Origin of the sequence: Acrocarpospora sp. B8E8, assembly GCF_039871605.1 — a bacterium.
Taxonomy (GTDB): Bacteria; Actinomycetota; Actinomycetes; order Streptosporangiales; family Streptosporangiaceae; genus Acrocarpospora; species Acrocarpospora macrocephala.
In genome coordinates this window covers 1-57,008 of the sequence record NZ_JBDPLV010000025.1, presented here as the reverse complement: position 1 = coordinate 57,008, position 57,008 = coordinate 1, and the positions used below count along the sequence as shown (strand labels likewise).

50 protein-coding genes and 2 pseudogenes (1 of these 52 running past the window's edge) are annotated in these 57,008 nt (G+C 67.9%); 24 read left to right on the top strand and 28 right to left on the bottom strand.

All coding sequences use genetic code 11. The features are described from left to right. From ABGB08_RS23865 to ABGB08_RS23840, 6 genes are all read right to left on the bottom strand, one after another. On the bottom strand, positions 1 to 121 hold the beginning of the coding sequence (locus ABGB08_RS23865) for a glycosyltransferase family 2 protein (protein ID WP_347593815.1). Its footprint begins 989 nt before the window's first position; the window shows 121 of its 1,110 coding nt (coding positions 1–121); the start codon lies at positions 119 to 121; its stop codon lies off the left edge, out of view. 15 nt (positions 122 to 136) lie between these two features. Then, positions 137 to 1,114 carry a hypothetical protein gene (locus ABGB08_RS23860; protein WP_347593813.1) on the bottom strand — a complete coding sequence of 326 codons (978 nt, stop codon included), beginning with the start codon at positions 1,112 to 1,114 and terminating at the stop codon, positions 137 to 139. Positions 1,115 to 1,344: 230 nt separating this feature from the next. Beyond that, positions 1,345 to 1,956, bottom strand: a complete 612-nt coding sequence (ribA, locus tag ABGB08_RS23855; RefSeq protein WP_347593811.1) for a GTP cyclohydrolase II — start codon at positions 1,954 to 1,956, stop codon at positions 1,345 to 1,347. Positions 1,957 to 2,050: 94 nt separating this feature from the next. Beyond that, positions 2,051 to 2,821, bottom strand: coding sequence for a putative sugar O-methyltransferase (locus ABGB08_RS23850; protein ID WP_347593809.1), 771 nt, complete (start codon positions 2,819 to 2,821; stop codon positions 2,051 to 2,053). Positions 2,822 to 2,919: 98 nt separating this feature from the next. Next, positions 2,920 to 4,230, bottom strand: coding sequence for an MFS transporter (locus tag ABGB08_RS23845; RefSeq protein ID WP_347593807.1), 1,311 nt, complete (start codon positions 4,228 to 4,230; stop codon positions 2,920 to 2,922). 293 nt (positions 4,231 to 4,523) lie between these two features. Then, on the bottom strand, positions 4,524 to 6,221 hold the full coding sequence (locus ABGB08_RS23840; protein WP_347593805.1) for a WD40 repeat domain-containing protein: 1,698 nt from the start codon (positions 6,219 to 6,221) through the stop codon (positions 4,524 to 4,526). 494 nt (positions 6,222 to 6,715) lie between these two features. On the opposite strand from ABGB08_RS23840, the gene ABGB08_RS23835 reads away from it, so the two are divergent. After that, entirely contained in the window at positions 6,716 to 7,801 is a 1,086-nt protein-coding gene (locus ABGB08_RS23835; RefSeq protein WP_347593803.1) for a hypothetical protein, read from the top strand. A 46-nt stretch (positions 7,802 to 7,847) separates the two neighbouring features. Here ABGB08_RS23835 and katG read toward each other — a convergent pair whose 3' ends face one another. Further along, the gene (gene katG / locus ABGB08_RS23830) at positions 7,848 to 10,079 is read right to left on the bottom strand and encodes a catalase/peroxidase HPI (RefSeq protein WP_347593801.1); all 2,232 of its coding nucleotides are present in this window, start codon (positions 10,077 to 10,079) and stop codon (positions 7,848 to 7,850) included. A gap of 34 nt (positions 10,080 to 10,113) precedes the next feature. Beyond that, positions 10,114 to 10,551, bottom strand: a complete 438-nt coding sequence (locus ABGB08_RS23825; protein ID WP_155360955.1) for a Fur family transcriptional regulator — start codon at positions 10,549 to 10,551, stop codon at positions 10,114 to 10,116. A gap of 208 nt (positions 10,552 to 10,759) precedes the next feature. Between ABGB08_RS23825 and ABGB08_RS23820 the strand changes: the two genes are divergently transcribed. From ABGB08_RS23820 to erm, 4 genes are all read left to right on the top strand, one after another. Further along, positions 10,760 to 11,521 (top strand): hypothetical protein, encoded by a 762-nt coding sequence (locus tag ABGB08_RS23820; protein WP_347593799.1) that lies wholly within the window; start codon positions 10,760 to 10,762, stop codon positions 11,519 to 11,521. A gap of 106 nt (positions 11,522 to 11,627) precedes the next feature. Further along, positions 11,628 to 11,975, top strand: a complete 348-nt coding sequence (locus ABGB08_RS23815; protein WP_347593797.1) for a DUF6247 family protein — start codon at positions 11,628 to 11,630, stop codon at positions 11,973 to 11,975. Continuing rightward, positions 11,976 to 12,233: a hypothetical protein gene (locus ABGB08_RS23810; protein WP_347593795.1), complete on the top strand. Its 258-nt coding sequence runs from the start codon at positions 11,976 to 11,978 to the stop codon at positions 12,231 to 12,233. Positions 12,234 to 12,470: 237 nt separating this feature from the next. Continuing rightward, positions 12,471 to 13,280, top strand: a complete 810-nt coding sequence (gene erm, locus ABGB08_RS23805; protein WP_347593793.1) for an ErmE/ErmH/ErmO/ErmR family 23S rRNA (adenine(2058)-N(6))-methyltransferase — start codon at positions 12,471 to 12,473, stop codon at positions 13,278 to 13,280. A 416-nt stretch (positions 13,281 to 13,696) separates the two neighbouring features. Here erm and ABGB08_RS23800 read toward each other — a convergent pair whose 3' ends face one another. From ABGB08_RS23800 to ABGB08_RS23785, 4 genes are all read right to left on the bottom strand, one after another. Continuing rightward, positions 13,697 to 14,863 carry a site-specific integrase gene (locus tag ABGB08_RS23800; RefSeq protein WP_347593791.1) on the bottom strand — a complete coding sequence of 389 codons (1,167 nt, stop codon included), beginning with the start codon at positions 14,861 to 14,863 and terminating at the stop codon, positions 13,697 to 13,699. Positions 14,864 to 15,142: 279 nt separating this feature from the next. Continuing rightward, positions 15,143 to 16,507: a cytochrome P450 gene (locus ABGB08_RS23795; protein WP_347593789.1), complete on the bottom strand. Its 1,365-nt coding sequence runs from the start codon at positions 16,505 to 16,507 to the stop codon at positions 15,143 to 15,145. Between the two features lie 116 nt (positions 16,508 to 16,623). Next, complete coding sequence (locus ABGB08_RS23790) at positions 16,624 to 17,205, bottom strand: cysteine hydrolase (RefSeq protein ID WP_347593972.1); 582 nt, start codon at positions 17,203 to 17,205, stop codon at positions 16,624 to 16,626. Positions 17,206 to 17,238: 33 nt separating this feature from the next. Next, a complete protein-coding gene (locus ABGB08_RS23785; RefSeq protein ID WP_347593787.1) occupies positions 17,239 to 18,081 on the bottom strand; it encodes an SDR family oxidoreductase in 843 nt (280 codons plus the stop codon). Positions 18,082 to 18,157: 76 nt separating this feature from the next. Here ABGB08_RS23785 and ABGB08_RS23780 point away from each other — a divergent pair, with 76 nt between their 5' ends. Together ABGB08_RS23780 and ABGB08_RS23775 are read left to right on the top strand one after the other, a co-directional pair. Next, on the top strand, positions 18,158 to 18,766 hold the full coding sequence (locus ABGB08_RS23780) for a TetR/AcrR family transcriptional regulator (protein ID WP_347593785.1): 609 nt from the start codon (positions 18,158 to 18,160) through the stop codon (positions 18,764 to 18,766). A 111-nt stretch (positions 18,767 to 18,877) separates the two neighbouring features. Further along, positions 18,878 to 19,543 (top strand): GNAT family protein, encoded by a 666-nt coding sequence (locus ABGB08_RS23775; RefSeq protein WP_347593783.1) that lies wholly within the window; start codon positions 18,878 to 18,880, stop codon positions 19,541 to 19,543. 38 nt (positions 19,544 to 19,581) lie between these two features. Here the strand turns inward: ABGB08_RS23775 and ABGB08_RS23770 are convergent, their stop codons facing one another. Continuing rightward, positions 19,582 to 19,884 (bottom strand): hypothetical protein, encoded by a 303-nt coding sequence (locus ABGB08_RS23770; RefSeq protein ID WP_347593781.1) that lies wholly within the window; start codon positions 19,882 to 19,884, stop codon positions 19,582 to 19,584. On the opposite strand from ABGB08_RS23770, the gene ABGB08_RS23765 reads away from it, so the two are divergent. Beyond that, a complete protein-coding gene (locus ABGB08_RS23765; protein WP_347593779.1) occupies positions 19,856 to 20,614 on the top strand; it encodes a histidine kinase dimerization/phospho-acceptor domain-containing protein in 759 nt (252 codons plus the stop codon). The two genes, ABGB08_RS23770 and ABGB08_RS23765, sit on opposite strands and share 29 nt — an antisense overlap. A gap of 103 nt (positions 20,615 to 20,717) precedes the next feature. Here ABGB08_RS23765 and ABGB08_RS23760 read toward each other — a convergent pair whose 3' ends face one another. Then, the gene (locus ABGB08_RS23760) at positions 20,718 to 21,401 is read right to left on the bottom strand and encodes a gamma-glutamyl-gamma-aminobutyrate hydrolase family protein (RefSeq protein WP_347593777.1); all 684 of its coding nucleotides are present in this window, start codon (positions 21,399 to 21,401) and stop codon (positions 20,718 to 20,720) included. Between the two features lie 489 nt (positions 21,402 to 21,890). Between ABGB08_RS23760 and ABGB08_RS23755 the strand changes: the two genes are divergently transcribed. The 3 genes from ABGB08_RS23755 (at position 21,891) to ABGB08_RS23745 (ending at position 24,354) form a co-directional block, all read left to right on the top strand. Next, a complete protein-coding gene (locus tag ABGB08_RS23755) occupies positions 21,891 to 22,874 on the top strand; it encodes an FAD-binding oxidoreductase (protein ID WP_347593775.1) in 984 nt (327 codons plus the stop codon). A 95-nt stretch (positions 22,875 to 22,969) separates the two neighbouring features. Beyond that, positions 22,970 to 24,046 carry an exo-alpha-sialidase gene (locus tag ABGB08_RS23750; RefSeq protein WP_347593773.1) on the top strand — a complete coding sequence of 359 codons (1,077 nt, stop codon included), beginning with the start codon at positions 22,970 to 22,972 and terminating at the stop codon, positions 24,044 to 24,046. Beyond that, positions 24,046 to 24,354, top strand: coding sequence for a molybdopterin synthase sulfur carrier subunit (locus tag ABGB08_RS23745; protein WP_347593771.1), 309 nt, complete (start codon positions 24,046 to 24,048; stop codon positions 24,352 to 24,354). Before ABGB08_RS23750 ends, ABGB08_RS23745 begins: the two co-directional genes overlap by 1 nt. Positions 24,355 to 24,464: 110 nt before the next feature. Here ABGB08_RS23745 and thyX read toward each other — a convergent pair whose 3' ends face one another. The 5 genes from thyX to ABGB08_RS23720 all read right to left on the bottom strand — a co-directional run bounded on the left by thyX (position 24,465) and on the right by ABGB08_RS23720 (position 30,317). Further along, positions 24,465 to 25,175 (bottom strand): FAD-dependent thymidylate synthase, encoded by a 711-nt coding sequence (gene thyX, locus ABGB08_RS23740; protein ID WP_218041705.1) that lies wholly within the window; start codon positions 25,173 to 25,175, stop codon positions 24,465 to 24,467. 63 nt (positions 25,176 to 25,238) lie between these two features. Beyond that, entirely contained in the window at positions 25,239 to 26,024 is a 786-nt protein-coding gene (locus ABGB08_RS23735) for an ABC transporter permease (protein ID WP_347593769.1), read from the bottom strand. Then, positions 26,021 to 26,929 (bottom strand): ATP-binding cassette domain-containing protein, encoded by a 909-nt coding sequence (locus ABGB08_RS23730; RefSeq protein ID WP_347593767.1) that lies wholly within the window; start codon positions 26,927 to 26,929, stop codon positions 26,021 to 26,023. The genes ABGB08_RS23735 and ABGB08_RS23730 overlap by 4 nt, the downstream gene beginning before the upstream one ends. Positions 26,930 to 26,972: 43 nt before the next feature. After that, a complete protein-coding gene (locus ABGB08_RS23725; protein WP_347593765.1) occupies positions 26,973 to 28,073 on the bottom strand; it encodes an amidohydrolase in 1,101 nt (366 codons plus the stop codon). Positions 28,074 to 28,190: 117 nt separating this feature from the next. Further along, positions 28,191 to 30,317, bottom strand: a complete 2,127-nt coding sequence (locus tag ABGB08_RS23720) for an anthranilate synthase component I (protein WP_347593763.1) — start codon at positions 30,315 to 30,317, stop codon at positions 28,191 to 28,193. Positions 30,318 to 30,586: 269 nt separating this feature from the next. On the opposite strand from ABGB08_RS23720, the gene ABGB08_RS23715 reads away from it, so the two are divergent. The 7 genes from ABGB08_RS23715 to ABGB08_RS23685 all read left to right on the top strand — a co-directional run bounded on the left by ABGB08_RS23715 (position 30,587) and on the right by ABGB08_RS23685 (position 37,307). After that, positions 30,587 to 32,122, top strand: a complete 1,536-nt coding sequence (locus ABGB08_RS23715; RefSeq protein WP_347593970.1) for a CocE/NonD family hydrolase — start codon at positions 30,587 to 30,589, stop codon at positions 32,120 to 32,122. Positions 32,123 to 32,242: 120 nt separating this feature from the next. Further along, positions 32,243 to 32,440, top strand: coding sequence for a DUF3311 domain-containing protein (locus ABGB08_RS23710; protein ID WP_347593761.1), 198 nt, complete (start codon positions 32,243 to 32,245; stop codon positions 32,438 to 32,440). Further along, positions 32,437 to 34,032, top strand: coding sequence for a sodium:solute symporter (locus tag ABGB08_RS23705; RefSeq protein ID WP_347593759.1), 1,596 nt, complete (start codon positions 32,437 to 32,439; stop codon positions 34,030 to 34,032). Before ABGB08_RS23710 ends, ABGB08_RS23705 begins: the two co-directional genes overlap by 4 nt. Positions 34,033 to 34,364: 332 nt before the next feature. After that, positions 34,365 to 35,486: an AI-2E family transporter gene (locus tag ABGB08_RS23700; protein WP_347593757.1), complete on the top strand. Its 1,122-nt coding sequence runs from the start codon at positions 34,365 to 34,367 to the stop codon at positions 35,484 to 35,486. A gap of 43 nt (positions 35,487 to 35,529) precedes the next feature. Further along, on the top strand, positions 35,530 to 36,264 hold the full coding sequence (locus ABGB08_RS23695; RefSeq protein WP_347593755.1) for an ABC transporter ATP-binding protein: 735 nt from the start codon (positions 35,530 to 35,532) through the stop codon (positions 36,262 to 36,264). Then, a complete protein-coding gene (locus tag ABGB08_RS23690; RefSeq protein ID WP_347593753.1) occupies positions 36,261 to 37,115 on the top strand; it encodes an ABC transporter permease in 855 nt (284 codons plus the stop codon). The genes ABGB08_RS23695 and ABGB08_RS23690 overlap by 4 nt, the downstream gene beginning before the upstream one ends. A 66-nt stretch (positions 37,116 to 37,181) precedes the next feature. After that, entirely contained in the window at positions 37,182 to 37,307 is a 126-nt protein-coding gene (locus ABGB08_RS23685) for a hypothetical protein (RefSeq protein ID WP_347593751.1), read from the top strand. On the opposite strand, the pseudogene ABGB08_RS23680 reads toward ABGB08_RS23685, so the two are convergent. Next, positions 37,308 to 38,518: pseudogene (locus tag ABGB08_RS23680) on the bottom strand (RNA-guided endonuclease TnpB family protein). A 156-nt stretch (positions 38,519 to 38,674) separates the two neighbouring features. Here ABGB08_RS23680 and ABGB08_RS23675 point away from each other — a divergent pair. Then, positions 38,675 to 40,477, top strand: a complete 1,803-nt coding sequence (locus tag ABGB08_RS23675; protein ID WP_347593749.1) for a serine/threonine-protein kinase — start codon at positions 38,675 to 38,677, stop codon at positions 40,475 to 40,477. Positions 40,478 to 40,588: 111 nt separating this feature from the next. Here the strand turns inward: ABGB08_RS23675 and ABGB08_RS23670 are convergent, their stop codons facing one another. The 3 genes from ABGB08_RS23670 to ABGB08_RS23660 are packed head-to-tail and all read right to left on the bottom strand — an operon-like array spanning position 40,589 to position 47,008. After that, positions 40,589 to 42,034 (bottom strand): wax ester/triacylglycerol synthase family O-acyltransferase, encoded by a 1,446-nt coding sequence (locus tag ABGB08_RS23670; protein WP_347593747.1) that lies wholly within the window; start codon positions 42,032 to 42,034, stop codon positions 40,589 to 40,591. Between the two features lie 10 nt (positions 42,035 to 42,044). Then, positions 42,045 to 42,989 (bottom strand): peptidylprolyl isomerase, encoded by a 945-nt coding sequence (locus ABGB08_RS23665; protein WP_347593745.1) that lies wholly within the window; start codon positions 42,987 to 42,989, stop codon positions 42,045 to 42,047. After that, entirely contained in the window at positions 42,986 to 47,008 is a 4,023-nt protein-coding gene (locus ABGB08_RS23660) for a glycoside hydrolase (RefSeq protein WP_347593743.1), read from the bottom strand. Before ABGB08_RS23660 ends, ABGB08_RS23665 begins: the two co-directional genes overlap by 4 nt. A gap of 119 nt (positions 47,009 to 47,127) precedes the next feature. Between ABGB08_RS23660 and ABGB08_RS23655 the strand changes: the two genes are divergently transcribed. After that, entirely contained in the window at positions 47,128 to 49,410 is a 2,283-nt protein-coding gene (locus ABGB08_RS23655; protein WP_347593741.1) for a glycoside hydrolase family 3 N-terminal domain-containing protein, read from the top strand. Between the two features lie 42 nt (positions 49,411 to 49,452). On the opposite strand, the pseudogene ABGB08_RS23650 reads toward ABGB08_RS23655, so the two are convergent. Together ABGB08_RS23650 and ABGB08_RS23645 are read right to left on the bottom strand one after the other, a co-directional pair. Then, positions 49,453 to 49,646: pseudogene (locus ABGB08_RS23650) on the bottom strand (ABC transporter ATP-binding protein); the annotation flags it as partial. A 172-nt stretch (positions 49,647 to 49,818) separates the two neighbouring features. Then, on the bottom strand, positions 49,819 to 51,318 hold the full coding sequence (locus ABGB08_RS23645; protein WP_347593739.1) for an FAD-dependent monooxygenase: 1,500 nt from the start codon (positions 51,316 to 51,318) through the stop codon (positions 49,819 to 49,821). Positions 51,319 to 51,381: 63 nt separating this feature from the next. Here ABGB08_RS23645 and ABGB08_RS23640 point away from each other — a divergent pair, with 63 nt between their 5' ends. Beyond that, complete coding sequence (locus ABGB08_RS23640) at positions 51,382 to 52,041, top strand: TetR family transcriptional regulator (protein ID WP_347593737.1); 660 nt, start codon at positions 51,382 to 51,384, stop codon at positions 52,039 to 52,041. 212 nt (positions 52,042 to 52,253) lie between these two features. Here ABGB08_RS23640 and ABGB08_RS23635 read toward each other — a convergent pair whose 3' ends face one another. Further along, positions 52,254 to 52,664 carry a PH domain-containing protein gene (locus tag ABGB08_RS23635; RefSeq protein WP_347593735.1) on the bottom strand — a complete coding sequence of 137 codons (411 nt, stop codon included), beginning with the start codon at positions 52,662 to 52,664 and terminating at the stop codon, positions 52,254 to 52,256. 124 nt (positions 52,665 to 52,788) lie between these two features. Between ABGB08_RS23635 and ABGB08_RS23630 the strand changes: the two genes are divergently transcribed. From ABGB08_RS23630 to ABGB08_RS23620, 3 genes are all read left to right on the top strand, one after another. After that, positions 52,789 to 52,929 carry a hypothetical protein gene (locus ABGB08_RS23630; protein ID WP_155345834.1) on the top strand — a complete coding sequence of 47 codons (141 nt, stop codon included), beginning with the start codon at positions 52,789 to 52,791 and terminating at the stop codon, positions 52,927 to 52,929. A gap of 69 nt (positions 52,930 to 52,998) precedes the next feature. Beyond that, complete coding sequence (locus ABGB08_RS23625) at positions 52,999 to 53,589, top strand: VOC family protein (protein ID WP_155360150.1); 591 nt, start codon at positions 52,999 to 53,001, stop codon at positions 53,587 to 53,589. A gap of 14 nt (positions 53,590 to 53,603) precedes the next feature. Next, on the top strand, positions 53,604 to 55,034 hold the full coding sequence (locus ABGB08_RS23620) for an AMP-binding protein (RefSeq protein ID WP_347593733.1): 1,431 nt from the start codon (positions 53,604 to 53,606) through the stop codon (positions 55,032 to 55,034). A 114-nt stretch (positions 55,035 to 55,148) separates the two neighbouring features. Here ABGB08_RS23620 and ABGB08_RS23615 read toward each other — a convergent pair whose 3' ends face one another. Both ABGB08_RS23615 and ABGB08_RS23610 read right to left on the bottom strand, forming a co-directional pair. Further along, positions 55,149 to 56,093, bottom strand: coding sequence for a GntR family transcriptional regulator (locus ABGB08_RS23615; protein WP_347593731.1), 945 nt, complete (start codon positions 56,091 to 56,093; stop codon positions 55,149 to 55,151). Next, entirely contained in the window at positions 56,090 to 56,647 is a 558-nt protein-coding gene (locus tag ABGB08_RS23610) for an ATP-binding protein (RefSeq protein ID WP_347593729.1), read from the bottom strand. The genes ABGB08_RS23615 and ABGB08_RS23610 overlap by 4 nt, the downstream gene beginning before the upstream one ends. Positions 56,648 to 57,008: the final 361 nt, after the last annotated feature.

The window sequence follows — 57,008 nt, the reverse complement described above, 5'->3', positions numbered from 1 at the left end:
GGATGGGTTCCCGGTAGAAGCATGTGAATATCGTGACGGACTGCCGGGGCCGCCAGCCTTCGGGGATGTTCTCACCACCATAAGGTGTGCGAGGCCACGAGGGCATAAGCATGTCCACCATATGCGTCAAGTCTCCTTAGTCTTCCGATCGGGCTGCTTCTGGGTCGTCCTCGAGACGGTATGTCCACACGTCCGCAGCGGCCGGATAGCAGTCCAGCGATCGGCCCGCGAAACCAGGAGACGGGCGACTACGCCCGTGATTCAGGCCGTCATGCCATTGGGTGACCAGTTCTTGACCTATCGCAACCAGCGCATCGTCCCCCAGCACGACACCCGTGTTGCTCAGACCGCCGAGGAGTTGTGTCTCCAAGCACTCCTCAACCAGGCTGTTCCATGCTCCACCTTGACTGCCTGCTATCAACCCATAGATGAATGCTCCCCCGAATTGGTTCTCGACGACGAAGGGACCGAACCGCGGAGGCACCGCGACTTGCCTGACGAATTTCATCGCGTCGTCCCGGATCATCTCGATCTGATCCTGAACTCCCATGAAGTGAAGAAACCTGCGCCAAGAAATGTATCTCCAGATTCCCGTAGCCTCTTCGAGCACCACGGTTCCCGCGCGACCGCGAAACACGTACGGAAGCACCGTAGCGGGAGCCGAGATCGAAGAAGTCTGCCAATAATTCTCCGCTAGGTCCACGTTCTCAATGAAGCAAACGGAATGTCGTGGACCATGTGCGTGCCCCATCACGCTCGGACCGCTGGCGTGTTCAACCAGATTCGGCAGCGAGATCAAAGTTGACCGGCCAACGCGTTCTAGATAGCGCTGGACAAAGACGTCGTCTGGGAGCTCGGCACACTCCGCCGAAGAGCCTTCATCCGCAACCCCCGCAGCATCCGCACGCGGCAGTAACAGGGCCAGCGTCGGAACCCATTCGCCTCTTACCGCTCGTGCCCACGCACCACCGGTTGCCGCCGCCAGTCTTACAGCCGCGCCGTTCCAGCAGTTCCAGTTGGTGTACAGGACAAGCGCGCAGTCCGGATGGAGGCCAGCCGCCTTGGAAACCGCGCTGACGAAGTCAGCGCCGAGAATGACGTCATCCTGCAGCACAAGATGATGTGTCGTGTCCGCTCGCGCCTGGGACCACGCACGCAGAGCCGAGCGGCGACTCGTTGGCGGTCCTCCCGGGCTGGGGTCTTCGGCTAGTGTGCAGTTGAAATCGGCAAGCTGTGCCGCCAATGCCTGGGCGGCCGGCCGCCGTTTCGGGTGGAACATGACCGATGCGCCTATCTTGACTGGTCGCATGCTCGGCTCCCTGAGGTGCGATCGCGAAATAGCCGCTAGCGCAGCGCGATTTCATGGTTACCTCGATAGACCTTGGCCTCCAGATAACCACGGTTGATGGGGTTCTCGTACACGCCGGTTGGGATCCGAGCACACACCTCAATGCCGTTCGCCGCCAGCTGCTTCACCTTGTCTGGATTATTCGATAAGAGTCGAATTCTAATCGCGCCGATCGCCGAGAGCATTTCGGCCGCGACCAGGTAATTGCGCAGGTCGTGCTCGAAGTTCAGCGCGGTGTTCGCATCGAAGGTGTCCAGCCCGCCGTCTTGGAGCGCATATGCCCTCAGCTTGTTGTACAGACCGATTCCGCGGCCTTCCTGGCGCAGATACAGTAGGATCCCGGACGATCCGGCCATAAGCTCGATGGCCTCGCTGAGCTGATCGCCGCAATCGCAGCGCGCCGACCGGAACACGTCGCCGGTCAGGCACTCCGAATGAACCCGCACCAGCGGCGGCTCGTCGCCTGCGATCTCCCCGAAAATGAGCGCGACATGCTCCCCGGGGGCGCTCAAGCCGTCGAATGACACCATGCTGACCCGTGCCATTAATTGCTTGCCGACCTGCAGCGGGATGTTTATCTTCGTTGCGATCTTGGCCTCTGGCCGCATCTTTCGCCTATCCATTCAATTACTGAGGTTTCCGTCCCGCCCCCCGCTGACGCTTGGTGCCTGCTCGCCGCAGAACCTCGCCCTGGCCAGCAACTCATTCCCGAAGCTCGAACAGCATGAAATAGTTGGTGGCTGCCAATAGTTCGCGGACCTTGTCATCGAGGATAATGGGCTCGCAGCTCGTGAGACGGTAGCCATAGCTCTTGAGTAGCGGCTCCAGCGGGCGCCTCACCGCAATGCCGTCCACGATGGCTTCGCAACTGAATGGTTTGTCGCTGTCGTTTGGCACGATGAGGAGAAAGGGCACCTCCAGGTCTCGCAGCCAGCTGAGCCAGCCGTCCACCGCTGTGTAAGGCATCTCCGAGAAGCTGTGTATGTTCACAGCGAGATCAGGGCGTCGGGAATCCGAGACGACATGGAGTTCGTCGAGGGCCAGTGCGACAGTCTTGCGCTCGACCTCCCTGAATCTCAAATACGTTTCGCAGACCAATGTGGATTCGGGAATACCGTCGAGGCAGTAGTACTTGTTCAGCCCGGGAACCGCTTCCGCCATTCGATGGGCGAGTCGGCCGTATCCAGCGCCGATGTCCACGACGACGAGATCTTCTCTGCCGAAGATGTCCATGTGCCGATCAAGGAAGTAGATCTCGTTTAGGGAGTCCAGTAGATCTCGGCTCACCCAGCCGAAGCGATCGGAATAGAATCGCTCACAGCCGAAGGCGCCGTCCTCGCTTAACACATCGAGTAGCCCCTGCGTGTCGCTCTTAGCGATGTAGGCGGCGTAGAGAAGATACTTGAGGACTTGATCCTCGCCGAAGTAGCGCGACTGCCAGACGTAGCAGTTGTCTTCACGGAATGTGCTCATCCGTAATTCGCGTCCGACGAAGCTCTCCGACCACTGGCTGCGGCGGCTCAGCCGGCTCTTGAGTTTGCGGTATCTTTCCTGTAGCTCTGCCAGGCGATTCAGGGCGGGGTTGTTCCCTTCGCCGTGGCCTGGAACTGCTCCGTTCGATTGTGTGTGCTCGACTTCACGTGGAGAGCCCATATGTATCCCGCGCCTCCAAACAAAATCATCAGTGCGAACGTGGCCCAAAGGAGGGTCGCGTCCAGTTCGACGAGCGATCCGACCAGAACCGGTCCGCCAACCGATGAGCACGCCCAGGCAAGCTGGAATATGCTCATATAGCGACCTCGGGCCGCCTTTGGCGCATGCAGCGTCACCAGTGCCGACACCGCGGGACCGTGAACGAGTTGCCCCAGGGTCAACAGGGTGACGCCGAGAAGAATCAGACTGGTCTGGGTCAGGCCCTGAGTGTGTCCTGAAACTGCTATCGCGGCCACGCCAGAGGTCATGAGGCCGGTCGCCCCGGCGATCACAACCGTTCGCGAGAAACCGGCGGTCAATCGTGTGACCACCGTTTGCAGAGCGATGGATATCAACATGTTCAACGTCAATCCCGCCGACGCCACCCAAGGCGAGACCTTTTCCACGACGATCAGATAGACCGGCAGCGCCATGTGGGGAATCAGCCAGGCGAAGCTGGTGACGGCTTGGGATGCGGCCATGAGAAGAAAGGGACGATCACGCAAGGCGTCGCTCCACCTAGGCCGTTCCTTCGACCTGGAGGACGGATCACGGCGCGGTCTGGCCCCGGCAATGCGCTTGCTGGAAAACATCGCCCCCGCGACGAAGCAGGTCACTATGTTCACGCCGAGCAGCCAGGACAGAGACGATGGCCCATAGCTCGAGGCGATGACGCCGCCAAGCAGGCCGCCTAGTCCGACGCTCACGTTTCTGACGACATTGGTCAGGGCGAACCATCGGTCCAGGTCCTGGCCCTGGCTGATATCGGCCACATACACCGGCCAGGCCGACCAGTACAGCTGATCCGCAATCAGCACTATCGCCGATGCCGCGATCAGTGTGATGACGTCATGGACCCAGAAATACGAGAGGTAGCCAAGGGCGGCTACCACATTGTTGGCGACGAGAATGGACGCGGGCCCCCACCGGTCGATTCCGGAGCCGGCCAGCAGCGCGGCCGGCATTGCCAGCAGGGTGGCGATCGTGAGGGCTGTTCCGATCCAAGACAGGGAAAGGTCGGTTGAGTTGTCGAAGAAGATGATGGAGAAGGGCAGGAACATGCCCGCGCCGATTCCATCGATCAGGACCGCGACAATGACCGTTCTGTAGCCACGCAGCATGGGCAGCCCGGCCGCCGACAGAATTCTCTGCAGACGGGGTAATCTGCCGCGATTGACGGTCCTAGTCACGCCTCATCCCGATCGTGGATACGTTTCGACGGTTTGCGCAGCCTCAATTGCAGGGCATGCGTAGGTTCTTTGTGCACTCATGGCGCCTCCACGGCAGGCGTCCTTTCCTTGGGCAGCCGGCTCTGGGCTCCCCAAGGGTTTATCCAGGAACTCCGGGCCGCGGAGGCTGGCACCCGATTGGACATTCTCGCGGTAGGCGATGGCCACAAGATCGATCGCCAGGGTCAGCGAAGGCTTATGAAAGGCCTCTTGGGCTCATCTGTGCGCGCGGCTATCGCGAGATCCGAGACTCGCTACCCGCTGGTGACGGGGACGGCACACTCGTAGGCCTGCCCGTCATACGAGCTACCAAGGAACACATCGTGCCGGAGGTCATACGCCAGCGAGCTGATGCCAGACGCGGTTGGGCGGGTGAGCGCAGCCCACGTCCCCGTGATGCGATCGAAGATGCCGATGTGACCATCGTAGGTTCCGGTTGCGATCCAGCGAGCATCGGCGCTCGCCGCAATGCACTTGATCGAGTGCGCGTAGGGCGTGTCGATAACGGTCGCGGTGAAGTCGGCTGACCAGATGCGTAGCTTCAGGTCCCGGCTGATGCTGGCGAACTCCCCACCGCCCAGGCCGACACAGCCGTTCGCGATCTTGTCGTGGGCACGGTGAATCGTCTTCACCAGGGTGAGATCGTCCTTGTCGAACCAGGTACAGCTCCCGTCCGCACTGACCGAGAAGATGTAGCGACCAGACGAGGCGACGCCTTTCACCGCGTTGTCGTGGAGTTTTAGTTCGGCCACGTAGTCGATGCCGTTGTTCGATCTGCAGAAGACAAGCCCTTCACCGGTGTAGGTGCCGACGATTACGTGGTCGAGATCGTCTCTCCTGAAGGAGACTCCACAGTTCAATGGTGATCTGTGTTGGTGGATCGGCAGCCCGGTGAGCACGTCGAAGATTATTCCAAGCTGTCCACCCGTGATGAGCCGATCGGCGATGGGAGCGAAGAAGTTGCAGAGACTACCCGGCTGTGACAGTTCTTGGTTGTCTCGCCACACTATGCCGGCATCACCCACCGCGATTCGCCCGCTTTCATGGGCGTATATGGCATTTAGGCCGTAGGTTGGCGCTACTTCTCTGCCGATCCATCTGTCTTGCTGGTAGTCGTATGATTGATACGTCGAGCCGAATGTGCCAAGGACTATGTACGAGTCACCGGCGAAGGCACAGGATCGAGGCCAGACCTCCGCGGGAAGATTCGTCGAAACTTTCGGACGTGGAAAACCGGAACTGATATCCCAGATACGCATGGTTCTGTCATAGCTCAGGCTGACCAGCAGGTTCTTTTCGATGCCGATCGCGAGACGTTTGATGCCGGCCGCATGCGCGTCCACCTTCGTGACCGATTCTCCATCGAGCACGATTAGCTGCCCGTCGTCGTTGCCCGCGTAGATCACTCCATTCGGGTGGATCGCGATGGTGTCCGTCTCGACTCCGCCCAGGTCGATGTCCTGCACCAACTGGCCGCTCACGAGTGACCAGCGCTTGATCGTCCCGTCGTCGCTGGAGCTGATGACCTGGTCCCCGCCATGATTCCACTGAACGCTGATGACATCCGCAGTGTGGCCGGTAAAGCAATAGAGCAGCTCGCCGTTGTAATCGAATACGCGTACCCGGTAATCACGCGAAGCGGTCGCGACCATACGCTCCGTCGGGTGGAAGACAGACATTTCCACGTCGTCTTCGTGATCCCCTAGGACTGCCATCAGCCGGAGGTCTGGCACCGACCAGAGGCGAGCAGAGTAATCGCTGGACGATGATACAAGCAGCCTCCCGTCCGGACTGAAGGTGCACTGGTTGGCAAGGTGATCGTGGATGACACGGGACATCGCTACGCCCGTCTTTTGATTCCACAGTATGACTCGATTGTCGTAACCTGCTGTCGCGATAAAGTCATCCCCATAGGCAGAGATACCGCTGATCGGGCCGGCATGTCCTATCATGAGAAACTCCTTCTGAGCGGATCATCCACGCCTTCGGTGGATGGGCATGACAGAAATCGAGATGACTATGGCATAGCCCGAGTTTCCTACTGGGAGTTGTTTAGTGAGGATGCGCTCGACATCTTCGCGTCTATGTTCCGACGCGTCTTTCGTTGTTAATCGCCGTGCGGTCCGTTATGTCTCTACTGCTAGGTTTACTCAGATTTAACCACCTCATGACAGAGGCTGCAATATGCCGGATCAGCAAGATCAATTCGGGCATTATGGCATCCTGTACCCAGACGGTGATCATCGGGGATATATACGGATAGATCCGCCATTCGGAAATAAGTGCGGACCCCGGGTGACCCGTTCTCACCCCTTCACATCGAGCGCCGCGACCGTGGAACCCGCAGGCGGACCAGGGCGCTGACCTGCTTCTGGCAGGCCACAACCCGACTGCCTGGCCCGGCCGGGTCGGCGATCATACGGTGGGCCTGTCTTAGTTTGGACCTATGGACATCGCAGAAGGGCAAGTGGCCGATTTTCATGAGCCACCGGATCGACTGCTGGACGCCCTGGATCGGCTCCGGGGTACGGGGGTGGAGTTCGCGGGGTTTCTTGCCAACCATGGGCCGATGGCCGCCGAAGCGCTGATAGCCATGGGCGCGGGCGACGTGGTTCCGGACTGGGTTGACGCGTATCGTGCCAAGCTGGAGCCGGAGCCACCGGCAGGGCAGCCGATCAAGGCCGACGAATGGCGGTCCGCGACCGGGGACATGCGGCGGCTCGGGGATTGGGTGGCCACCTTCCGGCGGGAGCTTGGCGAGGCCCCGTGGCGGCAGGTCCTGGTGACGTGGTGGCCGAGGCTACTGCCCGGGATGGCTGCCAGCGCGACGCACGGCGTCATCCGGACCGCGCACATCGTCCGGGTGCTCTCCGCCGCCGGCGATCCTCCGCCGTGGCCGCTCGTCGACGAGTTCGCGCACGGTCTCGCGTTCTGGGCCGCGCGTTACCAGCCGCTGCCCGGCTCGCCGTCTCTGAACGGCGCCTTCGGCCCGGCTGACTCGATCGCGCGCCTGCCTCGCATGGACTCGGCGGAGCCTTCGTCCGGGGCCGGCATCGGTGGACGGCTGGCCGCGCTCGTCCGAGTCCCGCGCTTCGCCGAGGGGCTTGACGCCTACGGCGCCCCCGCCGATCCCGACGAGGCCCTGGATCGGCTCATCGCGGCGGCCGCGCGCGTCCTCTGGACCCGTCCGGACGCGCCCATCGCCTTCTGCCACGCGGTCACCGCGCCAGCCGCCGCCCGGCTCGTACTGCCGGCACTGCCGGTCGAACTCCATCGGCCCACGATCGCGGCAAGCTGGCAGATCATCGGCGCGATCATCGCGGCGTTCTCCGCGGACGCGGCAGGCGACGGTCTCTACCGGGACGACCCGCCCGACGCTCCCGACCGGGAGGTGCTGCTCCGGCGCGCGGTCGAGCACGGCGACGAGCACGTCATCAAACTCACCGAGGCGGCCCTACGCGAGCACAGCAGGACCAGGGACCCGGTCCTGCTCCATGCCGCCGAGGCCTTCGTCAAGCGAATGCCCCGTTGACAAGGACGTCCGGGCCGGCCGGTGCGGGCCGGCCCGGACGTCGTGATCAGACGAGGTCGAACCGGTCTAGGTTCATGACCTTGGTCCATGCCGCGACGAAGTCGTTGACGAACTTCTCCTTCGCGTCGTCGCTCGCGTAGACCTCGGCGAGCGCGCGCAGCTCGGAGTTCGACCCGAAGACGAGGTCGGCGCGGCTGCCGGTCCACTTGACCTCGCCCGTGGCGGCGTCGCGACCCTCGAAGACGTTCGCGTCCCCGGACGTCGCCTGCCACGTCGTGCCCAGGTCGAGCAGGTTGACGAAGAAGTCGTTGGTCAGGGACCCGGGGGCCGTGGTGAAGACGCCGAGCGGCGACTGCTGGTGGTTCGCGCCCAGGACGCGGAGGCCGGCGACGAGGACCGTCATCTCGGGGGCGCTCAGGGTCAGCAGGTTCGCCCGGTCGATCAGCAGGTACTCAGCCGGGAGCCGGTTGCCCTTGCCGAGGTAGTTGCGGAACCCGTCGGCGGTCGGCTCCAGCGCGGCGAACGACTCCACGTCGGTCTGCTCCTTCGACGCGTCCGCGCGGCCCGGCGTGAAGGGCACCTCGATGTCGAAGCCGGCGTCCTTGGCGGCCCGCTCGACGGCCGCGCCGCCGGCGAGCACGATCAGGTCGGCGAGCGAGACCCGCTTGCCGCCGCTCTGGGCGGCGTTGAAGGCCTCCTGGATCCCCTCCAGGGCGCGCAGCACCGTCGCCAGCTGGTCGGGATCGTTGACCTCCCACCCGCTCTGCGGCTCCAGGCGGACGCGCGCGCCGTTGGCGCCGCCGCGCTTGTCGCTGCCGCGGAAGGACGAGGCCGACGCCCACGCGGTGGACACCAGCGCGGACACCGGCAGGCCCGAGGCGAGGATCTGGCCCTTGAGCGAGGCGATGTCCTCAGCGCCGACGAGCTCGTGCGTCACCGCGGGGAGCGGGTCCTGCCACAGCAGCGTCTCGGCCGGGACCTCCGGGCCGAGGTAGCGCACGATCGGGCCCATGTCGCGGTGGGTCAGCTTGAACCACGCGCGGGCGAAGGCGTCCGCGAACTCGTCGGGGTCGGCGAGGAAGCGCCGCGAGATCTCCTCGTAGACCGGGTCCACGCGGAGCGCGAGGTCGGTCGTCAGCATCGTCGGGGCGTGGCTCTTCGACGGGTCGTGGGCGTCGGGTACGGTACCCGCCCCGCCGCCGTCCTTCGGCTTCCACTGGTGGGCGCCGGCGGGGCTCTTGGACAGCTCCCACTCGTAGCCATACAGGATCTCGAGGAAGCTGTTGTCCCACGTCACCGGGGTGTTCGTCCAGGCGCCCTCGAGTCCGCTGGTGATCGCGTCGCCGCCCTTGCCGGTGCCGAAGCTGTTCTTCCAGCCCAGGCCCTGCGCCTCGATCGGCGCGGCCTCGGGGTCGGGGCCGACGTTCTCCGCCGGGCCCGCGCCGTGGGTCTTCCCGAAGGTGTGACCGCCCGCGATCAGGGCGACCGTCTCCTCGTCGTTCATCGCCATCCGGCGGAACGTCTCGCGGATGTCGCGGGCCGCGGCGAGCGGGTCCGGGTTGCCGTTCGGGCCCTCCGGGTTGACGTAGATGAGGCCCATCTGGACCGCGGCGAGCGGGTTCTCCAGCTCGCGGTCGCCGGTGTAGCGCTCGTCGCCGAGCCAGGTGGACTCGGGACCCCAGTAGACGTCCTCGTCGGGCTCCCAGACGTCCGCGCGACCGCCGGCGTAGCCGAAGGTCTTGAAGCCCATGGACTCCAAGGCGACGTTGCCGGCGAGGATCATGAGGTCGGCCCACGAGAGGCTCTGGCCGTACTTCTTCTTGACCGGCCACAGCAGGCGGCGAGCCTTGTCGAGGTTGCCGTTGTCCGGCCAGCTGTTGAGCGGGGCGAAGCGCTGCTGGCCGGCCCCGGCGCCGCCGCGGCCGTCGCTGATCCGGTACGTGCCCGCGCTGTGCCACGCCATCCGGATGATGAACGGGCCGTAGTGGCCGTAGTCGGCCGGCCACCAGTCCTGCGAGGTCGTCAGCACCTCCGCGATGTCCTGCTTCACCGCCGCGAGGTCAAGGGTCTTGAACGCCTCGGCGTAGTTGAACTCCGCGCCGAGGGGGTTGGCCACGGCGGGGTTCTTGGCGAGGATCTTCAGGTTGAGCCGTTCCGGCCACCACTGGCGGTTTCCGCCGCCCTGAACCGGGTGCGGGGCGCGCCCGTGCGCGACCGGGCAGCCATCCGCGCCCTCCGTCTTCGCGTCTACGACGATTGCATCATGGTTATCAGACATGAGAATCCTTCCGGGACTAGGCCGACCGCGGTGCTCAGGCGCTGCGGGCGGTGGAACAGTCGGGGCATAGGCCCCAGTAGACGACCTCGGCCTCGTCGATCACGAAGCCGTGGTCGTTGGACGCGGTCAGGCAGGGCGCGTGACCGACCGCGCAGTCGACGTCAGCGACGACGCCGCACGATCGGCACACGATGTGGTGATGGTTGTCCCCGACGCGTCCTTCGAACCGGGCCGGGCTGCCGGGCGGTTCGATACGCCGCACGAGTCCCGCCGCGGTGAGCGCGTGCAGGGCCTCGTACACGGCTTGAAGCGAGATGTGGCCCAGGCGATCACGCACCCCTGAGGCGAGCGCCTCCACGTCGAGGTGGTCACCGTCCCGGACGGTCTCAAGCAGGGCGACGCGGGCGGCCGTCACCCGCAGGCCGGCACCGCGCAACTCCTCGGCGGTGGTCGGGATCCTGGATGCGGTCATGGCGCGCAGCCTGCCTTCATAAACACGAACAATACAAGATAACGAACACTCCAAGTCTAGTACCTCTTCAGGCGACGTTGTCCCGCCCCCTCCTCTTGACACACCCCTGCCGCCTCGCCGAGGCTCGCGGGTGCAGGTGTCGCGACCTCGACGGCCGCAAGGGGCTGTACGGGCTGAAACGTCGACTCTTCACGAAGGAAAGACGTGGATGCACCCCATGCTGCGACGGCTGGACGATCTCGCCGCCCACCTGGCCACGCGCGGGGACGTTCTCGCGCTACTCGGCGTCGGTTCGGCGGGTTCCGAGCACGACCGGCTCGACGAGCACTCCGACCTGGACTTCTTCGTCGTCGTCGAGGACGCCGCCAAGCCCCGCTATGTGGAGTCCATCGACTGGTTGCAGGCGCCCTGCCCGGTGGCGTACAGCTTCGCCATCGACCGCAACGGGCGCAAGGCGCTGTTCGCCGACGGGATCTTCGTCGAATACGCGATCTTCACGGTCGACGAGCTGCCCAAGATCCCCTTCCACGGCGCGCGAGTCGTCTGGCAACGCGACGACGCCCCCACCGACCTGGCGAATCGCGGCGCACCACCCTCCGGCCCGCAGTACGACACGGTCGAGTTCCACCTGAACGAGGCCCTGACCAACCTCTACGTCGGCCTCCACCGCGAACTGCGCGGCGAGCGGCTGACCGCAACCCGCTTCATCCAGTCGTACGCCATCGACCGAGCGATCGCCCTGCTACACCTCACCTCCGCCCACCCTCACCCCCGCCGCGACCCGTTCGAGCCCAGCCGACGCGTAGAGCAGGCATACCCTCCCGACGTATTGCCACTGGCCGAGATGGTCCCCGGCTACGAACACAACAGACAGGCCGCCACAACCACCCTGACCTGGCTGGAGAAACACTTCACTGTCGACCCCGTAATCGCCAACGCCATCCGAGAACTCCTATCCGACCCTCAGTAAGCCCCCTGCGATCACCTTGATCACTAGAAGTTCCGCCTAGCCGACACGTCACACCAGTGAATTGACGTAACCTCTGAATCGGGCCAGCGAAAGGGGGGACTGCCTCATGACCGCGCAACCGCATGAGCCGGTGAACGTGAGCGCACCCGTGCTGGATAAGAACTTGCGTTCGATCCGCGTGGCCTTGACCGTGCCGCAGGACCGGGAGGCTTTCGACGCGGGCCTACGCATGGCACTGGATGAGGTGCGGGCCACGCTCGATCTCGGCAAGCTGAACGAGTTCATCCATACCTGGTGGCTGATCGCCCACGACTCCATGCACGACCGCGCAGGTCGCGAACGCATGTATGAGCACGCCGCGCGAGTACAAGAACTCGCCGACCGCGGCGAAGCAGTGCCGCGTGGAGACAGAACCTGGCGCGAACTACTCGCCGATCGTGGAGTGCAGGCATAGGTGTACGCGATCACCGAGCCGGATCCCATCGCCCAGGACCAGATCGCTGCTCTACCGCTTGACGCTGTCCGTTACCTTGCCGAAGTCTTCGCTCTCCTGGAGACGGCCCCCTGGGCCGGCAAGCCATCCAACCCGGCCAAGCCCGAAGGAAACCTCCGGATCATGCCCTTCGGGACGGGTGGGCTGGTGACTTACCTCGTGCTGGAACAACAGCGCGAGGTCTACATCGTCCGCGTCCAGTGGCTCTCGATCGCATAGCACGCTGACAGGTGGACGATTAACCAGGCCGTGAGCCGCTTTCGGCGACGGTCACGGACGCCCTGTTCGGAAAATGCGTCGCGATTTCAGGGGATCCTTCGTAGGGTGATCCGCATGTACTGCATCTGTTTCATTCGTATGCGCAGCAGCCGGGCTCTGGCTCGCTAGCTTCGCGGAACGCGAGCCCAGGGCCCGTCGAGATTCCATTCATCTCGAGGACCCGAAAGGGCTTTTGCTGTGGCGCAGGACTTCGCGCACGGGAACTATTCGTATACCCAGAAGAACGCCAGGAAAAGCGGCGGTCGCACGCCCAGGGATCGGGCGCGGCGGGAGCTCTCGCAGAACTTCCTGGTCGATCGGCATGCCGTAGGGTTGGTAGTCAAGGCGGCGCGGCCGAGTGGTCTCGTACTTGAGCCCGGCGCTGGAGAGGGAGTGCTCACGATGGCGCTGGCCAGGGCGGGCGCCACGGTCGTGGGGTACGAGATCGACCCGCTGCTGGTGGCCAAGCTCAGGGCCAGGACCAAGCTTAAGATCGTCAAGGGTGACTTCACCGCGGTACGGCCGCCGGGCGAGCCGTTCGCGGTTGTGGGGAACATCCCGTACTCGATCACCTCCAAGATCGTCGACTGGTGTCTGCGGGCGCCGGAGCTGACCTCGGCCACCCTGCTCACCCAGGTGGAGTACGCCCGCAAGCGCAGCGGCGACTTCGGCAGGTGGAGCCTGGTAACGGTGGGGAGCTGGCCGTGGTTCTCATGGGAGCTGCTCGGCAGGATCGGCAGGGAGAGCTTCAGGCCTGTGCCCTCCGTCGACTCGGCGATCCTGCGGATCGAGCGGCGGCCCGAGCCGCTCGTCGACGACGGCGACGCGTGGCAGGAGCTGGTGGAGCTGGGCTTCTCCGGCGTCGGCGGCTCGCTGTACGCCTCACTCAACCGGCATTACGACGGAGTGGGCGCGGCCTTCGCCCGGGCGGGCATCCCGCGTGGCACGGTGGTGGCGTTCGTTCATCCCGACCAGTGGATCACGCTCTTCACCTCGCTGCACCGCTGAGAAACGCGACGGCCGCTCATCGGCATGGCCGTCCCCGGGGGTGGCGGTCGGCCGGTGATGTCGGCCATGTCAGGCTTGACCGGCCCGGGCGAACCCCGAGGCAGGGGCCCGCGCAAGCCCGCCGATCACCGTTCAACGTCAGGGTTCGCCCGCGAGACCCAAGAGGTGATATCAAGCCCGAACGCACGCGCCGATGCCCACCTGAGCGAACACGGCGGTGAACTTCGCATCGCACTCACGACCTTTCAAGATGAACCACACGGTGGAGGTGAGCTTGATGCCGAGTGTGATGGGCTCGCCGTGCACCCCGCCGATATTCCGCAGGACGGGTTCTCCCGGATCAAACGCAGAATGAGAATGGACGATTGGTGGGCGCCCGGACCGCTTCGACCGGCGGATAAGGGCGTAACGCTGTTTCAACAGAACGCGGTGCCAGCGCAGGAGGGTATCCGGCCGGACGAGGAGCCGCAGCCGACTACCACGAGGCAGCGGTGATCTGGCGATAAGAAGAACCCGGGTGGTTGTACTTCACCCACCAGGCCCGATGCTCGTATGGCTTCGTGCCGCAAGCATCGGGCCGGGTCGCCAGCTGCACAGCCATTCGAGCACTGCCATCGGCAAGGTTTTCCGGGGCGGCCAGCAAGGAGCGGCCGAGTTCTGGGACGGATGGCAGATCGTGCGGCCGAGCGTCCATCGCCTGCTGGTAATGTTCGGCATCTCGCCATGCCCTGCCGCCGTCCCTTGGGGATGAGCTTGTCCGTCTCCGACTGGTAGAGCCGCAACCAGACGAACGCATCACTGGATGCCGGAAGTTCCTGCAGTTCACCGCTGCCCTTGCGGACCACGGTGATCAGTTGCCGTCCCGGGTCGACACCGCCTTGAGTGGCCGATAGCAGTTCGGAGGCACGGGCTCCGGTGGAGACGTAGAAAGCGACCAGCGCCCGGTCGCGGTGCGATGGAAGCCGGGCGAAGATCTCGTTGAACTCCTCATCGGGGATGCTGCGCGGCACCCGGGAGGGCACTTTGGGCCGAAACAGACCGGAACGTTCATTGCGATGGGGCTCCATCGGGTTGTGATGGGCGTGAGCACCACGTCCTCGCCGGGATCGATCCAGCGGGAACGGATTGACTATCGGCCCGGTGCCTGTCTCCAGATGGAAGGCGTAGAAGCTGCGCAGCACCGTCTCCGCGTGCGCCCGGACAGACGGCGCATAGGCACCCGCCGCCGCAGACTCCGGAACCTTGCCGGGATACCGCCAGTGGGGCCGGGCAGGTTTGCCCGCCACCAGCATCCACCGGCAAAAGTCGCGGGCCTCGACCCGCGTCGCCTGGTTCCAGGGGGTCTCGATCGCCCAGAGGAACCGGAACCAGCGCAGAAGATCGTGAGCATAGGAGCGGACAGTGGACTCAGATCGCCCCGACGCCTGAAGATCACGGAAGAACGCCGCAGTGGCCTCTACCGGCTCGCCTGCCGGATCGAGAAGCCGATACGGCTCCCACGGATCTCCGGTCTCCCGTAACACACCAACCAACGGGACGGCTAACGCCCCCAGATCTCGGGGAACCTCCTCATCACCGGCCATGGGCAGGCAACGTAGCGAAGGACCTCACGACCTGTCTCTGAAATGCGGAAACACACAAGAGAGTTCAGTCAATAGGTAGCTACGCGATCGGCGCGCTACGCCCGCTGAACTTCACCGACATCGCCGGAGGTAACCGCTGGGCACGCGACGACTTCCACAACCCGCTCATCGCCCTCGGTCCCACAGGGTAAGAATTCCTTCGGCCCTAGGGCTCCGGGCGAGGAGGAACCGGGCAAGATCAGTGACCTGATCGGATGACGCTGTCGGCAGGCGCTGCAATCAACCCGCTGGTGACCGGTTCCACAGCTTGGTGACGGTGCCGGTGACCGGCCCGGGGGTGGAGGCGTTGCCGCCCGTTCTGACCATGATCGGCTTCTTTGGGAACGCCGTCGCGCCGGATTTGATGCGGTAGTCGACCTCGGTGGTGAGCAGTTGCGGTCGGCCGGAGGCGAGGATGAGGGCGAGTGTCGTCCTGATCTGGAGGTCCGCGAAGGATGCTCCCAGGCAGCGCCGCTGGCCGACGCCGTACGGCAGGAACGCGTACGGCGAGGGGCGGGCGTCGGTCCAGCGCGACGGGAGGAAGGCGCCGGGATCGGGGAACGCCACCGGGTCGCGGTGTTCGAGCAGCGGGGCCGTGAAGGCCAGCGCGCCACGGGGGATCGGCGGCGCTCCGTCGATCTCGACCTCACGCGTCACGCGTCGCGGCAGGGAGAGCGGCACGGTCGGGATCAGCCGTTGCGACTCCCTGACGACGGCGTCCAGTTGTTCCTCGCTGGAGATCTCCAGGTCGGGCGTGCCGAGGATGGTCAGCAACGCCCACGTCATCGACATCGCGGTGGTCTCGAACCCGGCCGCGAACAGGCCGTGCAGTTCGCCCGCGATCTCGGGCGTGGTCAGCGAGTCGCCGTTCTCGTCGGTGGTGTGGCAGAGGATGGACAACGCGTCCGGGCGGGGCTCCTCGGCGCGCTTGCGCTCGATGATCTCGGCCAGCCGGTCGTAGACGCCGGCGACCTGCCGGGTCCACCTGCCGTACGGGGTCCAGTCGCGTTCCTTCTGGTACATGAAGACCATCGGGTTCAGCGTGGCCTGGAGCAGCCGGTGGACGGCGTGGGCGAGGGCGACGTTCTCCTCGTCCGGTTCGAGGCCGAGCAGGCAGGTGAGCATGTTGGCCCGGGTGACGTCGAGGAATTCGGCCGCCATGTCGAACGGCTCGCTATCGGACGCGGCGAATCTGGTCCGCTTGAAGGTGTCGGCGAATATCACCGCGTAATGCTCCATCGCGCTTTTGTGCACGACGGGCATGAGCAGCTTGCGTGCCCGACGATGCCGCTCCCCGTTGAAGGTGATGACGGCGTCGAACATCCGCGACCAGGGCCGCCCTTCCGGCAGCGTGAAGAGGCCATCGCTCAGCCGGTGAAAGGTGTCGTTGTCGGTGAAATACCGCCGGACCGCCTCCTCGCCCCTGAGCAGGACGACCGACCCGTTCCCACCGGTCAACGGTACGACCGGCCCGGGAAACTTTGGTGCGACCCGATCCAGCGCGTACCAGGCGGAATGCCGTAGAAAACGAAGATTGTTAAGGATGGGAATCCCACCGGGTCCCGCCGCGTCGATCCGCAGCGCGGTGTCGAACATTTTTGCCATGCCGCACGCATCCGTTCCCTCCTGCGGAGCGTATGCGCACGGCAATCCCCCATCAAGAACGCTCCGTGTTGCTTCTCCCTCACATTCCCGTCCCCGCGTTATGAGATCGGTCGCCCTCAGAATGGGGCCGCGACATCGGATGAAGCGAGCAGCGTGAGGATTTGATCGGTGGTGCCGGTCTCGCCCAGTACGGGGAAAACCCTGGTTACACCGCGTTCGTGTGACTGCGCGTCGAGGTCGGTTATCGCGTCCAAGGCGATCGTCACGTGGTAACCCGCGTCGTAGGCGTGCCGGGCCGTGGACTCGACGCCGAAACTGGTCGCGATCCCCGCGATGACGACCTGCGTGACGTCCCGCTCGGCGAGCCTCGCGTCGAGCGCGGTGCCGGCGAACGCGCTCCATCCCCGCTTCGTGATCCTGATGTCGCCGGGCTGCGGCGCGAGCCCGGGAACGATCTCGAGCGCGTCCGCCGGAATCGGCGCCCTGGGCCGGCCAAGCTCCGTACGCCCTGGGGGCGGCTCGTTCAGGTCGGCGCTGACCAGGGCCACCGGGAGGCCGTGGCGGCGGAACGCCGAGGCGAGCCGGGCGGCGTTGGCGACGATGCCGTCGATCGGGTGGACGGTGGGGTTCCTGACGGTGGCGTGTTGAAGATCGATCACGAGGAGTGCGGTTGTCGGGTCCAGCGCGCTGATGGGCATGGTCACGTCTCCTGTTGTCGGGTCGTACGGGGGTCAGCTCGCGGCCATCGACAGCGCGGTGTGGCCGGTGAACACGGCGGCCACGGCGCCGCCGTCCACCAGGAGGTCGGTGCCGGTGATGAACGAGGCGGCGTCCGACAGCAAGAACGCGGCGGCGGAGGCGATGTCGTCGGGAGAGCCGAGGCGGCCGGTGCCGGAGCCGTCGACCATCGCTCGCATGAACGCGCCGGAGGGTGAGGCCAGCTCCTGCCGACCCATCTTCGTGGAGATGACGCCGGGGCTGATGGTGTTGACACGTGCTCCCTTCCGGCCCCACTGCGTGCTCGCGGCGCGAACGCGTACTTGGTTGGCCCGCTTGGAGAAGGAGTAAGCGTGGCCGGGGGAAGCGAACGCGCCGGGGGAAGCGGCGGGAAGGTTCAGCAGCTCGCCGGTGGGGGTCGTCGCGAGCTGGATCTCCACCTCGGGGGGCGGGGGCGGCATGAGATGCCCGGACATGCTGGCGATGACCAGACCGGCGCCTCCCGGGGAGACGACCTCGGCGAACTCGTCCAGCACGAGCGCGACGCCGAGCAGGTCGACCCGCAGGATCGCCTCCACGGGCGCCTGCGCCGGGGAGAGCCCGGCCGTGTGGAGCACCTGCGTGACCGGGCCGAGCCGAGCCGCGGTACGGGCGAGTTCGTGGACGGACTCCCCGGATGAGACGTCCACGACCTGAGTCGTGACGTCGTGCCCTTCGTCGCGGAGCGCGCCGGCTACCGCGTCCAGCGCCGCCTCGTTGAAATCGGCGAGCAGAACGCGCTTTCCGGGCCCGATCCGGCGCGCCGCCGCGACGCCCATGCCGCCGGTTCCGACCACGACCAATACTCCGTACGCCATGTCTGTGACCCCAATCCGAGATTTCGAGACGATACGTCTCGTAATGGAGACTACCGGAGGTGCCTACGCTGGTGTCATGTCAAGTGGCCGCAAGCGCAGCGAGGCTTCGCGGCTGGCGATTCTCGAAGCGACCCGGTTCCTGCTCGCGGCGGTGGGGTACGAGCGGCTGACCATCGAGGGGATCGCCGGCCGGGCCGGGGTGGGCAAGCAGACCGTCTACCGCTGGTGGGGTTCGAAGAGCGCCGTGGTCGCCGAGGCGGCGTTGAGCGGGGGCCTGTCGCAGCAGGTGGAGCCGCTCCCCGATAGCGGTTATATCGCCAACGATCTGCGCGAATGGTCGCGTGCCTGGGTGGCACGGCTGACGTCGCCAGAGGGCTCGGGCCTGGTCCTCGCCCTGACCGCCGCCACGGTGGACAACCAGGAGGTCGCCGATCGTCTGTACCGGCACTTCACCGAGCCGCACGAGACGTCGCTGCTGCAACGCCTGGCAAGCGCCCAGCGGGCCGGGCAGATCGACTCCGGCGCCGACCTGCCCACGGTCGCCTCGACCCTGGTGGGCTCGCTGCTGTACCGCGTTCTCGCCCGGCAGCGCCCGCCCACCGCCGACGACGCGAACGCGCTGGTCGCCCTCGTGCTGAAGGGCTGCGCACCCCAGCACGAGGGCGCTGATGCCGTATCACGCTGACGCGCAGGGCTAAGCCACGCCTCCCATGGGGAGCAAATGTGGTCATCCTGTCGGGAGGACGTGGACAGGAGGCCCCAGGGATGGGATCTGTCATGGTGAGGAAGGAACTTCATGGGATTCACGCTGGAAGGGCCGATCCTGGACGGCACGCTGGTTCGGCTGGAGCCTTTGGAACAAGGTCATGCCGCGGATCTGGCTGTGGCGGCGCAGGAGGACCGCGGCACGTACGCGTTCACCTGGGTGCCGAAGGCGAACGAGGTCGACCGGTACATCGATGCGCAACTGGTCCGGGCCGCGTCTGGCCGGCTCGCGCCGTATGCGCAGGTGGACCGTGTGACGGGCCGAGCGGTCGGCGCGACCGCGTACTGGGACCCGCGCCTGTGGCCGGGCACGGACCGGCTCTGCGCGATCGAGGTCGGGTTCACCTGGCTGGGCGCGTCCGCCCAGGGCTCGGGCGTGAACGCGGAGGCGAAGTTGCTCCTGTTCCGGCATGCCTTCGAGACCTGGGGTGTGGCGCGGGTTGATCTGAAGACCGACGCGCGCAACAGCCGTTCTCGTGCCGCGATCGAGTCCGTGGGCGCGCGGTTCGAGGGCGTGCTTCGAAACTGGTCGCCGTCGTGGGCACCGGGTGAGGAGGGTCGGCTGCGCGACTCGGCGATGTACTCCATTGTCGCGTCGGAGTGGCCCGAGCGGCGGGAGCGGCTGGAGGCGCGACTGGCCGAGATTACGAAGCGTCGCGGTATGTCGGTGCCGTACGGCGCTGACGCGCGGGGCTGAGCCACGCCATCCTGTCGGAAGGACGTGGACAGGAGGCTTCAGGGATGGTCGCCGATGAGCGCAGCCAGGAGTTCGCGGGCTGGCAGGGCTTCGGCATTTCGGCCAAACGCGGCGGCAGCCGGGCCCGCCAGCCGCTCACCTACCTGGAGATCGTCGACGCCCTGAAAGGTTTCCTGCACACGCTGGCCGACGAACTCACCACCACCGGCCTCAAACCCCGCCCGGCGGATCTCCCAGGACCGGCTGCACGAGCGCGTCGCCCTCACCGGCCCGCGCGACGAGCTCACCGAACTGGCCGGCACCTTCGACGAGATGGTGGCCAGGCTGGAGGCCTCCTTCAACAGCCAGCGCAGGTTCGTCGCCGACGCTTCGCACGAGCTGCGCACCCCGCTCGCGATCGTCCGTACCGGCGCGGAGGTGCTGCTGGCCAAGCGGGAGAGCACGATCGCGCAGTGGGAGGCCATGGGCCGGCGCGTGCTGACCGCGACCGGCCGGGCCGAACGCCTGCTGGACGGCCTGCTGGCGCTGGCCCACAGCGACAGCGGTGTCATCGCCCGCGAGCCGCACGATCTGGCGATCACCGCGGCCGGCGCGCTGGCCGAGGCGGACGACGAGGCCGAGACCGCGGGACTGTCGATGACCACCGATCTGCGTTCCGCTCCGGTCACCGGCGATCCGGTCCTGCTCGATCGCCTGGTACGCAACCTGGTGGACAACGCGATCCGGCACAACCACCGGGGCGGCACCGGCGAGCACCTGCACACGCTGCCCGGCCACGCGCGCCGCGTCTTCTCCGTCGTGTTCTCCCCCACCGAGCCGCTGATGGCCTCAGCCGGGGACGACGGCACGATCATCCTGTGGGACCTCAGCACCCCCGAACCCACCCGCAAGGTCACACTCCTGGGCATCCCCGACGGCTGGGCCTCCTTCGCTCCGGACGGCCGCTACAAGCAGGAGGGCGACGTCCACGGCGAGTTCTGGTACGCCATCGCCATGTGCCGCTTCGAACCCGGCGAACTCGACTCCCACCTCGGCGTGGTCCGCCGTCTCGTCGCCGACGAGGAGTTCTGACGAAACGGTGGTTGTTCCCACCCGCCCAGCCCTTTGACTGCCCTCGGGCTCCGCCCGACCCCGCCAACACCGTGGTGCCCGGACGGTGGCGGGGCGTTACCCCTTAGGGGCGGGCCGCGTCGATCAGGGCTTCGATCAGGCGGTTGTCCTCGGTGCGTTCGGGGTGCCATTGGACGCCGACGGCGAAGCGGTGGCCCTGGAGTTCGATGGCTTCGACGATCTGGTCGTCGGCCCAGGCGACGGCCAGGAGGTTGGTGCCGAGGCGTTTGACGGACTGCTGGTGGGGGCCGGTGACCTCGGCGCGGTCGCCGATGGCTTTGCCGGTCTTGCTGGAGACGCTGACGGTGATGGTGTGGCGGGCGGTGGCGTGGCGGTCGTGGTGGACGACCTCGGGGAGCCAGGGGATGAGGGTGCCGCCCTGGGCGACGTTGAGCATGTGCAGGCCGCGGGAGATGCCGAGGAGGGGGAGGCCGGCGGCGATGGCGGCGCGGGTGAGGGCGAGTTCGAAGCGGTCGCGGTGGGGCTGGGGCTCGTCGACGCGGGAGTCGCGGGGCTCGCCGTACATGCCGGGGTCGAGTTCGGCGCCGCCGGCGAGGAGGAGGGCGTCGAGGCCGCGGAGGTGGTCCTCGGCGCCGGCGGGGCTGAGGGGCGGGAGCAGCACCGGCAATCCGCCCGCCTTCTCCACCGCGCGCGCGTACGCCTGCGGGGACAGCACCGCCTCCCTCACCCAGGTGCCCCAGCGGGCGGCCTCCAGATAGGTGGTGATGCCAACGAGCGGACGGGGCATGGCGTTCTCCAGAGGGTTCTTCGCGACGGCAAGCCCATCATGGCGTACTCGATTTCGGTTTTGTCACGTATCCCACGTATCAATGGCAGCACTCCCGATCAACGTGAAGGCCCCTCACCTTCATTGTCCGAAATAAGCCCATCCATAATCACGGAGGATGACTTTCCCATTACTCAGGGTGCGCTTTCGCACCACCTTGTAGGGAAACAGTTGTGACGCCCGAGTGCGAGTGGAACACTCCGAAATGAGTGTCCGGTTGAGCCGGGGCCGCTGGGCGCTCATCACCCGGAGCCGTCAGGGAGGTGGATGGACTAGACCGGAGTCGATTTCCGGTCTCCTAGGGTGGGACTCACGCACATGTCGTTAAATCCGCGCCTCGTCAAAGAGAGTTTCTCGGCCATCGAGCCCGTCGCGGAGAAGGCCGCCGCGTACTTCTATGGGCGCCTTTTCGCGGAAAATCCACATTTGAGGGGAATGTTCCCTCCGGCCATGGACGTGCAGCGCGACCGCCTGTTCGGCGCGCTCACCCGAATCGTCTGGATGCTCGACAGCCCGGGCAGCCTGGGGGGGTATCTGGGACAGCTGGGCCGCGATCACCGCAAGTACGGCGTCATGGCCGAGCACTACACCGCGGTCGGCAACGCGCTGGTCGCCACGATCAAGCGGTTCGCCGCCGAGGCGTGGAACTCCGAGGTCGAGGCCGCCTGGGTGGCCGCGTACACGGCCGCCGCCGATCTGATGATCGGGTCGGCCGACGCGGACGCGGGGGTGTCCCCGGCCTGGTGGCTGGCGGAGGTGATCGACCACGAGTTGCGCGCGCCCGACATCGCCGTGGTCACGCTCCGCCCGGGCCAGCGCCTGGACTTCAGCCCGGGCCAGTACGTCAGCGTGCAGACCGCCCGCTGGCCGCGCGTCTGGCGGACGTACTCGATCGCCAACAGGCCGCGGGAGGACAACACGATCCGGTTGCACGTGCGGGCCCTGCCCGGCGGCTGGGTGAGCACGGCGCTGGCCCTGCACACCCGGATCGGCGACCAGGTGCTGCTCGGGCCGCCGGTGGGCACGATGGCGCTGACCGACTCGGGCCGCGATCTCCTGTGCGTGGCGGGCGGCACCGGCCTGGCGCCGCTGAAGGCGATCGTCGAGCAGGTGATCGCCTCGGGCAAGCGGCCCAACGTGCACCTGCTGGTCGGCGCTCGCCGGGCCTGTGACCTCTACGACATGCCGGATCTGGTCCGGATGGAGTCGGGGTTCCCCTGGTTGCGGGTGATGCCGATCGTCTCGGAGGAGCCCGCCTACGACGGCATGCGCGGCCAGGTGCCCGACGTGATGGCGCGGTTCCACTCCTGGGCGGAGCACGAGGTCTACGTCTGCGGGCCGGCCGGTATGGTCAACGAGACCGTGCGACGCCTGCAGCGCGCCGGGATTCCGCTGAATCGGATCCACCGGGACACGATCCAGGGGGAGCTGTAATCTCACGTCCACCCGCACGATCCCGGCCTGACTGGCAGCATGGGGCCTGAGCCGTCCGCCACGGGACTTCGCCCATATCCCAAGGAGGTCTCCTTATGGACGCACTGCTCGCGATCGGAACCCGCAAAGGGCTGTTTCTCGCCCGATCGTCCAGCAACGGCCCGTACAAGATGGATCCGGTGCATTTCGCCAATGTGGCCGTGCACGCGGTGACGATCGACACCCGGACGGAGACGCCGCGGGTGATCGCCGCGATCGAGTGGGGGCACTTCGGGCCCTCCGTGCTCTGGTCGGACGATCTCGGCGCGACCTGGCAGGAGGCGGAGAAGCCGCCGGTGGCCTTTCCCGAGCGGACGGGCACGACGCTGGAGAAAGTGTGGCAGCTCCAGCCGTCGCCGACCGAGCCGGGCGTGGTCTGGGCGGGGGCCGAGCCGGCGGCGCTGTTCCGCTCCGAGGACGGCGGCCGGAGCTACCGGCTGATGGAGGGGCTCTGGGATCACCCGACCCGGCCGCAGTGGGTGCCGGGCGGGGGCGGCATGTGCCTGCACACGGTGATCCCGCACGCCACCGATCCGGCCAGGATCGGGATAGCCGTCTCCACGGCGGGTTTCTTCCGGAGCGAGGACGGCGGCGGCACCTGGGAGCCCGCCAACCGCGGGATCAAGGTGCCGTTCAACCCGGAGGGGAGCCAGTATCCGGAGTTCGGGCAGTGCGTGCACAAGGTGGCCAACCACCCGGCGCGGCCCGAGCGGCTGTTCCTGCAGCACCACTGGGGCGTCTACCGATCCGACGATTTCGGCACGAACTGGACATCGATCGGCGACAGCCTGCCGTCGGACTTCGGCTTCCCAATCGTGATAAATCACGATAAGCCGGACACCGCGTTCGTTTTCCCTCTCCATGGGGATATGGATCGCAGCCCGGTCGGGCATCGGTATCAGGTCTTCCGCACCGACGACGCGGGCGACAGCTGGCGGGCCCTCGCCCAGGGCCTGCCGGACGAGCCTGTCTACTCCTCGATCCTGCGCGACGCCATGACCGCCTCCGCCGCCGGGCTGTTCTTCGGCACCCGGGACGGCGAGGTCTACGGCTCCACCGACGAGGGCGAGAGCTGGAACCTGATCGCCCGCCGCCTGCCCGACGTCTTCACCACGCGAGCGGCGGTGCTGTAGTGGCCAAACCGGTCACGCTGGTCACGTTCGTGCTGCCGAGCACGCTCCGCCACTGGGTCGGCGACCTGACCGAGGTCAAGGTGTTCGCCGTCGCCGCCTCCGACGACGACCTGCCGACCCTGGGCGGAGCGCTCGACACGCTCCGCCGCACCCACCCGTCGCTGGAGGAGCGACTGCGCGACGAGTACGGCAGCCTGCGCCGCCACATCAGCATCTTCGTGTGCGGCGAGAACGCCCGCCGCTTCGGCGGCCTGGACTGCGCCCTCCCCCCAGGGGCGGAGGTGTACGTCCTCCCGGCGTTGGCTTAGCCGCGCCTGTGTCTGGACTGAGGAACGCAGGTCGCGGAGCGGCCGGAGTGACGAGGGAAGACACAGGCGCGGCTAAGCCCGCCGTGCCGGAGGCGCGGCCATAGACACAGCTAGGGAGCGACGCGGCCGTTGCCGTTGAAGGCCTCGTGGGTGAGCGGCATCAGCTCGGCCCAGAGCGCCTCCATCTTCTCGGCCACCATCTCGATCTCCCGCTGCGGGAAGGACGGCACCGCGGCCCGGTCGTCCTTGGTGCGCAACGACAGGAAGTGCATCAGCGCCCGGGCGTTGCACGTCGCGTACATGGAGGAGAACAGCCCCACCGGGAGCACCGCGCGGGCCACCTCACGCGCGATCCCGGCCTCCAGCATCTCCTGGTAGGCGGCGTACGACTGCCGGTAGGACGCCTCCATGACCCGCTCGACCAGCGCGTGCTGCTCGTCGGTGCCGTCGGCGAACACGTACTTGCCGGGCCGCCCCTCCTGCACGAGCTTGCGATCCTTGCCCGGCACGTAGAAGACGGGCTGCAGCTCCCGGTAGCGCCCGCTCTCCTCGTTGTACGACCAGACCCGGTGCCGGTGGAACTCGCGGAACACGAAGATGGGCGCGCTGATGAAGAAGGTCATCGAGTTGTGCTCGAACGGGCTGCCGTGCCGGTCGCGCATGAGGAAGTTGATCAGCCCCTTGGACCGCTGCGGATCCTTGTGGACCTCTTCCAGTGACTGCTCCCCCGCCGTCGAGACCCGCGCCGCCCACAGCACGTCGCTGTCGGACGCGCTGTGCTTGACCAGTTCGACGGTGACATCACTCTGGATCTTTACCATGACCTTCAGCCTAGAAGAAGATCGCGTGCCGGTACGGCACCGCCGTACCGGCACGCCTCCGGCTCAGGTGATGTCGCGCTTGGTCGTGGTGAGGTTGGCGACGGCGGCGAACAGCACCGCGTAGCCGACCAGGAGCAGCGCGCCGCCCCAGGCCGGGAGCAGGTCCGGCCGGCCGAGGCCGGTGTCGACGTCGATGCTCATGAGCGCCTGCGAGCCGCCGCCGGGCAGCCACTTGCCGACGACCTGCAGGGCCGGGATCGCCGCGAAGATGGACTCGATCACGTAGGCCCAGACGATCGCGCCGATCAGGGCCGCGATCTGGTTGCGGATCAGGGCGCCGAGACCGATGCCGAACAAGGCGTAGAGGGCAAGGCTGGCGAAGACGCCGATGACGATCTGCGGCACCCGGTTGCCGGTCAGGCTGACCTCGCCGCCCGCGATCAGGACGGCGGTGACGCAGACCGCGCCGACGACCAGCAGGGAGATCACCGCGAACAGCATGCCGACGAGCACGCCCGCGCCCAGCTTGCCCGCGATGACCCGGCCCCGCTGCGGCGTGGTGAGGAAGGTGCCGGTGATGGTCTGGTACCGGTACTCGCTGGTCATCATGATGACGCCGAGGATCATCGTGAAGATGGTGCCGCCCGAGGCGGTGGACAGGCCGATCGGCAGCCAGGCCGGGTCATCCAGGGCGGGCAGCCCCGGCGCGCCGTTCTGGGGAGGATCACCGGCGAAGATCACGATGAAGGTCAGGCTGAGGCCGGTCAGCAGGAGCATCACGATGAGCATCGCCCACCAGATGCGGGTGCTGAAGAGCTTCTGCAGCTCGGCGCGGATCAGGTTGCTCATTTGACGCCCTCCGCCGCGACCGGGGTGTCCTCGGTGAGTTCGAGGAAGACCTGCTGCAGGTCCGAGCGCTCCTGGGTGACCTCGGTCAGCAGGACCCGGTTGTCCAGGGCCAGCTGGCCGATGGCCTCTGCGTCGAGCCCGTACACCCGGAGCAGGCCGGGTTCGACCTCGTCCACCCGGGCGCCGGCCGCCTCCAGCGCGGGCCGGAAGTCGGCGGCGGTCCTGACCCGGACGGCGCTGTCGCCGTTCTGGGTCAGATCGGCCAGCGAGCCCTGCCGGACCAGCTTGCCGCGCGCGATGATCACAACGTTGTCCACGGTCTGCTCCACCTCGGACAGCACGTGGCTGGAGACCAGCACGGCGGCCCCGCGCTCGTGGGCCAGGTGGCGCAGGAAGCCGCGCAGCCACTGGATGCCCGACGGGTCCAGGCCGTTGGCGGGCTCGTCCAGGATGAAGATCTTGGGCTCGCCGAGCAGGGCGGAGCCCAGGGCCAGCCGCTGGCGCATGCCGAGGGAGAAGCCGCCGACCCGCTTCCCCGCCGCGTCCGCCAGGCCGACCGTCTCAAGCGCCTCGTCGGCCCGGGTGGCGGGCAGCCCCGCCGCGGTGCACATGATGCGCAAATGGTTGCGGGCCGTGCGGCCCGGATGGAAACTCGTGGCCTCAAGGACGGCGCCCACCTCGGTGAGGGGGTGCTCGAGCGAGGCGTATCGCCGCCCGTTCACCAGGGCCTCCCCCGCGTCGGGGGTCACCAGGCCGAGCAGCGAGCGCAAGGTCGTGGTCTTGCCCGCACCGTTGGGCCCGAGGTATCCGGTGACGGTCCCGGCCTCCACGGTGAAGGAGACATCGTCGACGGCTCGGACGAGCCCGAACGATTTCGATAGGTTTCTAATCTCAATAGCACTCATCAGGGGAGATTATCCGCCCAAGATCCACCTCTTGTCCTCCTACTTAAAGACGATATATACGGCGCGCGTTTGCGGACCCCAGCATGTGGGCAACGCGAACCGCGTCGGCCGCCGACCAATCGCCTGATTCGAGCCGGTCGGCGATCACCCGGCCCAGGCCGCGCCGGTGATTATGGGCACCCAGAAAGCAGGTTTCGGCCACGCCCGCTCCCCCGGAGCCGAAAAGCAGTTTGTGGAAGGGCACCAGCTCCAGCAACTCGCCCAGCACCGCCGTCGTGGCCTCGCCCACGTACACGTGCGGGAAGGCGGCGGCCAGATGCGCCGCCTGCCGGTGGAACGGGTAGCAGTCCAGCAGGATCACCGGCACGCTGAGCGGCAGCAGCGCCTGGATGAACGCGGTCATCAGCGCCGGATCGCCGCGATGCGGCCGGTCCCCGCCGTTCCCGCACGGAAACTGGATCGGCAGGGCGCGCTCCCGCGCCACGTCCACGGCGATCCAGAGCAGGTGGCGCAGCAGCACCGGATCGGTGAGCGGCTGCTTGGGGTCGGCCAGCCGCCGCCCCGCCGCCGCCAGCAGCAGCCCCCGGGACGGCCGGCCCGGCTCGAAATCCAGCCCGCACCGGTACGCGACGACCGAGGAGAACCCGACACACCGGGAGGCGCGCACCCCCACCTCGTGCGCCAGCCGATCCAGATAGTCCAGCGACGGCAGCCCGTCGGCGGCGATCTCCTCCTCGATCCTCTCCAGCCGGACGATCTCGTCGGCGGCGGCCCCGCCGAGTCGCCCGGTCTCGGCGACGGACAGCACATCCTGCTCATCCCCGCCGTCCATCAGGAAGGCCACCACGCCGGCCGCCCGCAGCAGCAGCCGGTTCACCTCGGCCGCGCCGAGTTCCAGGCGTCTGGCCAGGTAGACGGCGGGCGGCACGTGCGGCTCCAGGCCCAGCACGGGCGCGCACCAGCGCCGCACGGCCATCCCGATGGGGCTGTCGAAGTGCGTCGTCCCCGGCGGCGCGGGCGTCCCGCTCGCCGCGATCAGCGTCTCGAACGCGGACCTGACCAGGTCGTCACGGCGCACCCCGCGACAGTGCTGATCCACGAGCGGGGCGAGCAGGGCTTCGGCGACCTGATCGGGAAGGTTCATGGGCCTGCCAATCCAGAAGGGCGGCCCCGGCCGGACCGCCCTTTCTGTCGATGACGTGCGGGGACACAGGGACTCTAGGAGTCCGTCACCCTCCGCGTCCGCCGATCACTCTCGGTTTTACCCGCACAGGCGCAGCACGTTGGCGATGATCCGGGCGCCCGCGCCGCCCTCGGTGGTCAGGATCGACTCGGGGTGGAACTGCACCGCGAACCGGCGGTTGGGCACGTCCTCGATGGCCATGACCGCGCCGTCGGCGGTGGCCGCCGTGACGGTGAACCCGTGCACGCCCGGGTGCTTGGCGTGCAGCGAGTGGTAGCGGGCCGCGGTGAACGCCTCCGGCAGGCCCGCCAGCAGCGCGCTGTCGCCCTCCCGCTTGACCTGGCCGCGCTTGCCGTGCTCCGGGTACGGCAACAGCTCCAGCGTCCCGCCCGCCTGCTCGACCATGGCCTGCAGGCCCAGGCAGACGCCGAAGACCGGCAGCTCCCTGGCGTACAGGGCCTTGATCAGGGAGTCGGTGCCGAAGTCGGACGGCCAGCCGGGGCCGGGCGACAGCACGACCAGGGTGGGCGCGATCTGGTCGACCATCTCGATGGGGAAGCCGTGCCGGAGGGTGACCACGGTGGCGCCCTGCTGGCGGAAGTAGTCGGCCAGGGTGTTGACGAAGGAGTCCTCGTGGTCGATCAGGAGCACGTTGTGGCCGGCGCCCGGCTGCTCGCGCTCGGGGCCCGGCGCGCCCGCCTGGTCCGGCTTGCCGACGGCGGCGAGCGCGCCGAGCAGGGCGCTGGCCTTGAGCTCGGTCTCGCGCTCCTCGGCGTCGGGGTCGGAGTCGTAGAGCAGGGTCGCGCCGGCCCTGACCATGGCCACGCCGCCGGAGATCTGGGCGGTGCGCAGGGTGAGGCCGGTGTTCATGGAGCCGTCGAAGCCGATGAAGCCGACGGCGCCGCCGTACCAGCGGCGGGTGGTGGCCTCGTGGTCCTCGATGAACTGCATCGCCCAGGTCTTGGGCGCGCCGGTGACGGTGACGGCCCACATGTGGGTGAGGAAGGCGTCCAGGGCGTCGAATTCGGGGCGCAGGCGGCCTTCGATGTGGTCGACGGTGTGGATCAGCCGGGAGTACATCTCGATCTGGCGGCGGCCGATGACCTTGACCGAGCCGGGCACGCAGATCCGGGACTTGTCGTTGCGGTCCACGTCGGTGCACATGGTCAGCTCGGACTCCTCCTTCACGCTGGACAGGAGCGTGCGGATGGCCTCGGCGTCCTCGACCGGGTTGGCGCCGCGGGCGATGGTGCCGGAGATCGGGCAGGTCTCGACGCGGTCGCCGGCGACCCGGACGTACATCTCGGGGGACGCGCCGACCAGGTGCTCGCCGTCGCCGAGGCTGATCAGGAACTCGTACGGCGCGGGGTTGCTGACCCGCAGGGACCGGTAGAAGGCGGCGGGGTCGTCGCAGGGCGCGTGGAAGACCTGGCCGGGCACGACCTCGAACAGGTCGCCGCGCTTGAACTTCTCCTTGGCCTTGGCCACCACATCCGCATAGCCACCTTTTTCCGGATTTTTCGGGATCTGGGTGGCTTTGCGGAGGGGGCGCGTGTCGCCGGTGCGCGGCAGGCCCTTGGTGGCCGCGCCGCCGAGGGTGAAGTCGTAGGAGTACTCGACGCAGGTCTCGCGGACGCGGTCGATGACGACGAGGCGGTCCGGCAGGTGGAGCACCAGGTCGCGCTGGTCCTTGGGGCGGGTGAGCGCGTACCGGATGGGCTCGAACTGGAAGGCCAGGTCGTAGCCGAACGCGCCGTACAGACCGAGGTGCGGGTCCTCGCCCTTGAAGGCGGCGATGACCTCGCGGATCGCGGTGAAGACGGTCGGGCGGCGGCTGCGCATCTCCTCAGGGAGGAATTCGGCCGATTCGGCGACGGCCACCTCGATCCAGTCCGCGGCGGGTTCCCCCACGATCTCGCCAGCCGCGAGCAGGCAGGCCGCCACGGCGGGCAGGACCACCCGGCCGCGCGCGTTGAGCGCCCGCGCGGAGATGTTCCGCCCGTGCGCCACGATCTCCAGGCAGGGATCCACGTAGCCGAACGCCCACCGGCTGTAGCGGCCCGGATAGTCCATGCCCGAGGAGAACGCCCCGCCGCGCCGCTCCCCGAGCGCGGTCACGATCTCCTCAAGCGCCGCTTCGGAAACCTCGCGCACGCCACGCTCGACCTCGACGCCCCCGCTGGTCCTATATCGGGTGATCTCCACCGTTCGCCCCTTGATCTCTTATCAAGCCCCGGAGGCGAACACAAAAAGGCCGCCCAAACCGGGGCGGCCAGTGCTTGCTCGCGAATGCGAAAACCTGGGTTCGACTGCCGCCTATTAGCGGCGCCACCACTGCTGAGGAGTTCGCATGCGGACACAATAGCCGGGCCGCCGACGATCGGCAATTCAGCAGGTGACATCCGGATGTCCGATATGTTACCAATTGATACGTGATGTCACGCATTACTGTTCGGCGGGACTTGCGCGTGCCGATGCACGACGGTGTCACCCTCCTCGCCGACCTCTACTCCCCCGTCGGCGTCTCCCGCCCGCCGACCATCCTGATCCGCTCGCCGTACGGCCGGGGCGGCATGATCGGCTGGATGTACGGCAAGGGCTTCGCCCGCCAGGGATTCCAGGTCGTGGTGCAGAGCTGCCGGGGCGGTTTCGGCTCCGGCGGGCTGCTCGACCCCCTCGGCGACGAGCACGAGGACGGCCTGGCCACGGTCGCCTGGATGCGCGCCCAGCCCTGGTATGGCGGGAGCTTCGCCATGCACGGCCCCTCCTATCTAGGCTTCACCCAGTGGGCGATCGCGGCGGAGACGCCCGATCTGCGCGCGATGGCGACCCAGGTGACCGCGTCCTCCTTCCGGGAGGCGGCGTACGTGGGCGGGGCCTTCGCGCTGGAGTCGTCGCTGATCTGGACCACGCTGACGGCCGGGATGGAGAGCCGGATCGGCGGCGCGTCGGCGCTGCTGGCGCCCCGGCGGACCCGGCGCGCGGTGCTGTCCGGACGGCCGCTGGGCGAGCTGGACCGGCTGTCGGCCGGGCGGCCGCTGCCGTTCTTCCAGGATCTGCTGGCCCATCACGGGGAGGTGGCCTCGCCGTACTGGCGGAAGCGGGATTTCTCGGCGTCCGTCGAGCGGGTGGCGGCCGAGGTGACGATGACCGGCGGCTGGTATGACGTGTTCCTACCGTGGCAGCTCAAGGATTACGCGGCGATGCGGGCCGCGGGGCGGCAGCCGTACCTGACGATCGGGCCGTGGTATCACGCCGACGTGCGGCACGGGCGCACGGCCAACGCGGACGCGCTGGCCTGGTTCCGGGCGCATCTGCTCGGGGATCCGTCGGGGTTGCGGGCCGAGCCGGTACGGATCTTCGTGACCGGCGCGAACGAGTGGCGCGACTATCCGGACTGGCCGGTGCCGGGAACGCGAACCCGGCGGTGGCACCTGCAGCCGGGCTTCAACCTGGGCCCGGAGAGCCCGGGAACATCCTCCCCGGACAGATACCGATATGACCCGAAATATCCGACGCCGGTGCTGGGCGGTCCTGTGCTGATCGGCAACTCCGAGCCGCGGGACAACCGGCGGCTGGAGGCGCGGCGGGACGTGCTCGTCTACACCTCGCCGGTGCTGGCCGCCGACACCGACGTGATCGGGCCGGTGTCGGCCGAGCTGTTCGTGCGGACCAGCCGCGAGCACACCGACCTGGTGGTCCGGGTGTGCGACGTGCATCCGGACGGGGTTTCGCGGAACGTGTGCGAGGGCGTACGCCGGCTGACCCCGGCCGATGTCGCGGACGCGGACGGGGTGCGGCGGGTGCTGGTCGAGCTGTGGCCGATCGGGCACCGGTTCCGGCGCGGGCACCAGATCCGGGTGCAGGTGGCCAGCGGGGCGTATCCCCGCATTCCCCGCAATCCCGGCACCGGGGAGCCGCTCGGCTCCGGTGGGCCGATGGTGGCCAGTGACCAGGAGGTCTTCCACGATCCGGCGCGTCCGTCGGCGGTGCTGCTGCCGTTCCAGTGACCTCGCGCGACCGTTCGCCGCGCTAACGGCACCGCTCGCCGATCGGTGAGGCCATCTGTGACGCGGGTCACTTTACGCTGCGATTCGACAACTTGTCCGGCCTCCCGGAAGGAAGACGCGATGGACGCTCCCCGCTCCGATCGCAACCCCTGGTACTGGTTGCTGGTCGTCCCCATCGTGGTGCCGCTGATCCCCGCGCTGTTCAACTCGATCGAGCCGCGCCTGTTCGGGATCCCGCTGTTCTACTGGCTGCAGCTGCTGTTCATCCTGCTCAGCGTGTCCATCACGATCCTGGTGTATCGGCGGACCCGGGCATGAGCGGGCACATCACCGAGATCATCATCTTCACCACGCTGTTCGTGCTGGTGAGCGGCATGGGGTTCGTCGCGTCGCGGTGGCGGCGGGCCGAGAACCTGGCCAGCCTGCACGAGTGGGGGCTCGGCGGGCGGAACTTCGGGTCGTGGATCACCTGGTTCCTGGTGGGGGGTGATCTGTACACCGCGTATACGTTCGTGGCGGTTCCGGCGCTGCTCTTCGGGGCGGGGGCGATGGGGTTCTTCGCGGTGCCGTACACGGTGATCGTGTATCCGCTGGTGCTGCTGATCCTGATCCGGCTGTGGTCGGTGTCGCACGTGCACGGGTTCGTCACGCCGGCCGACTTCGTCCGGGCGCGGTTCGGGTCGCCGTCGCTGGCGCTGCTGGTGGCGATCACGGGGATCGTGGCGACGATGCCGTACATCGCGTTGCAGCTGGTCGGGATCGAGGCCGTGCTGAAGACGATGGGGGTGTCCGGGGACCTGCCGCTGATCATCGCGTTCGCGATCCTGGCGGCCTACACCTACCAGTCGGGGCTGCGGGCGCCGGCGCTGATCGCGTTCGTGAAGGACATCCTCATCTACGTGGTGATCCTGGTGGCGATCATCTACATCCCGGCCCAGCTGGGCGGGTGGGGGTCGATCTTCGACGCGGCGCAGGCCAAGTTCGACGCGACGCCCGCGCCCGGCGACGGCATCCTGCTCAACGCCAACAACCAGCTGCAGTACGTGACGCTGGCGCTGGGCTCGGCGCTGGCGCTGTTCCTGTACCCGCACAGCGTGACCGGGGTGCTGGCGTCCAGGAACCGGGACGTGATCAAGCGGAACATGGCGGCGCTGCCCGCCTACAGCCTGCTGCTGGGGTTGATCGCGCTGCTCGGATACATGGCCATCGCGGCCGGGGTCACCCCGATCGGGCGGGATGTGAACACGGTCGTGCCGCAGCTGTTCGACCGGATGTTCCCCGACTGGTTCGCGGGTGTGGCGTACGCGGCGGTCGGGATCGGGGCGCTGGTCCCGGCGGCGATCATGTCGATCGCGGCGGCCAACCTGTTCACCCGCAACATCTACCGGGAGTATCTCCGCCCGGACGCCACCGACGCCCAGGAGGCCTCGGTCAGCAAGGTCACCTCGCTGGTCGTGAAGATCGGCGCGGTGCTGTTCATCCTGCTCATCGACCCGCAGTTCTCCATCGACCTGCAGCTCATCGGCGGAGTGATCATCCTGCAGACGCTGCCGTCGATCACGCTCGGGCTGTTCAGCCGGTGGTTCCACCGGGCAGGCTTGATCGCCGGGTGGGTCGCGGGCATGTCGGCCGGCATGCTGCTGCTCTACAACATCGCCAACCCGGCCATCGACCACGCCCACTTCGGCGGCTCGGCGTTCCCGCTGGAGAAGCTCGGCCTCGACACCAAGATGACCATCTACGCGGGCTTCCTGGCGCTGATCGTGAACCTGGCCGTCGCCGTCCTCGGCACCTGGATCGCCCGCGCCGCGAAGGTCGCCGACGGCCCCGACGCGACCAGCCCGGACGACTACTACGCCGACGCGAACGACCCCCGAGTCCGGGACCTGGAAATCACCGGCTCCACGTGACATCCCTGGGCCCAGCGAAACCGCTCGGCCCGCACACAGCTCCACGCGACACCCCTGGCCCGGCAATACCGCTCGGCCCGCACACAGCTCCACGCGACACCCCTGGCCCAGCGAAACCGCTCGGGCCGCATAGAGGCCGGAGGGCTTCCGCCAGAGCCCTCCTCCCGGCAAGCCCGGCGGTTTCCCCCCACCGCCGGGCTTGCCCCGCTTAGATACCGCCGGGCGTGCCTAGCGCGAATACCGCCGGGCGCGCCTCGCGTAGATCCCCATCGCGCCGACCTGCGATCATCTGCGATCATCTGCGGGCAGATTCTGAGACGAGTGAGGGAGCGATGATGAAACCGGCGAACGCCGAGAACGGAGGAGGCGCCCTTTACCGGGCAAGCCTCACCGCCAAACGCATCCTCATCCTGATCGCCCTGGTGGCGGTCGTGCTCTGGGTGCTCTACCAGGTCAGAACCGTGGCCATCACGGTGGTCTTCGCCATCTTCCTCACCGCCCTGATGTATCCCCCGGCCCGCTGGCTCCGCTCCCGCGGCCTCAACCGCACCCTCTCCACTCTGCTCGTCGTGGTCGGCGGCATAGCGCTGTTCGCCGGATTCATCGCCCTCCTGGTCCCCCCGACCGTCAGCGGCTTCGGCCAGCTCGGCGCGAGCGTCGACACGGCGGTCGCCGACCTGCAGACCTTCGCCGCCTCCCTCGGCCTCGACCAGGCCCGCCTGGACGAGCTGATCGCCCAGGCCCGCACCTTCATCGAGGAACGCGGCCAGGTGATCGCCACCGGCGCCCTCACCGGCGTGACGATCGCGGGCGAGATCGTGATCGGCGCCGTCCTCGCCTTCATCCTGGCCATCTACCTCGTGCACAGCGGCGACGTACTGCTGCGCTGGGTGGCCGACCTCGCCCCCCGCCCCAGCCGCCCGCACATCGTCAACACCAGCCGCGTCATCTTCGACGTCGTCGGCCGCTACATCCGCGGCGTGGCCGCGGTCGGCTTCGTCGACGGCTTCTTCATCGGCCTGGCCCTCTGGATCCTGGGCGTCCCCATCGCCCTCCCTCTCGCCGTACTCACCTTCCTCGGCGCCTTCCTCCCGGTCGTCGGCGCCTTCCTGGCCGGCCTGCTCGCCGCCGTCGTCGCCTTCGTCGCCCAGGGCTGGCTGGTCGCCCTAATCGTCATCGCCGTCGTCATCCTCATCCAGCAACTCGAAGGCCACGTCCTGGCCCCCATGATCTACGGCAAGGCCCTCGACCTCCCCGGCGCCATCATCCTGGTCGCCCTCGCCATCGGCAGCGTCATAGCCGGCATCGTCGGCGCCTTCCTAGCCGCCCCCGTAACCTCCGTAATCGTCGCCCTAATCCGCAACGCCCAAGGCCGCTCCCCCGACTCCGGCCCCCCAGTGACCCCACCGCCGGACGACCAGAAGCCAGCCGCGCCCGCGCCCGCAGCCGCCTGAAAAACGCGTTGCGAGTGGCAGGGCGAGCGCTCACGCTGGGTGGGTGCTGATTCTTGAGGCGGAAGATCTCGCCAAACGGTTCGGGAACGTTCAGGCCGTCGACGGGATCAGCCTCAGGGTTGGGCAGGGGGAGATCGCGGGGCTGCTTGGGCCCAACGGGGCGGGGAAGTCGACGACCCTGCATATGTTGCTCGGGCTGATCACCCCGGATTCGGGGACGGTTCGTATGTTCGGGCTCGATCTGGCTCGGCATCGGACCGAGGTGCTCAGCCAGGTCAACTTCTCGGCTAGCTATCTGGGCTTGCCCGGTGTGCTGCATGTGCGGGAGGTGCTGGACGCATTCGCCCGTCTGTACGGGCTGCGCCGCCCCCGCGAACGCGTCGGCGAGATCATCGACCTGCTGGAGATCGGGCCGCTGGCCAGACGCAAGGTGATCGAGCTTTCCTCCGGGCAGCACACCCGCGTGCAACTGGCCAAAGCCCTCATCAACGAACCCCGGCTGCTGATCCTGGACGAGCCCACGGCGGCGCTCGACCCGGACGCGGGCGACCGGATCAGGGGCCTGCTGGTGCGGGTCGCCCGGGAAACCGGAACCGCGTTGCTGATCACCTCGCACAACATGCGCGAGGTCGAGCGCATGTGCGACCGGATCCATTTCGTGTCCGCGGGCCGGATCATCGCCCAGGGCACCGCAGCGGAGCTGGCGGACGATTTCGGGGTGGACGACCTGGAAGAGGTATTCCTCAAGGTCGCCAGGGAAGGCACGGTCCCAGCATGACCATAAGTCGCGATATGTCCGTGGATGGTGCGGCGAGTCTCGCGTACCCGCCGTTGAGCATGGCCGCGCGGCGCAGGCGGGTCGGCGGGGTCGTGGTGCGGGACCTGGCGGCGCTGCGGCGCAGCCCGATCCGGGTGTTCGAGATCGTCTTCTGGCCGGTGATCGAGCTGGTCGTGTGGGGTTACCTGACGCTCTTCCTGCAGGCCCAGAAGGTGCCGTTCGTCGTCTCCATGCTGCTGGGCGCGATCCTGCTCTGGCAGGTGCTGCACCGGGCCGCCAACGAGGTCGCGATCGGCTTCCTGGAGGAGATCTGGAGCAGGAACCTGCTGAACGTGCACGTCACCCCGGTCACCCCGGCCGAGTACATGACCGGCCTGGTGCTCTTCTCGCTCACCAAGATCGCGGCCGGGATCACCTTCATGGCGCTCCTCGCCTACACGCTGTACGGGTTCGGCCTGTTCACCATCGGCATCGGGCTGGTGCCGTTCATGGCCGTCCTGATGGTGATGGGCTGGTCGCTGGCCTTCGTCGCGATCTCCTGCGTGCTCCGCTTCGGCGAGGGCGCCCAGGTCATCGCCTGGAGCCTGGTCTTCGTCTTCCAGCCCCTGGCGGGCGTCTTCTACCCGGTGTCGGTCCTGCCCGAGGCCCTCCAGGCGGTCGCCGCGGTCATCCCGGCCACCCACGTCTTCGAGGGCATGCGCACGGTCCTCGACGGCGGCGCCATCCCGTGGGGCTCGCTCGCCGCCGCCGGGCTCCTCGACGTGGTGTACGTGGCCCTCGCCCTCTGGCTGTACGGCCTGACCCTCCGCCACGCCCGCACCAAGGGCCGGTTGTCCCGCTTCGGTGAGTAGCCACTCGTATACACAACCGTTATACCGCGCAAACCACGTGGCCCGACGGGGCGTCCACATTCCGGAATGGACGATCCCATCACGACCGAGGACCCGGGCGACGCGGAGCTGCGCGTGCGCCTGGTTCTCATCCACGCCCTGCACACGGAGGCCGAGAAACTGCTGGGCGTGAAAGCCGAGCAAAGCGATTGACTACTCCGCGCCCTGAAGGACGGGGATTCCGCGCGTCGCCACGGGGAGTTCCTGCTTCGTCGCCGACTGCCGAAGGGAGGACCCTTGCGGTCTGACATCAGCTCCACAGGCCGACACGGCAAGACCTGCCGCCAGAATGTTCTTCGCGGCGTTGACGTCCCTGTCGTGCAGGGTGCCGCAGTCGGGACACGCCCATGCGCGTGTCCCGAGGTCGAGCGCGGCGAGCAGATGCCCGCACGCGCTACAAGTCTTCGAGCTGGGATACCAGCGGTTGATCACGATCAGATGCCGACCGGCTCTGGTGGCCTTGTATTCGAGCATGCGGCGGAAGGTTCCCCACCCGCAGTCGGATATGGCCTTGGCGAGCGAGCGGTTGCCGACCATGTTCTTCACGGCCAGGTCTTCCAGCACGATCACGTCGTGGTCGCGAACCAGCCGGGTGGAGGTGCGGTGCAGGAAATCCGCCCGGGACGCGCGGACTTTGCGGTGCGCTCTGGCGACCTTCGCCTTGGCCTAATCCGGTTGCGGGAGCCCTTGACTTTGCGAGCCATGCGCCGCTGGTAACGAGCCAGGTTGCGTTCCCGCCGGGCCAGGTGGCGAGGGTTGGCGATCTTCTCGCCATCGGAGGTGACGGCGAAGTCCTTGATGCCCAGGTCCACGCCGACCATGGCGCCGGTGGTTGGTGGGGGTGCGGGTTCAGCCACGTCGACGGCGAAGGAGACGTGCCAGCGCCCGCACGGGTCCCGGGAGATCGTCACCGTGGTCGGGTTGATGGCCGCCACGTCTACGCCGGGCCAGGACCACACGAAGGCGAGCGGCGTGTCCATCTTCGCCAGGACCAGCCGCCCATCGTGATAGTGGAACCCCGATCGTGTGTACGCGGCCGACTGACGGCCGGTACGGGACTTGTAGCGTGGGTATCCGGCGCGTTTGGCGAAGAAATTGGCAAAGGCGGCCTGTTGGTGCCGGAGCGCCTGCTGCAACGGGACCGAGGACACCTCGTTCAGCCAGGACAGGTCCTCGGCGGCTTTCATCGCGGTCAGGTAGGCGTTGGCCTGGGTGAAACTGGTTGGTGCCTGCTTGCTGTGGTAGCGGGCGTGCCGCCAGGCCAGGGTGCGATTCCAGACGACGCGCACGCATCCGAACGTGCGGTTCAGCACCGCCGCCTGTTCGGGTGTCGGGTAGGCCCGGCACTTGTACGCCGCCCTCATAGATCAAACATTAACAGAACTGTGGGTAATGGATAACCTACCGTGAGGCACGATGCCCCGTTTCGTCCCAACATGAAGGCCGGGGTCGCCACACTGGAGCAGTGATAAACGGGTCTTCTTCGGGTGCGGTAAGGTGCCGCTGGCAAGGAGGAGGCCATGAGTGAGGCGGGCGCCCCGCTGGTGCAGGGCTACGAGGTGCTCGACATCCTCGGGCAGGGCGGGTTCGGCATCGTCTACCGGGCCAGGCAGCTGGCGGTCGGGCGCGAGGTGGCGCTGAAGATCGACAACCGGGTCCTGCTGTCAGATCGGGACCGGCGGCGGTTCATGCGCGAGGTCACCTCGGCGGGCGCGCTGTCGGGGCATCCTCATGTGGCGGATGTGTACGACGCGGGCGTGCTGCCGGACGGGCGTCCGTACATGGTGCTGGAGCTGTGTCCCGGCGGGTCGCTGGCCGACCGGCTGCGGAAGCACGGGCCGCTCAGCGTGCGCGAGGTGCGCGACATCGGCATCAAGATCGCGGACGCGCTGGCCGCCGCACACGCCGCCGGGGTGCTGCATCGGGACGTGAAACCGGCCAACATCCTGATCAATTCGTACGGTCTGGTGGCGTTGTCGGATTTCGGGCTGGCCACGATGCCGTCGGCGGGTGAGGGCGCCGAGATGTCGGTGACCCGGGAGTCGCTGACGCCCGCGTACGCGCCGCCGGAGGCGTTCGATCTCAGTGAGCCGACCGCGACCGGGGATGTGTACGCGCTGGCCGCCACCCTCTACGCGCTGCTGAGCGGGCGGCCGCCCAGGTTCCCGCAGAGCGGCGTGGTCAACATCGCCGTGATCATGGCGTTACACCGGCAGCCGATTCCGGACATCGCGGGCGCTCCGGTGGCGCTGGTGGACGTGCTGCGCGAGGCCATGGCCAGCGATCCGGCCCGCCGGACTCCGACGGCGGCGCGTTTCCGGGACGCTCTCACCTTGCTGACCGTGGACGGCACCAGCGCGGGCCCGGCTCCGGCGGCTCTGGCGAATCCCGCGGAACGGCACCGCGAGTACTCCGCGCAGCCACCTGGGCCTGAATTCCCGCAAGGGTCGCGCGCGTTCCCGCCGCCCCCGCCAGGATCGCAGGCGTTTCCGCAGCCCGCGCCGGGCAATCAGGCGGGGCGTCCCGGGCCAGGCGGATTCGCGGGACCGCCTCCCGGTCCTCCCGTTTACGCTTCGCCGTCTGATCCGCCCGCTTACGCTCCACCTCCCGGGCAAGCCGGATATGTCGCCCCTCCTTATGCGATGACATCGCCCGGCGGGAAACATCCCGTGGCGGATGTGCATCGCTCCCCGACCACACCGAAGGTCGTGCCTCCGGCGGCGCCACCCACCCGGAACTCCTCGATCGTGTTCGCGGTGGTCGCGACGATCTTCGCGCTCGCGCTGGCGGGCGGTATCGCGTACATGGTGCTGGACAAGGAGCCGCCTGCGAGCAGCGAGATCCGGTCCAGCGGCGATAACCCCGGCATCGGCCAGTCCATCGGCACAGGCCAGGACAAACCGACCATCGAGGTGGCGACCTACACCGAAGGCTGTGCGGCCACGGTCGTCGAGGGCGCGGCCTGCGTCAAGGAAGCCGAATGCTGGAGCGGCATCGTCTCCATCGCGGGCGCGGTGACCGCGCCCCGGGTGGGCTGCGAGGCGCGGCACGCCTGGGAGACCTTCGCCGTCTCACCTTTACCTCTGGACGCCCTGACCAGCAACCTCAACGAGCTCGAAGATCACCCCAAAGTCGCCAAGCTGTGCTCGATGAGCGTGCTGATGGCCTCCAGGTCGCCGGCGGCCGCGCGATACACGGCCGACAGATGGCAGCTGTCGGTGCTGCCACCGTCGACCGAGGAGTTCGCCCGCGGCGTGCGCAGCTACCGCTGCGTCGGCGGAGTCCTCGGCAGGGACGCGCCGGGCACATATTTCGCCAAGTAGCGCCCGGCCGTTCTTGGCGCGAACGCCCAACGGGGTCCGCCCCCGGGCGGGCGAAGCGGTGACACTCCCCAACCACGCCAACGCACAACGTGCCGGATATTTCTGGATAAGTCAGGGCATCAGCTCAGCTAGGGCGTCCTGCAGGTAGTCGATAAAGTCCCAGATGTCGGGCACCATCTCCCGGTCGGCAACGATCCCGACGTCCAGGAAGCCGTCGTAGGAGAACACGGTGATGTTGATGCCGCCGCTGACGTCGGTGATCACTGAGACCGGGAACTGGGCGAGCACGCGTGCGCCGCAGATGTAGAGCGGCAGCTGCGGCCCCGGCACGTTGGAGATCATCAGGTTCATCACCGGGACGGTCCTGGCGGCCAGGCGGAACGCGGCCCGGTCGGCGAGGCCGCTGAGCGCGGCGGGCATGGCCTGGCTGAACTCCAGCAGCCAAGTCGCCGGGGCGACCGAGAACCGCTCCTTCACGGCGGCCATCGCGGTGCTGACGATCGACAGCCGGGCCACCGGATCCGCCACGTCCGTCGGGATGGTCGTGGTCGCCAGCAGCACCTGGTTGGCGATCGAGTCGTCGTCGGCCTCGCCCCGGGTGGAGAACGGGATGCCCACCACCAGCGGTTCCGCGGGCAGCTCGTCGCGCTGGACCAGCCACCGGCGGACCGCGGTCGCGCACAGCGCCATCACCACGTCGTTGACGGTGACCCCGTGCGTGTTCTTGACCTTCTTCACGTCGGCCAGCGGCAGCCGTCCGAACGCGAACCGCCGGTGCGGGGTGATCGGCCCGGAGAACGGCGTGCGCGGCACGGTCAGCCGGGGCAGGTCGGGCAGTTCCGGTCCGGGTGTGTCGCCGGTCCAGCCGAGCCCGCGGATGAGCCGCGCCACCAGGCCCGCGCCGGGGATCTGCGCGACGACCGGCAGCTCGTCGAGCCGGGGCACCGCGTTGCTCACGAACCGCAGCACGGCGGACGGGTTGTCGAGCAGCCGGGAGAACCCCCGGGTGACCATCTCCGGCAGGTCCGGCGCGGTCTCCAGCGGCTCGTCGTCGGGCTCGACCTCGCGGGGCTCCGGCGTCAGGTCCATCAGCGCGGCGAGCACCTCGGCGCCCTCGATGCCATCGATGGCGGCGTGGTGGACCTTGGTGTAGATGGCGACCCGCCCGCCCGCGAGCCCGTGGATCAGGTATAGCTCCCAGAGCGGCTTGCGCCGGTCGAGCCGCCGCCCGTGCAGCCGGGCGACCTGCTCGCCGAGCTGGTGGTCGTTGCCGGGCGGGGGCAGCGCGAGCTCCCGCACGTGGTAGTCGAAGTCGACCTCGCGATCCTCCGCCCAGTACGGATGATCCAGCCCGAACGGCACCTCCACCAGCCTGCGCCGCAACGGCGGCGCGAGATGCGCCCGCTTCCGGAGCAGATCGATGATCCCGGCCTTGGTGACCACTCCGCCGGGGGCGGACGTGGGGTCGAGCACGGTCAGCCCGGCGATGTGCGCCAGATTGGCGGCCGTCTCGAAGTTGAGGAACTGCGCGTCCAGCGCGCTCAGTTGCCGTCCCATGACGCTCACCCTAGTGCCGGTGGACAGCGTCGGGCTGCCGAGGATCGCCGGGATGTTCGAACCCCGGCGACAACCGCACCCACGCGGCCATCCTGCCCTCCAACCACCGCCCGAACACCTGCTCCCGCCGCGCCAGCGCAAGCTCCCGCCCAATCCTTTCCCGCACCATCTGGTACGGCTTGCGCTCTCCCCCATCGATCCGCTCAACCGTGAGCGTCCACGGCCCTCCAGGCCCATCAACCGGACCGACAACCTCTCCTTCGGCCGCCCCAAAGACGGCATCCTCAATCGCTCCGGCAAGCTCACCCCGCCGGATCGGACCGAACTCCCGCGTCCACCGCGTCTCCGGCACAGCAAACTCATCCTGATTCCGCATGTAATAGCCGGATATTTCGGTTTCGTCCACGTGCACCCCAGCGGTCACCCGCTCGAAGAGCGCACGACCCGCAACGGTCGCAAGCACAGCCGCCGCCGCTCCCCCGGTCCGCATGGCGAGGTCCAGGCAGATACCGGCGGCTCGGCCCAGGTCGCAGGCAACAGCCGCCACTTCTCGCCGGCTCACACCGGCAAGCGCCTCCGCGGCTTGACCAGCGGCTCGCCCCGTGTCACCGGCAACAGCCCCTACTCCTTGCCCGCTCACACCGGCAAGCGCCTCCGCGGCTTGCTCGATGGGTGCTGTCGTGTCTTGGGCGAGGTCTTGTCCGGACGGCGGCAGATGGACAGGGGCGTTCGCCTCCTGCTGGACGATGAGTTCGGCTGCCATCAGCTGGACCAGCCACCTGCGGAGGTTCCTGCCTTCGGGGCTGTCCGGGTGGGGCAGGCGGTCGGCCAAGGGGCCGGTGCGGAGGTGGGTCAGGCGGGTGTTCACCTCGTGGATGGTGATCCTTTGGTGGCGGACGAGAGCGGCGGTGCCGGTCGCCTGGGCCGTGTCCTTTTCGTGGGTGTTCGCTGTCATGGGCGTACCTCTACCTGGATGGTCTCGGTGTAGTGGAGCCAGCCGGCGCAGGCCACTTTGACCAATGCCCACCAGCGGCCGGGGTGGCGGGCGATGACGGGGAAGCGGACTTCGGTGTCGTCTTCGGCGGGGACGACTGTGCCGGTGTTCCAGGTGGGGAACATGTCGTAGGTCGGCCATGGGCTGATCAGCTGGGTTCGTACCGAGACGGGGGTGAGGGCGCCGGACTTCAGGCGGACGATGATTTCGGATTCTTCGCCGGATTTCAGGGAGAGGGAGCCGGTTGTCGTGACGTCGAGGCCGATGGGGTGCCGGCCGCCGATGTGGACGCGGGTGACGTCCTCGTATTCCTGGTCGCCGAAGGACGTGCGGGCGCGGAGCCAGTAGAGGCCGTCGCGGACGCTCGGGGGCAGGGCGAAGCGGATGGGGACGGTGGCGTGGCCGCCGGGTGGGAGCACGTAGGGGCGGATGGCGGGTTCGACCAGCCAGCCGCTGGGGGCGTGCAGGGTCACGAGACCCTCGGTGGTGTCCTCGGTGAGGGAGGAGGCGATGGAGAGGGTGAGCTCGCCGGGTCCGTCGAGGTCGGCGGCGGACAGGTGGACGGCGATCGGCATGTTCCCGGTGGGGGCGGGGCCGGTGTTGTCGAGCCAGTAGCGGGTGAAGACCGGCTGGTGGGGTTCGGCCGCGGGCAGCGGTGGCGCGGTGGGGTTCACCCCGGCGACGAGGGTCACGATCTCCATGCCGGTCAGGACCTCGGGGGCGGGGCCGGTGACGTTCTCCAGCAGGTCGGCGCGCTGCCAGCCGCCGAGCACGGAGGTGATCCTCGAGGACGCGTCGCGGCCGTGGGCTTCGTAGAGCCGCAGGGTGATGCCCGCGACCCGGTCCGGAGTGCGCCCGGAGGCGATCGGGTTGCCGGTCGCCTTCATCGCGGCGAGTACGACCCCGGGTTCGGTGGCCAGGAACGACCGCGACCGGGTGGGTCCTGCCGGACCGGCGACGAGCGGGAGCAGCGGATGGTTGACGTCGTGCCCATGCCGGACCAGACCGGCGTCCCGCCAGCCGCCGGGCGCGGCGACGAGCGCGCATTCGAAGGTGTGGGTCCAGTGCTGCAACTGGAAGTTCGCCCCGTCGGGAGTGGTACGGCGCGGCGGGTCGATCCACACCCCCGACGGCCAGCCGGTGCACGACCGCATCAGCGACACATGCATCGTCCCTTCCGAATCCACCGCGAACCCGGGGATACCCCGATTTATCAGGCCAACGGTGTAATCGTCGAAGGGTTCTTCTGACGGCACCTCGACGACCGCGTCCGCCAGGTCCTCGATGAGGGCGTCGACTTCCTCGGGCCCGGACACGACCAGGACCGGGAGCGTGCGCGGGTCCGACAGGTCGGCGCTGGGAACCCAGACCTTGTCGAGAGGCTCATGGGCGGGAATCCATTGGCGCGTAACCCCGCCAGGGAGAAGGGCCGCCGTGAGGAGGGCATCTTCGGAGGCATGGATCGACTGCCCTTCGGCCGACGGCTTCTGTTCTTCGCGTGACGAATAGAGGGTGGCGATGAAGGGATTGGTCTCGGGGGTGCCGATCGCGATGCGTACGTCGGGGAGGTTGGAGTCGACGGCGAGGTTGCCGTAGCGGGGGCCCGCGCCGGTTGAGCAGGTGGAGGTGACGCCCTGGCGGGCCAGGGCGGTGGAGAGGGCGCGGAGTTGGTCGGCGGGGGTGTCGGCGGCGGCGATGATCTCGGCGACGCCGATGGCGTGGGAGCCGATCCTGCAGGTGGTGGAGAGGGCGAACCAGTGGTTGGCGGGGTTGTCGAGGGTCCACGGGTGTTCGGCGGAGTCGGTGTCGATGAGGGCGAAGCCCCGGCCGACGACGGCGTTGGCGACCTCGCTGACGGGGAGGGCGCCGGGGATGTGGACCGGCCAGCGTAGCCGTACCAGCTGGTCGGAGCCCTCGAAGTCGGCGTGGGTGACCAGGTCGACGCGGGGCAGGCCGTCCCAGAGGGTGATCTCCTGCCGGTAGGTCAGAGGGCCGACGCGGCCGCGTACGACGAGGCGGCGGCCGATCGCGCATTCGGCCACCGTGACCTCGGCGGTGGTCTCGGCGGAACCGGTCGCGGTGCCCTTGGGGACCAGGTGCCAGGGGCCTTCGTGGAAGGTGGGGTGGGCCGGGTACTCGTCGTACACGACGAGTTCGTTGCCGACGCGGCCGGGGCGCAGGAGTTCGCGCCCGGCGACGCGCAGGCTGGAGACGCAGCCGCCGCGCCGGGGGTCGGCCTCGATGGCGTGGGTGGCGTTGGCGATCCGGTCGCCATCGCGTTCGGTCCAGCCGCTGAAGGAGCCTGGAGCGAAGGAGAACGTGCGGTAGCCGAGGCTGGGCACGTCCTCGGCGAGGAAGACGACGTCCACGGCGCGCAGGCTGCCGTCGTCGTGGTGTTCGGGGTTCTCCAGCAGGACGTTTCCGGCGATGCCGTACCAGCCGGGTGGGAGGGTGAGGCGGGCGCGGACCAGGTCGGTGCGCGGCCAGGAGGACGGGTTCCAGACGACGACGCCGTCCAGGTCGGCGCTGAGCGCGGTCAGGGAGCGGGTGAGGATGTCGCGGCCGAGGTCGTGGGCTTCGCGCCAGCCGGTGAGCAGGTCCAGGTAGACCTGGTCGGACTCGGATCCGGTGATCGCGTCGTGGTGCGCGCCGTAGACCAGCTGGCGCCAGGCTTTGTCGAGTTCCGCGTACGGGTAGGGGGTGCCCTCGCTCACGGCGGCGAGGGTGGCGAATTTCTCGGCGTCCACGAGCTGGGCCTCGGCGTGCCGCTGCGCCTGTTTGGTGTCGATGAACGACACGTCCTTGCCGGTGTAGATGGGGTTCATGTCGCGGGTCTGCGGGGTGAAATGGTCGAGCTCGCTCCGTACCGCGGCGAAGAACTCGTTAGGGAGGCCGCAGACCACGCGCGGGGAGACGTAGCGGGCGTTCCAGTCCCGCTGGATGTCCATGATCCAGCGGTTGGGCGGGGTGTAGTCGGTGCCGACGGGCAGCAGCACGTTCCTGGTGGCGGCGACCGTCTTGAGCTTCAGGAACAGCCGGTAGACCTCGGCCTCGGCCAGCTCCAGGGAGGCGGCCGAGTCCATCCACCAGCCCGCGCTGTAGTGGCCGGGCATGTAGTGGGTCAGCACGCCCCGGCCGGACGGCGACAGCCACTCGAACTCGGCGGGGAACTGCATCCTGGCCGGATCGCCGCCGCCGAGCATCGGCCCCCACTGATGGAACGGCCCGCGCGCCCACGAACTCGACGTCAGCCCGGCGTCCGCGGCGAGCCCGGGAAACTGCGGATCATGCCCGAACGCGTCCAGCTGCCAGGCCGTCCCGGGATCCCCGCCGAGCACGTCCCGCTGGAACCCGGCCCCGTGCACGAGGTTGCGGATCGTCGACTCGGCGCTGGTCAAGTTGGTGTTGGGCTCGTTGTAGGTGCCCCCCATGATCTCGACCCGGCCGTCCTGGATGAGCTGCCGCAGGTAGGCCCGATATTCGGGATGCGCGTCCCAGAACGGCTTGAGATAGTCCACCTCGGCCAGCACGAACTTGTACTCAGGCTCGCGCCTCGCGGTCGCCAGATGCAGCTTGACCAGCTCGAACCCGGCGTGCTGGAACCCCGACCGGTGGGCCTGCGCGGCCTCCCCCGCGTGATCCCAGGTCGCCGTGTACGCCGCCTGGGTGTTCCACCACACCGGGTCATAGTGGAAATGCGACACCATCCACACCGTCCACCCCGGCTCCGCGACCACCAGCTCCCCGGCCGCCTCCGCGTCCCCGGCGGTGACCACGATCGGCACCCGCGCCCCCACTGGATGATCGGCGCCGACCGCCACCTCGACGGTCTCCCCCTGTTCGGTACGGCTTTCGCCCGCCACCCCCACTCCCGCCACCCGCACGGGCACCCCGGGCACGGCGTCCGCCAGCGTGATCCGCACAATCTGCCGCGGGCCCTCGGTGAACAGCTCGGTGGACTCCACCTCGACGATGCGCATTCCCCGATCATGCCGTGAAACTTTCCGGGAAAGGAGCAGGTCACCGCGAGTGCAACGCGCCCTTCATTGACCCTTAACTACCGCGTTCGTACGGTCCTCGGGATATCTAGGGAGGATCCATGACATTCCGCCTCGCACGGCTGACTTTGGTCAGCGTGCTCCTGGGTTCGGCGTTGACCGTCGTGCCCAGCCGGGTGGCGACGGCGGCGGCGCTGCCGTACCAGGACCCGAGCCTGCCCGTCGCGACCCGGGTGAACGACCTGCTGTCCCGGATGACGCTGGACGACAAGGCCGGGCAGATGACCCAGGCCGACCGCGCCGCGATCAACCCGGTGTCGGACGTGCTGACCTACCGGCTGGGATCGATCCTCTCGGGCGGCGGCTCCGCCCCGTCGCCGAACAACGCCACGTCCTGGGCGGACATGTACGACAACTTCCAGCGGCAGGCCCTAGGCACGCCGCTGGCCATTCCGATGATCTACGGGATCGACGCGGTGCACGGCCACAACAACGTGGTCGGCGCGACGATCTTCCCGCACAACATCGGCCTGGGCGCGACCCGGGACGCCGACCTGGTCCAGCGGATCGGCCAGGCGACCGCCGAGGAAGTGGCGGGAACCGGGATCGACTGGACGTTCGCGCCCTGCCTGTGCGTGGCGCGCGACGACCGCTGGGGGCGGACGTACGAGTCCTACGGCGAGGAACCCGCGCTCGTCAGCCCGATGACCTCGATCATCACCGGCCTGCAGGGCAAGGGGGTCCTGGCCACCGCCAAGCACTACGTCGGCGACGGCGGCACCACCGGCGGCGACGACCAGGGCAACACCCAGATCAGCGAGGCCGAGCTCCGCGCGATCCACCTGCCGCCGTTCCAGGCCGCCGTGCAGCGCGGGGTCGGCTCGGTGATGGTTTCCTACAGCAGCTGGAACGGCTCCAAGCTGCACGGGCATCGTTACCTGCTCACCGACGTGCTCAAGGGCGAGCTGGGCTTCACCGGGTTCATCGTCTCGGACTGGGCGGGAATCGACCAGATCGAGGGCGGGGTCGGCTTCACGGCCTCCGAGGTCACCACGGCGATCAACGCGGGCATCGACATGGTGATGGTCCCGACCGATTACCGCCGCTTCATCACGCTGCTCAAGCAGGAGGTCACGGCGGGACGGATCTCCATGTCCCGGATCGACGACGCCAACCGCCGCATCCTCACCAAGAAGTTCGAGTACGGCCTTTTCGAGCGTCCCCTGACCGACCGCAGCCTCACGGGCACCGTCGGAAACGCGGCACATCGGACCCTGGGGCGGGAAGCGGTGCGCAAGTCCCAGGTTCTGCTGAAAAATCAGGGCAACATTCTGCCGCTGGCCAAGACCGGCGGGAAGATTTTCGTCGCCGGGAAGAGCGCTGACAACATCGGCAACCAGAGCGGCGGCTGGACGATCTCCTGGCAGGGCTCGTCCGGGAACACGACGCCGGGGACCACGATCTTGCAGGGCATTCGTGACGCGGTCGGATCCGGGACCCAGGTGACGTACAACCAGACCGGGACGGGCATCGACTCGACCTTCCGGGCGGCCATCGCCGTCGTCGGCGAGACGCCGTACGCGGAGGGCAACGGCGATCGGACCGGCGCGATGGGCTTGGACAGCACCGACCTGACGACGTTGCAACGCCTCCAGGCCTCCGGCGTCCCGGTGATCGTGGTGCTGGTCTCGGGACGGCCGATGGACATCGCCGCGCAGATCGCGAACTGGCGGGCGCTGGTCGCGGCCTGGCTTCCCGGCACCGAAGGCCGCGGGGTGGCCGACGTCCTGTTCGGCGACTACGCCCCTACCGGCAAACTCCCCATGACGTGGATGAACTCCGCCAGCCAGCAACCAATCAACGCAGGCGACGGCAAGACCCCACTCTTCCCCCAGGGCTACGGCCTGACCTACGGCGGCCCATCCCCTTCACCGTCCCCGTCCCCGTCCCCCTCACCTTCGCCCTCGCCTTCGCCTTCGCCCTCGCCCTCGCCTTCGCCGTCGCCCTCACCTTCGCCGTCGCCCAGCCCAAGTCCCAGCCCGTCGCCTTCTCCTTCGCCGACCACCGGGTGCACGGTCGCATACCGCCCCAATTCCTGGAATACTGGCTTCACCGCCGAGGTGACCATCACCAACAGATCCACCACCACCATCACCGGCTGGACCCTGGGTTCGACCTTCCCCGGCAACCAGCAGATCTCCAACGCCTGGAACGCCACCGTCACCCAGTCCGGCCAGCAGGTCACCGCCCGCAACGTCGACCACAACCGCACCCTGAACGCCAACGGCGGCACCGCCGCCTTCGGCTTCCAGGCGAGCTACTCCGGCACCAACGCCAACCCGGCCACCTTTACCCTCAACGGCACCACCTGCACGACCGCCTGACCGGATCGGGCCCTCGGCGCGAACCTTCCCGCCGAGGGCCTCCTAGCGTGATCGCTCGACACGAGCTCCATCCCACACCGGCTCGTCGTTCTCGTAGACGGTCCTATCAGCGCCGAAGATGAGAAGCCAATCGAAGTCCGCGGCGAACCAGCGATCGTGAGTGACGGCCAGGACGGTGCCCGCGAAGGACGTCAAGCGCTGCCGCAGGGCCTCGCGCTGGCCAGATCGAGGTTGTCGTCGGCTCGTCGCACGGGAGTGAGCCCATTCCGCGTAACCGGCTGATTACCTGAGGTGTGGGTGTCCCGAGGGCCGGTCACGGGCTGGAGGTGGGCTCCCCCGAACGATCCAGTGGATTGCTGGATGAAGTCGCGCAGTTCGCCTTGAGCATTCGGCTGGAGTGCGAATGGCTTACAGGGAGCGGAGGTAGTCGGCGACCGCTGACGCGTCGTCCGCGTCGGCGATCAGGCCGATGTATCCGTCCGGGCGGATGAGGATCTGGGCGTCCTGGCCATATGCGTGTGCCACGTGCCCAGCATCGTCGATGAGGCCGCCTGGCCCGATCAGGTAGGGCTTGACGATGTCGGTCTCAAGGTCGTTGAGTGCTGCGGCGCAGCGTTCGCCGAGGCCGAGCAGGGTGAAATGGGGTCCGCGGAAGAGGTCGAACAGGCGTTTCGGTGTGCCGGTGAGCGGGTCGCGGCAGGGGGCGTCTGGTGCGCGGTCGCCTGGTTGTGGTCCGCTGGATCGGCTCGCGGCGTTCCGGGACAGCCGGCTCCATGGGTATCCGAGCTGGAGCTGGGTGAGTTCGCGCGAGGCCGCGGCGTCCACGCCGCCGCCCGACTCCTCGATCGCGGCGAGGATGGCGTCGAGCAGTTCCGAGGTGATGTCGAGCGTCCAGCTCGCGATCGGCAGCCGTTCCTCGTCGTAGGTGTCGAGCAGGCCCGGCGCGGCTTTGCCGGCCAGCACCAGGCCGAGTTTCCAGCCGAGGTTGTAGGCGTCCTGGATGCCGCTGTTCATGCCGAGGCCGCCGGCGATGGGATGCACGTGCGCGGCGTCTCCGGCGAGGAAAACCCGGTCCACGCGGAGCCGGTCGACCATCCGGACGTTGACGCGGTAGGTCGAGCTCCAGGTCAGATTGCGCAGTCGCACACCGGGGATTCCGGCGAGGCGGTCGAAGGTCCGCTGGAAGGTTTCCAGCGTCGGCTCCAGCGGCGTTCCGTCCTGGCCAAGCTCGTGCGATGCCTGGACCTGGAAGGCGTCGGTGCCCGGCAGCGGGCAGAGCATGATCGCGCCGCCGCCGGCGAACCACTGGTGCCAGGCGTCGCGGCCGAGTCCCTCGACCTCGACGTCACCGACCGCCATGAGCTGGATGTCCGGCGTCTGGCCGTGCAAACGCAGGCCGATTGCTTTGCGGACGGTGCTGCGGCCACCGTCGCAGCCGACCAGGTACCGCGCCCGGATCTGCGCTTCTCCCACGGTCGCGGTCACACCGTCGGCGTCCTGGCTGATGACCCGCAGCTCGGCGCCGAGCTCGACGGCGACGCCGAAATCGGCGAGCCGCTCGCGCAGCGTTCGCTCCGCCCGCCACTGCGGGATCATCAGACCGGTTGGGTAGGGGACGTCCGGCGTCGCCACCCGATCGGCCTCCGGGTCGATCTCGGAGACGACTTCCGCGCCTCGATACTTGCGATGCGGCAGGTGCGTAATCCCGAATTTCAGCAGCCGGTCGACCACGCCGAGGTCGTCGAGCACCTCCAGGCTGCGCTGGCTCAACCCCTTACCGCGCGAACCGTGGGGGAACTCGGGCACTCGATCGACGATGCGTACCGCGACGCCACGGCGGGCCAGGTCGCACGCGAGCGTGAGGCCGGTCGGTCCGGCGCCCACCACAAGAACATCGGTCTGCGTCATAGCGAGCATCAAATCGTTACTCGGTTAAAAACGCAACCCAGTAATAGATGTTACCCTGTTCATGTGGTTGAACCGACTGGACTGCGGGCCCGCAAGAAGGCGCGGACCCGCGACGCCATCGCCGACGCGGCGATCTCGCTGTTTCTCGCCCACGGCTTCGACCAAGTCTCGGTCGCCGACATCGCCGCGGCCGCCGAGGTTTCCAAGCCGACCCTCTTCCGGTACTTCACCGCGAAAGAGGATCTGCTCTTGCACCGGTTCGCCGATCACCAGGGTGAGGCCGCACGGGTGGTGCGCGACCGCCAGCCCGGAATCTCGTCGCTGACCGCACTGCACCGGCACTTCCGGGCCGGCCTCGACCGCCGCGACCCCGTCACGGGCCTCAACGACCATCCCGTGGTTCTGACTTTCCACCGCATGGTGTTCACCACGCCAAGCCTGGCCGCACGGGTCAGCCAGTACATGCTCGACGACGAGGAGGCCCTGGCCGCCGTCCTCGGCGATGACATCACGGCACGGCTCCAGGCGGCACAAGTGATCGCCGTCCAACGGGTGCTCGCCCGGACCAACTGGCAAAGACTCGTGGCAGGGCAAACCGCCGACGAGGTGTATCCCGAGGCCGTCGCGGACGCCGACCGGGCATTCGCGCTACTCCAGACCGGAACCCGCGACGCCACCGACACCGGTTCGCGGGAAATCCCCCCACGAGCCAGCACACACTGAGCTTCCGCACGACCAGGCGGACGGCCTGTGTTCGGAGCTTCCAGATGGGTTGCCGGTTGATGGCCAAGACCTGGGAACAGGTGTCTGCGCCGGTGCCGAGGCGGTGAGTCAACGCTGATGGACTACGGCGGCGTGAACGGCAGGCGCACGCGGGCCTCGCGACGTCACGCTGAGGCCGAACTCGGCAAGCTGGAGCTCCTAGCTGAGCCGGGTCATGGGCGCATGCGCATCAGGACCTCGGCGACCGGGACGACCGGTTCGCCCAGGTCGAACTTGCTGAACAGGTGGATGTTGTCGCCCGTGTCGAGTTCGAGGAGTTGCATGCGGGTGCCGTACCGGGCGCGGGAGTCGACGCGGATGCGTTCGATCTGGGGCCAGGGGATGTGGTGGCGGCCGGAGAAGCCGGTGACGACGGTGACGCCGTTGGTGTCGGCGGCCAGACGCACCCGGGCCAGGAGGTCGCGGACGGCGAGACCGGCCAGGCCGAGGGCGGCGATTCCGGCCAGGAAGAGGCCGCGGCCGTCGGCGGTGAGGGCCAGGACGGCGAGCAGGACGGCGCCGATGACCTTGAGCACGATGATCGACGGTGCGACGCGCCATTCGCGCGACGGGAGATCAACCATGGAAGCCACCTTAACCCGCAACCGCCTGACCTTTCGCTTTGAGGTGCGAAGGCGGATATTTGGGGTATAGGGAATCCCGCGCACGCTGCCCCGCGTGCTTACGATATGCACCGCCGGAGGGTCGATGAGCAGGCAGATCGGCAACGCGTTTCAGACCCCCACGCTCGTCGAGCTGGAGGCGCGCGTCCGCGGCCTCGAAACCCAGGTCGCCCACCTCACCGAGATGCTGGAGGCGCTCACCGAGGAGGGTCCCATACCCAACTGACCCCGATTTGATTGAAATTTCTACCGGTTGCGTCTCCCCAGATCCGGTGTGGCGGCGTAGCGTCGAAGCATGGCTGCGACACCCGACACCATGCATTGGCGTGGCGTGCACCACCTCGCCCTGGTCACTCCGGACATGGACGCCACCGTGCGGTTCTGGCACGGGGTTCTGGACGCGCGACTGGTGACCACGCTGGCCACCCCCGACTTCCGGCACTACTTCTTCGAGGTGGCGCCGGGCAACACGATCGCCTTCTTCGAGTTCACCGGGAAAGATCTCGACACCTATGCGAAACCGGCCGGTGTGCCGTACGAGAAGGCCTCGCAGTTCGATCACCTGTCGCTGTATCTGCCGGACGAAGCGGCGCTGGAGCGCATGCGCGATCGGCTGAAGGCGCACGACTGCGAGGTCACCGACGTGATCGACCATGGTTTCCTGCGGTCGATCTACTTCAGCGACCCGAACGGGATCGCGCTGGAGGCGTCGTGGTGGACGATCGACCCGACCGGTCGCCCGGTCGACTACAGCGATCCGCAGCTGTTCGCCGATCCTGACCCGGTTCCGGCCGTGGTGGAGCTGCGGGAGAACGGCGTGCTGGACCACACTGTGCCCACGGTGCTGGTCGATGCGATCATCGAGGACATCCGGCGGTCGGCGTAGGCACCATCCCCGGGTTGCTGTGGGCCGCGGCGGATCGCGACCCGGGCGGCGTCTGGCTGCGCACCGACGCCGGGACCCTCACGTTCGAGGCGGCGGCGGGCCAGGTGGCCGGCACCGGCACCGCGCTGCGCGCCGCCGGGATCAGGCGCGGCGATCTCGTCCTGGTCACCGCGCGCAACACCCCGCCGTACCTGCTGTGCTGGCTGGCGCTGACGTCGATGGGCGCGGTCGCGGTGTATGTCAACCCGGCGAGCAGTACGGCGGAGTTGGCGGGCATCGCCGCGCAGACCCGCCCTCGGGCGCTCATCACGGACGAACCCTGGGATCTTGGCGTGCCCCAGCTGGACATCGGCGGCCTGACCGGCACCAGCGGGGAGCTCAGGGTCGAGGTCCAGCCGGACGACCTGGCTACGCTGATCCCGACCTCCGGGACGACCGGGCGTTCCAAGCTGGTGATGCAGACCCATCGGGCGTACGCGCTGGCGGGCGAGGGTTTCCCGTTCTGGATGGGCCTGACCCGCGAGGACCGTCTGATGACCTCGCTGCCGCTGTTCCACATCAACGCCCCCGCCTACTCGGTGCTCGGCTCCCTGGCCTGCGGGGCGGGCCTGATCCTGCTGGAACGCTTCTCGGCCAGCGGCTTCCTGGACGCGGCCCGCCGCCACGGCGCCACCGAGTTCAACGCGATCGGCGCCATGCTGGAGATCCTCATGCGCCGCCCCGAACTCCCCAGCGACGCCGACACCCCGCTCCGGCTCTGCTACACCGGCCCGGCCCCCGCCAAGGACCGGCAACTGGAGATCGAAACCCGCTTCGGCCTGCGCATCATCGTCGGGTACGCCCTATCGGAGTCCCCCTACGGCCTCATCTGGCCACGCGGCTCCCGCCCGTACGGCACGCTCGGCACGGTCCGCCAGCACCCGACGCTCGGCACGATCAACCACGCCCGCCTGGACGACGGCGAGCTACTCCTGCGCAACCCCGCGGTGACACCGGGTTACTGGGAAATGCCCGAGGAGACCGCCAAGGTCATCACCGAGGACGGCTGGCTCCGCACCGGCGACCTGGTGACCGTGGACGACGACGGCGTGTACACGTTCGTGTCCCGGCGCAAAGAGGTCCTACGCCGCCGCGGCGAGAACCTGTCCCCACTGGAGGTCGAGGAGGTCCTGGCGGCCCACCCGGACGTGCTCGAATGCGCGGTCATCGGCGTGCCGTCGGAACTGTCGGAAGAAGAGGTGAAGGCGTTCATCGTCCCCGCGAACGGAGAACTCGACTTCGCCGAACTCCACGCGTGGGCGCGCGAACGGCTGGCCGCGTTCAAGGTGCCCCGCTTCTGGCAGACCGTGGACGCGCTCCCCCGCACACCGACCGCCCGAGTCGCCAAACACCTGCTCCCCCGCGGCAATCCACCCGGCGAGTACGACACCGAGAACCCGCCCTAAGCCTTCCATTCGAGAATGCCGGGCGACTCGTGCGGGCCATGCGGGTCGGCGACGATGACGCAACTCGTCGGCGGCGACGTACCGACGTTCGCGCCGAGCGCACGGCATACCCGATCACGGCACGGCCGTCCCGTCCAGGGACACCGGCCAACAGGTGGGAGGCGCGGCCACGGGACGCCGGTAGGGAACACAGATCACCCAGCCAAGGGATTCCAGCAGCTCGACGGCCTCGCCAAGAGTGTGATCGCAGACGCCGTGCCGCGCCCTCAGGTCCTCGCGTACGGGGATCGGGTGATTGATCCGGATCTCCCCAGAAAAGATCTGCCCGGCCAGTTCCGCGGCGATCCGCTGATAGAGCGGGCTGGGATGCCCGGCCTCGGCGGGGCCGGTGTAACAGGCGCGGCCGGGCACCGTGTGAATCAGGCCCCGGTCGGTCAGCTCCCGCAGCACTCGCCGGGCGGTGGCGTCGGAGATCGCGAACTCCCGCCGCAGCATGGCCAAGCTGGCGAACCGCTCCCCCGGGAGAAACTCCCCGGCGGCGATGCGCCCGGCCATGACTTCGGCGACCTGCTTGAAGATCGTTTCATCACAGTACCGGTCGATGGCGTCCGGGCCGGTGAGGGCGCGGGGAAAGAAGCGCCTGCGGTAGTCGGCGGCGGCATCCTTGCCGGCCCGATGCCGCGCCAGCAGCAGATCCTCACTGAGAATCGGACGGCCGGCCCGCGGGCCGGCGACGAACGTGCTGATCGCGTCCGGATCATCTGCGTGTGGCGGCACGGGGGCGGTCCCGGGCACGCCGACGACATAGCCCAGGCCCGGCACGCGGCGGATGAACCCCCGATCGGCCAGCTCACGCTGAACGCGACGGGCGATCGAGCCGGGAATGTCGTAGGTCTCCCGCAGTTTCTGGACGCTGGCCATCCGGGCGCCCTCGGCCAGTTCACCGTCGGCGATCCGCCCGGCCAGATCCTCGACGATCTCCCGGCGGCGGATGTCCAGGACGGCCCAGCCCGGCCCGCCCATCCGCCGGGACCCCCTCCGGGCACGGCCAGCCGTCACGACCGCTCCTTCCCACTCACCACCGACAGGCCCGCCGAACGCGGACGGCGGGGCAGAGACTCGGCGACGGAGCGGTCCGCGTCGAACATGGCGATCAGCTTCTCGAAGGTCAGCGGCCCCCGGCCGTGGGCGCCGGAGGTGCCGACGGTGTCGCCGGGATGAGGCAGGGTGAACCACACCACCTGGCAGGTGCCCTGAAGGTCCTGCAGGGTGTAGGAGCCCCAGTCCGAGGCGATCTCCTCGACCAGAACCAGGCCGAACCCGCCCGGCCTCTCACCGTCGAGCGGCGGCCGGATCGCCGGCGTGCTGGCGGGAGAACCTCGATCGGTCACCTCGATGAGGATGTCGCCGAGGCTACGGGTGACCGCCACCGACAGCGCTCCGCCGACGTGTGCGAGCGTGTTCGACATCAACTCGCTGACCAGGAGTTCCGCGTCGTCGATGCGGTCGAATCCGGTGCCGGTCAGAACATCGCGGACGAAATGGCGTGCCGCCGGGACCGAGGTCGTCTCGCCAAACAGCTCAAGGTAACCGAAGAATTGGAAGGGTGTCATCAGATGTCCTCCTTGGTCAGGCGGCTGTCGGCCAGCGCGGGAGGTCCGGAGAGGAACCGGAGGGCTGGGCCGATCGCGAGTGAGGGGCTTGTTTGGCAGTGCCCGGAAAATACGCTTTTTCGGTTATCGAAGACACATCGATCAACTTGCCGTTGATCTCAACCGCGACCTTGTTCTACGTCGGCCGAGGACCGGACATAGCGGACTCACCCGCACTGCTGTAGCTCTGGGGGTCAGGGCTGACAGCATTCTCGGATGCTGAGACGGTGGGTGCCGGTTCTGCGGATCACGGATGGATCGCGTACGGCGTGGCGTAGCCCTGACATGCAACAAGACCCCATAGAACGGCGGTTACCACACC

Coding starts and splice junctions, on each gene's coding strand:
- ABGB08_RS23710 (WP_347593761.1), top strand. CDS start 32,243: ATGGACGCTCCCCGCTCCGATCGCAACCCCTGGTACTGGTTGCTGGTC.
- ABGB08_RS23835 (WP_347593803.1), top strand. CDS start 6,716: ATGGACATCGCAGAAGGGCAAGTGGCCGATTTTCATGAGCCACCGGAT.
- ABGB08_RS23760 (WP_347593777.1), bottom strand. CDS start 21,401: ATGCCCCGTCCGCTCGTTGGCATCACCACCTATCTGGAGGCCGCCCGC.
- ABGB08_RS23690 (WP_347593753.1), top strand. CDS start 36,261: ATGACCATAAGTCGCGATATGTCCGTGGATGGTGCGGCGAGTCTCGCG.
- ABGB08_RS23780 (WP_347593785.1), top strand. CDS start 18,158: ATGTCAAGTGGCCGCAAGCGCAGCGAGGCTTCGCGGCTGGCGATTCTC.
- katG (WP_347593801.1), bottom strand. CDS start 10,079: ATGTCTGATAACCATGATGCAATCGTCGTAGACGCGAAGACGGAGGGC.
- ABGB08_RS23730 (WP_347593767.1), bottom strand. CDS start 26,929: ATGAGTGCTATTGAGATTAGAAACCTATCGAAATCGTTCGGGCTCGTC.
- ABGB08_RS23705 (WP_347593759.1), top strand. CDS start 32,437: ATGAGCGGGCACATCACCGAGATCATCATCTTCACCACGCTGTTCGTG.
- ribA (WP_347593811.1), bottom strand. CDS start 1,956: ATGCGGCCAGAGGCCAAGATCGCAACGAAGATAAACATCCCGCTGCAG.
- ABGB08_RS23775 (WP_347593783.1), top strand. CDS start 18,878: ATGGGATTCACGCTGGAAGGGCCGATCCTGGACGGCACGCTGGTTCGG.
- ABGB08_RS23735 (WP_347593769.1), bottom strand. CDS start 26,024: ATGAGCAACCTGATCCGCGCCGAGCTGCAGAAGCTCTTCAGCACCCGC.
- ABGB08_RS23700 (WP_347593757.1), top strand. CDS start 34,365: ATGATGAAACCGGCGAACGCCGAGAACGGAGGAGGCGCCCTTTACCGG.
- ABGB08_RS23825 (WP_155360955.1), bottom strand. CDS start 10,551: ATGACCGCATCCAGGATCCCGACCACCGCCGAGGAGTTGCGCGGTGCC.
- ABGB08_RS23685 (WP_347593751.1), top strand. CDS start 37,182: ATGGACGATCCCATCACGACCGAGGACCCGGGCGACGCGGAGCTGCGC.
- ABGB08_RS23675 (WP_347593749.1), top strand. CDS start 38,675: ATGAGTGAGGCGGGCGCCCCGCTGGTGCAGGGCTACGAGGTGCTCGAC.
- ABGB08_RS23625 (WP_155360150.1), top strand. CDS start 52,999: ATGGCTGCGACACCCGACACCATGCATTGGCGTGGCGTGCACCACCTC.
- ABGB08_RS23630 (WP_155345834.1), top strand. CDS start 52,789: ATGAGCAGGCAGATCGGCAACGCGTTTCAGACCCCCACGCTCGTCGAG.
- ABGB08_RS23795 (WP_347593789.1), bottom strand. CDS start 16,507: ATGGCAAAAATGTTCGACACCGCGCTGCGGATCGACGCGGCGGGACCC.
- ABGB08_RS23850 (WP_347593809.1), bottom strand. CDS start 2,821: ATGAGCACATTCCGTGAAGACAACTGCTACGTCTGGCAGTCGCGCTAC.
- ABGB08_RS23765 (WP_347593779.1), top strand. CDS start 19,856: ATGGTGGCCAGGCTGGAGGCCTCCTTCAACAGCCAGCGCAGGTTCGTC.
- ABGB08_RS23750 (WP_347593773.1), top strand. CDS start 22,970: ATGGACGCACTGCTCGCGATCGGAACCCGCAAAGGGCTGTTTCTCGCC.
- ABGB08_RS23645 (WP_347593739.1), bottom strand. CDS start 51,318: ATGACGCAGACCGATGTTCTTGTGGTGGGCGCCGGACCGACCGGCCTC.
- ABGB08_RS23800 (WP_347593791.1), bottom strand. CDS start 14,863: ATGGCCGGTGATGAGGAGGTTCCCCGAGATCTGGGGGCGTTAGCCGTC.
- ABGB08_RS23840 (WP_347593805.1), bottom strand. CDS start 6,221: ATGATAGGACATGCCGGCCCGATCAGCGGTATCTCTGCCTATGGGGAT.
- ABGB08_RS23820 (WP_347593799.1), top strand. CDS start 10,760: ATGCACCCCATGCTGCGACGGCTGGACGATCTCGCCGCCCACCTGGCC.
- ABGB08_RS23725 (WP_347593765.1), bottom strand. CDS start 28,073: ATGAACCTTCCCGATCAGGTCGCCGAAGCCCTGCTCGCCCCGCTCGTG.
- ABGB08_RS23660 (WP_347593743.1), bottom strand. CDS start 47,008: ATGCGCATCGTCGAGGTGGAGTCCACCGAGCTGTTCACCGAGGGCCCG.
- thyX (WP_218041705.1), bottom strand. CDS start 25,175: ATGGTAAAGATCCAGAGTGATGTCACCGTCGAACTGGTCAAGCACAGC.
- ABGB08_RS23670 (WP_347593747.1), bottom strand. CDS start 42,034: ATGGGACGGCAACTGAGCGCGCTGGACGCGCAGTTCCTCAACTTCGAG.
- ABGB08_RS23635 (WP_347593735.1), bottom strand. CDS start 52,664: ATGGTTGATCTCCCGTCGCGCGAATGGCGCGTCGCACCGTCGATCATC.
- ABGB08_RS23785 (WP_347593787.1), bottom strand. CDS start 18,081: ATGGCGTACGGAGTATTGGTCGTGGTCGGAACCGGCGGCATGGGCGTC.
- ABGB08_RS23610 (WP_347593729.1), bottom strand. CDS start 56,647: ATGACACCCTTCCAATTCTTCGGTTACCTTGAGCTGTTTGGCGAGACG.
- ABGB08_RS23665 (WP_347593745.1), bottom strand. CDS start 42,989: ATGACAGCGAACACCCACGAAAAGGACACGGCCCAGGCGACCGGCACC.
- ABGB08_RS23715 (WP_347593970.1), top strand. CDS start 30,587: ATGCACGACGGTGTCACCCTCCTCGCCGACCTCTACTCCCCCGTCGGC.
- ABGB08_RS23815 (WP_347593797.1), top strand. CDS start 11,628: ATGACCGCGCAACCGCATGAGCCGGTGAACGTGAGCGCACCCGTGCTG.
- ABGB08_RS23655 (WP_347593741.1), top strand. CDS start 47,128: ATGACATTCCGCCTCGCACGGCTGACTTTGGTCAGCGTGCTCCTGGGT.
- ABGB08_RS23790 (WP_347593972.1), bottom strand. CDS start 17,205: ATGCCCATCAGCGCGCTGGACCCGACAACCGCACTCCTCGTGATCGAT.
- ABGB08_RS23755 (WP_347593775.1), top strand. CDS start 21,891: ATGGACGTGCAGCGCGACCGCCTGTTCGGCGCGCTCACCCGAATCGTC.